This is a genomic window from Streptomyces sp. NPDC006283 (assembly GCF_040613325.1).
GTDB lineage: Bacteria > Actinomycetota > Actinomycetes > Streptomycetales > Streptomycetaceae > Streptomyces.
The window spans coordinates 1-57,671 of the sequence record NZ_JBEXRZ010000003.1 but is presented as its reverse complement, the minus strand read 5'-3'; the positions used below and the strand labels follow the sequence as shown (position 1 = coordinate 57,671).

Below are 57,671 nucleotides of genomic sequence, written 5' to 3'. Positions count from 1 at the left end.
GACGCGCCCCATACCCGGCACCTCTAGGTTCGCAGGACCGGCAACGGCTTGTGCCTCTCGCGACCGTAAGGACGGACAACTCGTATGCATCAAGTGATCGAACTGGAGGGTGCGGTTAAGCGCTACGACAGCGCCGACGCGCCGGCGCTCGGACCGCTGACGCTCAGCGTCGCCAGGGGTGAGGCCCTTGCCGTGACGGGCCCTTCCGGCAGCGGCAAGTCCACGCTGCTGAACCTCGTCGCCGGCCTGGACAAACCGACCGATGGCGCTGTGATCGTGGCCGGGCAACGGATCGACCGGTTGAGCGAGCACGCCCTCGCCAAGTTCCGTCGCGAGCACATCGGTATGGTCTTCCAGTTCTTCAATCTTCTCGACGACCTCACCGTCACCGACAACATCCAGCTCCCGGCCCAGCTGACCGGGACCAGTCGGCGCAAGGCCGCGTCCCGCGCGGGTGAGCTCATGGAGATGCTGGGCATCCTGAAGCATGCCCGCGCCTATCCGGGCCGACTGTCCGGAGGTGAACGCCAACGGGTCGCGGTCGCCCGCGCCTTGGTCAACCGGCCCGCGCTGCTGCTCGCCGACGAGCCCACCGGTGCGCTCGACACCGCCTCGGGCCACGACGTCCGCAATCTGCTGATGGATCTGCACCGCGCCGGACAGACCATCGTGCTGGTGACACACGACCTGACGCTGGCGGATGCATGCGCGAGCCGCACTGTTCACCTGGTCGACGGTCACGTCGCCCTCGACTCCTACGCGCAGGCCGTCCGATGAGCCTGTTCGGCACCGGCGCGATGGGCCGGGTCGTACGCTCCGGGGTCGGCCGGCGGCGGGTGCAGACAGCGGTGATCGCCGTGGCCACGATGATGGCCGTGGCGTCGGCCGTGGTCGCCGGGGCGCTGATGGTCGCCGCGGCCGCGCCCTTCGACCACGCTTTCAAGAAGCAGCATGGTGCGCACATCACCGCCCAGTTCGATCCCGCCAAGGCGAGTGCGGCGCAGCTGGCAGAGACCGGAAAGCTGGCCGGCCTCACCGCAAGCTCGGGGCCGCACCCGTCCACGGCGTTCCGCCCGGTGGATCAGGCGGGCTTCCAACTGCCGACGCTGACCCTGGTCGGGCGGTCCGGTCCGGACGGCGACGTGGACCGCGTGGATCTGAAGTCCGGCCGGTGGGCGCAGAAGCCGGGCGAGATCGTGCTCGCCGCTTCGTTCGAGGGGCCCGCCGTCGGGATCGGCGCCACCCTGAAGGCTTCGGACACCGTGAGCGCCCCGACCCTTTCGATCGTCGGCTTCGCTGTGTCGGCCGGTAAGACCGCCGACTCCTGGGCGACTCCCGCGCAGGTCGACGCGCTGGCGTCGGAGGGCAGCCAGGTCACGAGTCAGATGCTCTACCGCTTCGACTCCGCGAGCACGAAGGAGCAGATTCTCGCCGCCCGGAAGAAGCTCGCCGCCTCCGTGGGGTCCGGGGCGCTGCTGGGTACCCAGTCCTGGCTGGACACCAAACGCGCCGCCGATCAGGGTGCGGCGGCGACCGTCCCGTTCGTGATGGCTTTCGGCATGCTCGGCATCGTGATGTCGGTGATCATCGTCAGCAGTGTGATCAGTGGTGCGGTCGGCACCAGCCTGCGCAGAATCGGCATTCTCAAGGCCATCGGCTTCACCCCACGCGAGGTCGTACGCGCCTACGTGGCCCAGGCGATGATTCCGGCCGCTGCCGGCATCGCCCTGGGGGTCGTCCTGGGAAACCTCCTGGCAGTGCCGCTGCTCTCGGACACCGCGGCGGCATACGGCACCGTCTCGCTTTCGGTGGCCTGGTGGGTGGACGTCACGGTGCCGGCCGCCGCCCTGGTCGTCGTGGGGCTCGCGGCGCTGGTTCCCGCACTGCGGGCCGGAAGACTGCGCACGGTCGAAGCCATCGCGGTCGGCCGGTCGCCGCGCACAGGGCGCGGCCAGTGGGCACACCAGGCGATGGGGCCGCTGCCGCTGTCGCGACCGGTCACCTACGGTCTCGCCACCCCCTTCACGCATCCGGTCCGTGCCCTCGCAATGCTGCTCGCGGTGGCGTTCGGTTCGGTCGCGGCAACCTTCGCAGTAGGGCTGACCTCGTCTCTTACCGCGGTCGGCACCTCGCAGGACCCCGAGAGCCGTGCCGCGGTCACGGTCACGACCACCAAGCCGAACAACGTCGCTCCCCCTCCGCCTCCTCCTGCGGGAGGCAGCGTGGCAAGCCCGTCCCCCGTAGGCGGCAGCGTGGCAAGCACGACCGAACCCAAGGTTGCCGACCCGGCGAAGGTGCGGGCTGCCATCACGTCACAGGAGGGCACGGGGTCGTACTACGGCAAGACCCAGACCGAGGTCGCCGTGGCCGCGATCTCCGGCTCGGTTCAGGCCAGCCTCTACGAGGGCGATTCGCGCTCCGGCAGCTACGAGATGATTTCCGGGCACTGGATCACCGGCACGGGGCAGGTCGTGGTGCCCACCCGCTTCCTGGAACGGACCAGCACCAAGATCGGTGACACGGTGCGGGTGACCTACGAGAAGGAGACCGCGCACCTGCGGATCGTGGGTGAGTCCTTCGACACCTCAGGCAGCGAGCTGGAGATCCACGCGGACATGGCCGACTTCGCGTCGGCCGAGCCCAGTACCTTCCTCGTCGAGGTGGAGTCCGGCGTCCTTGCCGACAAGTACGCTCAGAAGGTCGCCGCGGTCGTACAGCCGCTGGGCGGCGACGCCACGACCAACGCCCCTTCGGAGCAGGAGGGCGTCATCCTCATCATGTCCGCGATGGCGGTGCTGCTCACCCTGATGCTGGTCTCCGTGGCCGGCCTCGGTGTACTCAACTCCGTAGTCCTGGACACCCGGGAACGCATCCACGACCTGGGCGTCTGCAAGGCGATCGGCATGACACCGCGGCAGACCATGAGCCTCGTGCTCGCCTCGGTGGCCGCGATCGGCGTGATCGGCGGGCTGATCGGCGTGCCGGCCGGGTACGCGCTGCACGGCGTCGTCATGCCGGTGATGGGGCGTGCCGTAGGTACCCGTCTGCCGTCGCCGGTCCTTGATGTGTACGGGCCTGTTCAGCTGCTCCTGCTGGGACTGGGCGGGGTCGTGATCGCGGTGCTCGGCGCGCTGATCCCGGCCGGCTGGGCGGCCAGGGCGCGTACGGCCACGGCGCTGCGCACCGAGTAGCGTCCGGCGGAGCGCGAACCGCCGGGGCCGAACCGCCAGGGTCTGCGGGTCGGACTGCCCGTACAGGCATCGGCGACGATCGTGATCACTTGCCGGTTGCGGCGCACTAGCAAAGAGCTCGCCGGCGAAAGCCGACCATGAGCTTGCGGGAGGCGGCTGCCGAGCTCCGCGGCAACGTGGGCAAGGCCTTTACAAGCCCCGCCGCCCTCAGGGCTTCGGCGTAGTCGGGTGGCATCCGATGTGTGCTCAAGCCACGCCGGCTTCGACAAGATCAAGACGGTTCGCGCGAACGCCATGCCGCTGGAGGGAAGGCGGCGCCCCGCCGCGGGCCGCGAAGCCGCCGCCCGCTCCCTGGCCCCTACCCTTGCTTCACCTATCGAAATTCGATAGATTCTCATCGTATCTCGATGGAAGGTTGGGCCGTGGGAAAGCTGACAGTGGGTGCGCTGCGCGCCGTGCTCGTGGTGGTGCTCATCGGCACCGTGTTCGTACAGACATTGATGGTGTGGGCGTTGGTCAGCGGGAGCGACCCGGAGGACGGATCGCTCCCGCTGACCCCGCTGCGCGTGATCACGATCCTGGGGATGCTGTCGGTTCAGGTCGCCCTGATCTGCGTATGGCGGCTGGTGACGATGGTGCGACGCGGAACCGTGTTCTCCCATACCGCCTTCCGGTACGTGAACGGCGTGATCGGCGCGATTGTGGCGGCTGCCCTCGTATGGTTCGCGGTCACGGCCCTCAATGCGCCGGGCCAGCGGGACGATCCGGGCGTCACCGTCATCATGGGTGGGGTTGGCGTGGCCATCCTGGGGGTCGCGCTCATCGTGCTCGTGCTGCGGATGCTGCTCGCCCAAGCCGTCGCCCGCGACGTCGAAGCGGCACAGATGCAGGCCGAGTTGGACGAGGTGATCTGATGCCGATCGCCGTCGACATCGACGTGATGCTGGCCAGGCGGAAGATGTCCGTGGGCGAGCTCGCAGACCGCGTAGGGATCACGCCCGCCAACCTGGCGGTACTCAAGAACGGCCGCGCCAAGGCGGTGCGCTTCGCGACGCTCGCCGCGCTCTGCGAGGTGCTCAATTGCCAGCCGGGCGACCTGCTGCGCTGGGAGGCCGAGGACGCCGCCGGCGGATGACGTGCCCCAGGGCGGGCGTGAAAACGTCTGTGCCGCGATCCTGAGGGGTCTTCACGGCGTCCGGAATCCACGGAAGGTCACGTGCTTACGGACCTCGAAACCGAGCCGCCCGTACAGCGCGACGGCGCCCGTATTGGCCGAACTCACGTGGAGGAACGGGCGTTCGTTCCGGGCCGTGATGCGCGCGGTCAGTGTACGAATCAGACGGGCGGCGTGGCCTTGCCCGCGTGCTTCTGGGGCGGTGCACACGGCGCTGATCTCGGTCCACCCTGATGGACGGAGCCGTTCGCCGGCCATCGAGACAAGAACTCCGTGCTCGCGGATGCCTACGTACGTACCGAGTTCGTGGGTGCGGGGCCAGAACGGTCCGGGCTGGGTCCGGGCGATGAGGTCCAGCATGTCGGGAACGTCGCCGGGGCCCAGTTCGACGACACGCGTCGCGTCGTCGGTGTGTCCGGGGCGGTACTCGTCGGGACCGACCATCTGGAGGCCTTCGAGCGTGAAGACCGGCTCCCAGTCCTTGGGCGGAGTCGCCGGGCAGCTGAACATGTCGGCGAACGCCCTGCTGCCCAGCAATCGCGCCAGATCGGTCCACTCCGCCTCGCCCGGGTCGGCGGATACCGACGAGAAGGTGGCGACGTCCGGGAGGTAGGACGCCGCCACGCCGAACCGTCGGGCCAGGTGCGCATGGTGACCCCGGAGCGTCTCCCCGACCGGATCGTCCAGTACCGCGGCATCGGGGGCGCTCATCGTACGAGCCCTCTCGTGTCGGGGGACATCCGAGTCCTCGGGTCCCGTGCAGTGATCCCTCGGAGCGTCGTACCCCAGGGCTGGTCATGCTGAATACCGGAGTGTAACCAGGGCCGGCGGAGGGACGGGACCGGTGCACAACCTGATCAGCCTTAGCCGCTGCCTGTCTTCAGATTCATCCGGACCGTCTGCCCGGTCCCGACGAGAGTGCCTGGCTTGAGCGCATCACGGACCCCGCGGATGTGACGCACACCGTCCCACCAGTCAGGCGCACGGCGGTGCGCACCGCAGCTCCGTCGCTTCCGGCAGCGATGCGGCCTGCCGCTCGCCCAACGAACCATCTTGATCTGGACGGGCGTCGCCTTGGTCGGCGCCGTCGATTGGGGCGTGGTCGCCGTGGTCCGAGGGGAGGAGATCTCGGCCATCTGGCTGGTCACGGCCGCACTCGGCTCGTACTACCGCCCATCATGCACACTCGGAGAAACCACAGGTCAGGAGCCCTTCGCGGCCGGTTCGAGGATCGCGACGCACTCCACATGATGCGTCATCGCAAACTTGTAGAGCCAAAACAGGTTGAGGAAAACCGCAGGTCAGTGCCTGGAGGGCACAAAACGGACTCAAGGTCAATGTGCATTACGTGCATCGTGGGCGCTACGTGCGACACCTGACGCACGCGCGGAGGGCACCGGGGCGCTCTGCGCCCGCATACCGACGTCCGACGTCGGCCTCTGGGCGGCGGTGTCAGCGTCGCCCTCGCCGTCGATCGCAGACGTTCCGGAAGGGACGCCACTGGCGAAGGCTGACTGCCTAGGCACCGTCCGGGCGCCCGCGCGGTTCTGCCCGCCTTTACCCGTCTCGCCCTTCCGGGCTCTTCCCTCGGCAAGGAAGCTCGAGCACCGCGGCTGCGTGGTGTGAGCTCAGCTCGGGGCAATCGTCACGATGTCAGGCGCGATGTCCAGCACCAGGAGCGCCGCCGCCACGTGGGTCGGGTTGGCCTCCACCTTGACGGCCGAGAGCTCGTTGGCGCGTGAGACGCGCCGTTCGACGGTGTTGCGGTGCGCGTAGAGGTCGGCGGCCGCCCGGGTGGTGCTGAAGCCGGACTGCACATAGGTGAGCAGTGCCTGCCGCAGGGCTGTGTCGGCTTCGGCCAATGGCCCGAGGGTGTTGATGACGAACCGACGCGCGCCGGGCCGGTCCTTCGTGAGCGCGTCGATCAGCTCGACGTCGGCGTAGGCGGTGAACCGCCGGTCGGAACCCAGCCGGATCACCAGCGCCTGCGCCGCGAGGGCGTCCTGGTGGCTGGAGCGGAATCCTTCGAGTCCGCGGCCCGGCCGTCCCACCGCCGCGCGGACCTCGTCGGTCGCCGCGAGGCCCTTCTCCACGTGATGAAGGTCCGGGACGACTTCCCCCGAGAGCCAGATCCACCGCGACGTGGCGCTGGCGCGCGCCACCAGGGCGCTTCGGCCTCCGGCGGAGGAGCGCACGGCGGCGATCGCCTCGTCCAGGGCGTCGGCCTCCTGGGGATCGTCGACCCAGAGGACGAGGCCCACATGCCACCGCGCCATCCGGTAGCGCAGGCGTCCTTCGGCGAGGTCCTCCGCCATCGGTGCCCCACTGGCGATCAGCTGGATCAGTGCGATCCCCTCGGCATCCGTGTTCCCCATCGCCGCGGCGAGGCCGGCCTGCCGCAGGGACGCGACGGAGTCGAGGGCGTACTGCACCAGCGACTGCGCCGTCACGTCCAGGATCCCCACGAGAAGATCGGGGTCCGCGCAGTCCGCCACGCATTCCTCCAGCCATCGCCGCCAGCCGATCCCCAGGGCCACACGCCAGGCAACGGCGAAATCGGGCGCGATGCCCCGGGAGACGAGATCGTTGATGTACGCCGTGGTCCTCGGACTGACGTAGGGCTCTACCCTCCGCCCCGGTTGCTGAACGTTTGCGGTCAGCCATTGGACCAGCTCGGAGCGGTTGAGCGCGCGATCCTCCTCGACCAGCGATGCGTCCGCGAGGAGAGCGGGATCGTTCTGGGCGACGAGGGAGGGCCTTGCGAAGGCATCGATCAAGGCGTCCGTCTCCGTCAGCAGGCGCTGACACAGTGACCTGATCGCATCGGCGACCTCACGCAAGGGCGGGGGCCACAGCTCTTCCATGTTCTCAGTGTCCCTCTGCTCTCGGGGAGTCGAGGCTCCCGACATGTCGTGTCCCGGACAGACGAAGGGCCCGTCGGCGGCCCGGCCGACGGTGAAGGCGCAGGCCCTGGACCGCTGTTTACTACCACTAAACGACGGCAGATTTACCACGCCCTTGCCGGCGCCACAAGGGGTTCGACGCGGTCACGCCCCTCACAGGGGCGCACCGACTGCCCCGGGCGCATGCCTTAGCCTCGTGTCACGGAGAGGACTCGTCCGGGTCGGCCTGCCACCTGACAGGCACACGACCTCGGCCTCAGGACGGGCGGTGAGCACACCATGGCCATCGGTGACGGTGGGACAGCAGGCGGAGCGGAAAGGGGTGCCGCCGCCCTCGAAGCGTCCACGGGCGGGCAGCTGCGGAGGATCAGGCTCGACCGCGGGCTGTCGTTGACGGAGGTCGCGCACCGGGCAGGGGTCACCAAGGGCTTCCTGAGTCAGTTGGAGCGTGGGCTCACCAACGTGTCCGTCCCGACGTTGCTGCGCGTCTGCGAGGTGCTGCGGATCGGGGTCGGGGAGCTCTTCGCGTACCCCGACAAGCAGGTCGTGGACGGTGGAAGCCGGATCGACATGGGCGGTGAGGGCGTGGCCGAATACCTGCTCACGCCCGCCGGCACCACGGCGTTCCAGGTCTTCCGTTCCGTGATCGAGCCAGGCGGGGGCACCGGAGGCCCCTATCGGCTCGACACCGCCACGATCTTCGCGATGGGGCTGAGCGGATCGACCCGTCTGATCGTCGGAGACGAGACCCGGATGCTGTCGGCAGGGGCGTCCACCTCGTTCTCCGGCCAGACGCTTCACCAGTTCGACAATCCGGGTACGACGGTGAGCGAGGTCCTCTGGGTCCTGTCGCCTCCCCTGCTGCGCGCCGCGCGAGGGCCCGCCTAGATCCTGGCGTCGAATGCCGAGCCCGCATCAGGAGTGATGCGAGGGCGCCGGCTGCTTCGCAGGACCCGGCGGTCTGGTCGTAGCGGGTGGCGACCTCACACCGCGCCGTCACGGAGCAGGCGTCGCCCGAACCCTCAGGAACCCCCGCGCCTGCCACGACGGAGCGCCCGCCGGGCCAGTGTCCTGCTGCCGTTGAAGAAGTCATTGAACCGGTCCAGCCCCCAGACGGCCCGGAGGACGAACGGCTGCATCAGCAGTGACATCGACGGCGAATACTTCGAGGCGTCCGACCAGATGCCGGCGAGATCCTCCGGCATCTCGCCGTCGACGATGTAGTCGGCGAGCTGATGGGTCACGTACGGCACCTGGCAGAGACCGTGGCCGTTGCAGGCCATCGCGTAGAAGACGTTGTCGCCCACCTGCCCGGCGACCGACAGCCAGTCCGGGCTGATGCCGATCCAACCGCCCCAGGCCCGCTCGATGGCCACGTCGGACAGCGATGGGAACCGGTTGGCCAGATCCTTCCCCATGTCCCGCACGACACTGGGGTCCGGGACCCGGTCCGGGAGCGGGTACGTCTGGCCTCGCTGCGCTTTGCGGACCCCGCAGACGATGGTGTTGCGCTCGGTGAGCCGGTAGTGGGTCATCAGCTGGTGCTGGGTGATGATGCCGGACCGACTGGTCCAGTCCAGCGCGGCGAGCCGCTCCGGCGCGATGGGTTCCGACTCGATCTCGATGACATAAAGCGGCGTCGCGAGGTTCTTGGGCGTGATGTCCCACTCGCCGCCGTAGACGCTGGTCGCGAGCAGCACCTTGTTGGCCCGCAACGTGCCGTGCGGTGTCGTGATCTCGACGGTGCTTCCGGTCCGCCGGACATCGCTCACCCGCGACTGCTCGAAGACCCTGGCCGAGGAGGCGAGCAGTGCGCGACGCACACCGCGAGCGAGCTTGCCCGGGTTCAGCATCCCGCCGATGGATTCCCGCATCCCGCCCACGAAGCCGGCGGGGAGGCCCAGTTCCTCCCTGCTGCCGACGGTCCCGCCCCCACCGAAGGCGCGCAGGATCGCCGCCTGGGTACGCACCCTGAGCATCATGAGGGGTGAGACCGCGCCCCACACCAGGCCGTTCGCCACGTAGTCGCAGTCGATGTCGTGCGTCTTGATGAGGTCTTCCACATAGCGGCCCGCGTGCTCCGCCAGTCTGGCCATGACCGGCATCTTCTTCGGCGACTGAAGGCTGAGCATCCGCAGGTCGCCACCCGGCGCCCCGGCGATCTGACCGCCGTTGCGCGAGGCCGAGCCGTAGCCGCAGAACTCGGCCTCCAGCAGGACGACGTCCTGGTCGCGCTCCGCGAGGCGCAGCGCAGCCGCCATGCCACCCATGCCGCCGCCGATGACGGCGATGTCGCAGGTGAGATCGCCGTCCAGTGCGGGCCGCACGTCGTCCGGCGGGTCGATCCAGCCGGTGAAGCTGCTGTACTTCGTGCTGTCGGTCCTCATGCTGTCCCGATCTCCTTCCAGGTGGGGCGTCCGCCCCACTTCGTACTCCGCGTCGAGGCATGCTCGGCAGCGCGCCCGAGCCCCCGTTCCCGTCCGGCGGATCAACCGTGACGGGCGACTCTTCGGCGAGACGCGCGAAGACGGCGAACAGGAGGTTCTCCGTCTCCACGCGTCTCCGTCTCAGTCCTGAGAAGTCGTGGCCCCGAGCGAGGCCCGGCCCGCTCGCCGCTCTCCCTTGGCCGCGACCGAACGGGCGGGCAGGTCTCCCATCGACAGGAGACCGGGACGCGCCTCGACGACCGCGGTGGAGGCGTTGACCGCCGCCGCGACGGTGCTGAGGAAGGAATCGAAGCCCACTGAGGAGCGGAGGTCGACGACCTGCTCCTCTCCGACGATCCGGTAGTCGTCGCCCACGGCCACCTCGTCGGCCGGCTCGAAGAACCCGAACGTGATCTCCAGATCGATCACCACCTCGCCCTTGAGCACGCCCCGGGCGGCGTGAGTGACCGCCGCGATCTGCCCCGGTTCGATACGCATGTGGTCCCCGACGCGGGGCGAGGTCGTCACGACAGCGGGTTCGACCTCTCCCACGTCCAGCGAGTCGAGATCCCATCCGAGCCCTGCCGCGAGCGCCCCGATGGCCTGCTCGAAGCCGTGGTGCCCGACGACCTCGCCCCGGCTGCGAGCCGTCGCGAACTCGCGCATGGTCAGACCGAGGCCGAACTTCGACAGGATCGCGCCGTAGCGCGACATGTTCGTCCGTCGGCGGATCCGCACGCTCTCCACACGCTGAGTCAGTGCGGTCAGGAGGAGAGGAAGGGTGTCCATCAGGACGCCCGGGTTCGCCCCGCTGCCCAGGACGGTCACGCCGTGCGCCTTCGCCGTGTCGTCGAGCCGCCGGGCCAGATCGGGGTGGCTCCGCCATGGATGGGCCAGCTCTTCGCAGATGCTCAGGACGTTGTACGAACGTTCCAGCAGCGGCAGCAGGACGTCGGCCGCCCTGTGCAGGTCCGAGACGGTCGCCACGATCGCGAGGTCGGCGGCGGGCAGCTCGGCCGGGTCGCTCACGACAACGACACCGTTCGCGACGCCACCGAGGAGCACTCCGAGGTCTTGACCGACCACGCGGGGGTCCCGGTCCGCCGCTCCCACGATCTCCACGTCCGCGCGTCGCAGCAAGGAAGAGGCGATGGCCCGGCCAGTGGCGCCGAGCCCCACCACGACAGTCCGATTCTTCAACGTCACTCCTCTGGGCGCCCCGGTCGGCCCGCCCACGACACGGTGCTCGGCGAAACCGGACTTCGCCGGTGGCGGTTGCCTCGTACCCCACGGTCACAGGCCACGGCCGCGGTGAGAACGACACCGTGCACCGGCCTCCCCCGGGGACGGTGCACGGTGCACAGACCGGCCGCGTCCCTGCGCTCATGAGCTGATCGGCGAGTCGCTCAGAGTCGCTCGTAGACAGCCGGTCGGCGCGCTCGCAGGACGAGGGCCTGCGCCGCGCCGGCCACGGCCGAGAGGGCGACGAGGCCGCCGATCACCCAGGCACCCGTGGTGGTGCCGACGAGGAGCGGGAAGTTGGCGACCATCAGGCAGACCACACAGGCCAGGCCGAGGAAGGCAACGGCCGGGGCAACGACCGTGCGCCACACCGATGGCCGCCCATCGGCGCGCCGGAAGAAGCCGATGATCGCGAGGCTGGTGGCCGCCATCAGCAGGACGATGCCGAGGGTGGCGGCGCCGGAGAACCACGCGTAGAGGTCCCCGATCGGGTCGAGGTCGAGCACGGCGACGACGAGCGTGGTGACGAACGCGATCGCCGAGGCGACGGCCGAGGACGCCGACGGCGCGCGGTGCCGCGGGTGGACGACGCCCAGCGGCGGCGGAAGCGCGCCGGCCCGGGACAGCGCGAACTGGTAGCGCGTCACGACGTTGTGGAAGACAAGAACGCAGGCGAACTGGCTGGTGATCAGCAGGAGTTGCATGGCGTCGGCCCAGACGGACCCCACGTAGCTCCGCGTCAGCGTGAGGACCAGGCCCTCGGGGTCGGCCTGCGCGGCTCCGACCACGGCGTCGACGCCGGAACCCACCACGATCGCCCACACGGTGAACGCGTAGAAGGCTCCGATCACCAGGATCGCGACGTACGTCGCCCGCGGGACGGTGACGTCGGGGTCCTTCGCCTCATTGCGGAACACTGCCGTCGCCTCGAAGCCGATGAACCCGAAGAGGGCGAACATGACGCCGAGGCCCAGGGAGCCGGTGCCCACGATCGAGGGCGCCACCGGCTCGGCCGTCAGGCCGTGGGCGCCGCCGTGGCCCACGATGCCGAGGTCCATGACCAGGAGCAGCAGGAATTCCAGAACCAGCACGGCACCGAGCACCTTGGCGCTCAGCTCGATGTCGCGGTAGCCGAGGAAGGCGATGACGCCGAGCGAGACGAGTGCCCAGGCCCACCACGGGGAGCCGACGTCGGCGTACCGCTCGATGACGTTGCTCGTCGCGACCCCGACATAGGCGTTCACCCCGACGAGAAGCAGCGTGTAGGAGAAGAGCGCGAGGGTCGCTGCCGAGAGGCCGGGTATGCGGCCGAGCCCCGCCTGGACGTAGGCGTAGAAGGCGCCCGCGTCGCGTACCCGTCCGGCCATCAGTGTGAAGCCGACCGCGAAGACCAGCAGCAGCACGGTGGACAGCGCGAAGTACAGCGGCATCCCCGGGCTGCCGCTCACGGCGAAGGCGAGCGGCACCCCGCCGGCCACAAGGCCGAGCGGTGCCGCCGCGGCGACGACCATGAACACGATCTGCGACACGCCGAGCCCACGGTGGAGCGGGTTGCCCGATCCCGCTTCACCGCCGGGTGCTTCGGCGTGCCCTGTCTTGGAGAGGTCGGTCATCGCGATCACCTTTCGGCTCACGGGCCGGTACCGGCTCGTCATGGGTGGGTGAAGGAGTGCGTGGAGCGGTACGCCTGCGCGAACGAACAGGTGCGGCTCCCTCGCGGTGGCTGAGCCGGAGCGGCAGGAGGCGGCTCCTGCCGCCCGAGAAGACGTGGCCCCGTGCGGGTTCCGGGTCGTCGGCCGCTTCCGCTCGGCCGCGATCGCGGGAGTGACGGCGGCGATCGTGGGAGCGACGGCGGCAATCTCCCGCGGCTCGATACACCTGTGGGTCCCGGCACGCGGCGAGGTCGTGACGACAGCGGGTTCGGTCTCCGCGCATGACCACGACCCCGCTGTTTAGTACCACTAAACAGCGGGGGCAAACCTCCACCACCCCGGTCTTGCTCCCGCAATGGCCGCGGCAGCAAGACGCCGCTGGACGGTCGTCTTCGACCGCCCTCCCGGAAGGGCCGGGCCCCGGGCTCGACCGGGGCCTCCGCCCGAACGTCGGACACCGTAGGGGCGCAGCGGCCCGGTCCGCCTGTGCATCGTGCACCGAGCCCTGGCGAAGGAGGTGCCCGCTGTCGTTCTCGCAGGCGGTCGCGGCTCGCGACAGTGAGGTAACCGCCACAGGAACAGCGAGGAAACGCCATGACAGCTGAGGTGTTGGACGCCGTCGAGGAATTCGACGTGGTGATCATCGGAGCCGGAATCTCCGGGATCGGCGCGGCCACCTATTTCAGCCGGGAGCTGCCCGACAAGTCGCTCGCCGTACTGGAAGCGCGCGACGACATCGGAGGCACGTGGGACCTGTTCCGCTATCCCGGCATCCGCTCGGACTCCGACCTCCACACGTTCGGATACGCGTTCAAGCCCTGGCGCCACGAAGCCGCGATCGCCGACGCTCCCCTCATCAAGGAGTACCTCCACGAGACCGTCGAGGAGAACGGCCTGGAGCGCGTCCTCAGGCTCGGCCACCGGGTCGTCCGCGCGGAGTGGTCCACGGCGGACTCACGGTGGACCCTCACCGTCCAGACGTCGGACTCCGCCACGGGAGCGACCCGGACCAGGACGATCCACGCGGGATGGGTCTTCGCCGCCACCGGCTACTACCGGTACGACGAGGGGTTCTCCCCGGAGTTCCCGGGGCGCGACGACTTCGAGGGCCGGATCGTCCATCCGCAGCACTGGCCCGAGGATCTCGACTACAGCGACAAGAAGGTCGTCGTCATCGGCAGCGGCGCGACCGCGATCACGCTGGTGCCGGCCATGACCACCGGGGCGGGCGCCGCCCGGCACGTGACGATGCTGCAGCGCACCCCCACCTACGTCATGGCGCTCCCCCGCGTCGACAAGGTCGCGCTGGCGCTCACGAAGCTGCTCGGGGAGGAGCGCGGGTACGCCGTGACACGGTTCAAGAACATCTGGACCGAACACGCCGTCGTGAAGGGTCTGCGAACCTTCCCCAAGGCCGGACGGGCCTTCATCCGGCGCGAGAACATCAAGCGACTGCCCGACGGATTCGACGTCGACAAGCACTTCAACCCCCCGTACGACCCGTGGGACCAGCGGGTGTGCGTGGCACCGAACGGCGACTTCTTCGACGCGATCAAGGGAGGAAGGGCCTCCGTCGTCACCGACGCCGTGGCGAGGTTCAGCAAGCACGGCGTCGTCCTGGCATCGGGTGAGGAACTGGAAGCCGACATCATCGTCACCGCGACGGGGCTGAACCTTCGGCTCTTCGACGGCATGCCCCTCGTGGTGGACGGGCGCCAGGTCGACATCGCCGACGCGCTCTGTTATCGCGGCATGCTGCTGAGCGGTTTGCCGAACTGGGCTATGGCGATCGGCTACACCACCTCGTCCTGGACGCTCAAGGTGAGCCTGATGTGTCGTTACTTCATCGATCTCGTCCGCCACATGGACGCCCGCGGATACGACACGGTGGTTCCGGTCGCGCCATCGGGGACGAAGCGCAGGCCCGTCATGGACCTCCAGGCCGGATACGCCAAGCGCGGCGAGAAGCTCATGCCCAAGCAGGGCCCCGAGAAGCCCTGGCGGATGGCGATGTCCTACCCCGAGGACGCCAGGGCGCTGCGCGGCCCGGTGGCCGACGAGAACCTCCGGTTCGGCGCCCGCCGGGCGGCCGCGCCGGCGCCCGGTGACAGGCGGGCCACCCGTGCCTGAGACGAGCGCCGCCGAGGGCGGCGACCAGTACGCGACCCTGCCGTCCGGGATGACGATCTGCTTCCGGGACCACGGCGACCAGGACGACCCCGCGATGCTGCTCATCGCGGGACTGGGCGAGGACCTCACCTTCTGGGGCGACTCGTTCGTCGACTCCCTCGTCACCCAGGGATTCCGGGTCGTCGCGATCGACAACCGTGACGTGGGCCAGTCGACGTTCGTCGCCGCGCCCCCTCCAGGAACCTGGCGCCAGATCGCCGCGCGTCCGCGCGGCGACGCGTACGCGCTGGCCGACATGGCCCGGGACGCCGTCGGCGTGCTCGACCATCTCGGGATCGCGCGGGTGCACCTGGTCGGGCGGTCGATGGGAGGGATGATCGCGCAGACGATCGCGGCCACAGCACCCGAGCGGGTCCGGTCGCTGGTCTCCCTCTACTCCACGACCGGGGCGCGCAAGGTCGGTCAGCCCGCTCTGTCGACGATCAGACTCCTCGCCGCCCCGCCCGCGAGGAACAGAACCGCGGCGGTCCGTGCCCACCTGAGGCTCACCCGGCACGTCGCGGGAACGGGGCACCCCATCGACGACGCGGCAGAGGCGGCCATCGCGGCTCGCGGATGGGACCGCAGCGCCGGCGACCCTGCAGCAGGCACGGCGCGCCAGATCCAGGCCATCCAGCGTTCCGGAGACCGGACGGCCCAGCTGAGCAGCATCACCGCTCCGACTCTGGTCATCCACGGCGACCGGGACCCGCTGGTGAGCCCGAGCGGCGGCGCCGCGACCGTCAGGGCGATCCGCTCGGCACAGCACGTGGTCATCCCCGGCATGGGCCATCACCTCCCCGAGTCCCTCGTCGGCCCCGTCACGACCTACATCGCGCAGCACGCGAACCGCGTGGGCGAAGGAGGAAGCCATGTCCGGATCTCGTGAGCCCCGCTCCGGGAGCGCCACGGTCGACGTCGTGGTCGTCGGTGCCGGTTTCGCCGGTCTGAGCGCGGCGGAGCGACTGGTGAGCACGGGGCGGTCCGTCCTGGTCGTGGAAGGCCGCGACCGGGTCGGAGGCCGCTCGCTCTCCGGCGAGGTGGCCGGCGTGAAGGTCGACCTCGGAGCGACGTGGGTGGCCCGGCGCCACACCGCCGTCCGGGACCTCGCGAGCCGGGTGGGGTGTACCACCACCGACCAGTTCGCCCAGGGCCGCAACGTGCTGTGGATGGCGGGCCGGCGCCGCACCTACAGCGGCACCATTCCCAAGGTCTCCCCCGCGGCCCTGGTGGACATGGCCCGCATGCAGGCGGCGGTGAACAAGCTGGTCGCGACCATCGACGTGAACGCCGCGTGGGAGACGCCCGGGGCCGGCCGGCTCGACGCCCTCTCGTTCGGCGAGTGGCTCGACCGGAAGAACGCGCTGCCCGGCACCCGTGCGCTGATGACCGTCATCAGCAAGGTGCAGTGGGGCTGCACCCCGGGAGACGTCTCCCTGCTGCACGCGATGCGCTACATCCGCTCGGCGGGCGGGCTCGATCACATGCTGGACGTCGAGGGCGGTCAGCAGCAGGACCGGATCGTCGAGACCACCCAGGAGATCGCCCAGCGGGTGGCGGAGCGGCTCGGTGACCGCGTGCGCCTGGAGACACCGGTGCGCCGCATCGCGCAGGACGACGACGGCGTCACCGTCCGCACCGACTCCGGCGCGCTCCGGGCCCGGTACGCGATCGTCACGGTCTCGCCGGCGCACCGCGCCGCCATCGCCTTCGAGCCCGCTCTGTCCGAACGGGGCGAAGGGCTCACGCGGACCTGGCGCATGGGCGTGCTGAGCAAGGCGTTCGTGGCCTACGAGAGGCCGTTCTGGCGGGCCGACGGCTGTTCTGGCGAGGCGGTGACCGACACCGGAACCGTGTTCATCACCTTCGACGTGTCCCCCGCCCCCGGCGGACCGGGCGTCCTGATGGCCTTCTGCGATCCGCGCGTCTTCGACGGCTTCGGCCCCGGGGCCCGACGCGACCGGGTGGTCCGGCAGCTCGCCGACCTCTACGGTCCGCAGGCGCTCACCCCGATCGACTACGTGGACCACTGCTGGGGAGGGGAGCCCTTCGCCCCGGGCGGCCCCAATCCCGCCGTCGCCCCCTACGCGACCACGAGCTTCGGCAAGGCGCTGAGCGAGCCCCACGGGCGCGTCCACTGGGCGGGCTCCGAAACCGCCGGCGAATGGGCCGGAACCATGAACGGCGCGGTTCTGACGGGCCAGCGCACCGCAGAGAGCGTCATCACCCTGCTGACTCGCGACGTCCGAGAGGGGGCGTCCCGATGAAGGAGACGCTGTTCCTGCTGGCCGACCTGTGGATGATCTTCGCCGGTTACTTCTACGGCTGGAAGTTCATTGGCCGCTACGGCAACTACCTCCTGGGTCTCGAGTGGATGGTCGTCGCGACGTCGGGCACCAACTTCCTGCTCTGGTCGCTGCTCGGGGCCGAGAGCGACAGCGTGCTGTACGACGTGGCGTACTTCTTCGACGCGTTCTCCAGGTCGGTCGGCATCACCCTCATCCTGGTCCTGGGCCTGATGAAGGTCACCCATCGCTACAAGCCGAGCCGCAGTGTCGACGTCGCCGTGTTCGGGGTCGCGATCGTGGCCGCCCTGTTCCTCCGCCCCTTCCACGGCGCGGATCTCCACGCCGACCGCGGTGCGTTCTGGGTCTCCGTGTTCTACGTCGTCGTCAACCTCCTCACGGCCGTGTTCCTCTGCTACTTCGTCAAGCGGCTCTGGGGCGCGGGCGCGAGGTGGCCGGCGGTCTGGACCGGACTGGTCACGGCCGCCGGGACCACCATCGCGATCACTTACGACTTCTTCCCCCTGCCGTTCGACGACGCGAACCGCACGATCTTCTACACCGCCGCGCTGGCGACCTGGGGCACCCAGGGATTCGTCTACTTCCGCGCCTACCGCGCACTGCACGACCGCAACGCGGCCTCGGACGCGAACCCGACCCCCGCGACTGGGGCCCTCGCATGAACCCGTCACATCAACAAGGAGTCAATATGGCGAAGAGGCACGTATACGCGGTGGTGGACCCGGCCACCGGCAAGCTGGTCAAGGAGTACCCCACCGCGACGGACGAGACCGTCGACGCGGCGCTCGACGCGGCGGCCGACGCCTACGCCCGCTGGTCGAGGCAGACCTCCGTGGCACAGCGCGCCCAGCTGTTGCACGCCGTCGCCACCCTGCACGACGAGCGCAGCCGGCAGCTCGCCGAGATCATCCACCGGGAGATGGGCAAGCCGGTGGACGAGGCCGTGGGGGAGGTCGAGTTCAGCGCCTCGATCTACCGGTACTACGCCGAGAACGCGGAGAAGTTCCTCACCGACGAACCGATCGAGCTCCTGGAGGGAGAGGGCACCGCCTTCATCCGCCGCCAACCGGTCGGCGTGCTGCTGGGGATCATGCCCTGGAACTACCCGTACTACCAGGTAGCCCGGTTCGCCGCGCCCAACCTCGCGCTGGGCAACACCATCGTGCTCAAGCACGCATCGCAGTGTCCGGAGTCGTCCGCGGCTCTCCAGCAGCTGTTCACGGACGCGGGTTTCCCCCAGGGCTGCTACGTCAACGTCCACGCCACCGGGGGGCAGATCGGCCGCGCCATCGCCGACCCCCGCGTGCAGGGCGTCTCCTTCACCGGTTCGGAGCGGGCCGGCGCGGAGGTCGCCGAGAAGGCCGGGCGCAGCCTCAAGAAGGTGGTGCTCGAACTGGGCGGCTCGGACCCGTTCATCGTGCTGTCGACCGACGACCTCGACGCCACGGTCCAGGCGGCGGTCGAGGCTCGGTTCGAGAACGCCGGGCAGGCGTGCAACGCCGGGAAGCGCTTCATCGTCGCCGAGGACGTCTACGACGCCTTCCTCGACAGGTTCACCGAGAAGGTGCTCGCACTGACCGACGACCTGGCGCCGCTCTCCTCGGTCGCCGCCGCCGAGTACGTCGAGGAACAGGTCGAGCGAATCGTCGAGGAAGGGGCGACCTTCGTCTCCGCACGACAGCGCGAAGGGGCGTACTTCCCGCCCGGCGTGCTGACGGGCGTCTCGCCGACGTCGCCGTCGGCCGCCGAGGAACTCTTCGGCCCCGTCGCGACCGTCTACCGCGTCGCCTCCGAGGACGAGGCCGTCGAGCTGGCGAACGACACCCCGTACGGGCTGGGCTCCTACGTGTTCACGACGGACGCCGAGCAGGCGCTGCGCGTCGCCGACAGGATCGACGCAGGCATGGTCTTCATCAACGGCGTCGGCCTCGAAAGCGCGGAACTGCCCTTCGGCGGGGTCAAGTTGTCCGGGTTCGGTCGCGAGCTGGGCCGGGCGGGAATCGACGAGTTCGCCAACAAGAAGCTCATCCGTACCGCTCGGACGTGATCGCCCCAAAACACGGAAGGAAGACTTTCATGACGATCGAGTTCGACGCCGCCGTCTTCAGGACGCCGAACGAACCGCTGACCATCGAGCGAGTGACGATCCCCTCGACGCCTCCGCCCGGCGAGGTGCTCGTGCGGCTCCGGGCAAGCGGGGTGTGCCACAGCGACCTCCACGTCCTCCTGGGCGAATGGGAGGTTCCTACGCCGATGATCCTCGGCCATGAGGGAGCCGGGATCGTCGAGAGCGTCGGCGAGGGCGTCACGACGCTGAAGAAGGGCGACCACGTCGTGCTGTCCTGGACGCCTTCCTGTCGCCGCTGCCGCTACTGCATCAGCGGCAGGCCCGTCCTCTGCGACATGGTCAGCCAGCACTCGGCGAACCACCTTTCGTTCGACGGTCGGCCCCGGATCACGTCCGCCGGCGGGGGCGACATACTCAGCTTCGCGGGCCTGGGAACGTTCGGCCAGTACACCCTCGTGCCCGAATCGGGCGCGATCGCCATCCGGGACGACGCCCCGTTCCCGCAGTCGGCCCTGGTCGGATGCGCCGTCACGACCGGTGTGGGCGCGGCCGTCAACACGGCCGGCGTGCGTCCGAGCGACACCGTGCTGGTCCTCGGCTGCGGCGGCGTCGGCCTGAACGCGATCCAGGGTGCCCGGCTCGCCGGCGCGCGGAAGATCATCGCCGCGGACATCTCCGACGAGAAGCTGGAGCAGGCGCGCGTCTTCGGCGCGACCGACCTGATCAACAACGCCCGCGAGGACTTCGCGGACCGGGTGCGACAGCTCACCGACGGACGCGGTGTGGAGATCGCCATCGAGGCCATCGGGCTGCCCCGCACCATCGAGTCGGCCTACGAGGTCCTGGCCCGCGGTGGCACGGCGGTGGTCGCCGGGCAGGTGGCGGACGGCCTGAAGGTCTCCATCGACCCCTTCGTCATGTCCGATCAGGAGCTCTCGCTCATCGGCTCGAACTACGGCTCCAGCAAGCCGGCTTCCGACTTCCCGCTGCTGATCGACCACTACGTGAACGACCGCATCGATCTCGACTCCCTGGTGACGAGCGTGATCGGTCTGGAGGACGTCAACGAGGCGTTCGACCAGATGAAGCGCGGCATCGGCATCCGCTCGGTGATCACGTACTGAAAGGCAGGGGCGATCTCATGGCCCTGGAATCATCACGCTCGGCCTTCGAGCGAGCCCGCCGCAGCGTCGGCGGGGGTGTGGGGTCGGGCCTGCGCGCCGCGATGCCACCCCATCCGCTCTTCGTGCGCGAGGCGCGGGGCGCACACGTCTGGGACCTGGACGGCGACCGGTACGTCGACTACGTGATGGCCTGGGGGCCGCTCGTCCTCGGTCACGGTGACCCGCGCGTGCTGTCAGCGGTGTCCGAGGTCGCGAAGAAGATGCAGGTCGTCGGCACCGGCCATCCGCTGGAGTACCTCGCGGCGGAAGCGGTCCTCGAAGCGGTGCCGCACGGCGAGCGACTGCTGTGGAGCAACACGGGGACCGAGGCGGTGCAGGTGGCGCTGCGCCTCGCGCGCGCCGCCACCGGGCGGCGCCGCGTCCTCAAGTTCGCGAAGAGCTACCACGGTTGGCACGACACCGTGTACGCCGGGATGTCCGAGGACGGCTGCGATCGCCCCGCCACCCCCGGTGGGGCGGGACAGTCGGCCAGCGTCCTCGACGACCTGGTCGTGGCGCGCTTCAACGACGTGCGGCTGGCCGAGCGCTTGCTGAGCGAGGCCGTCGAGCGCGACATCGCGGCCGTGCTCGTCGACCCGGTGATGAGCAACGCGGGCGTCGAAGCACCCACACCGCGGTTCCTGTCGACGCTGCGAAGTCTCTGCGACCGGCACGGCGTCGTCCTCGTCTTCGACGAGGTGATCGCCGGGTTCCGGATCGCCCGTGGCGGGGCGGCCGAGAAGTACGGCGTCCTTCCCGACCTGTCCGTCTTCGGCAAGGCGATGGCCGGCGGCTTCACCCAGAGCGCCGTCGTCGGCCGGGCAGAGCTGGTCGACCAGGTGACGTCCGGCGTCGTTCACGCCGGGACCTTCAACGCCAACCCGATCGCACTGGCGGCCGTCGCGGCGACGATGCGCGTCCTGGCCGATCCCGCGGTCTACGAGCAACTCGAGCGGACCTCGTCCGAGTTCGAAGCCCTCGTCGGCGCCGTTCTCGGTTCATCGCCCGGCTTCGGCAGCTTCAACCGGGTCGGCTCGCTCCTCCAGTACGTCCCCGACGGCGGCACCACGGGCCTCCACGGAACAAGCGGGCTCTGGGCGGTGATCCTCGAAGGGATGCTGCGTCAGGGCTTCCTGTTCATGCCGTCCGGAAAGGTCTTCCTCAGCACGGCCCACACCACCGCCGACATCGAGGCGACGGCCGAGGCCCTCGACCGGCTCCTGCGGCAGTTGTGACGTCCGCGTCGAGCCACGCGTAACCCCCACCCGCTCCGGGCCATGCCGCGTGTTCCGTTACCCCGCGGCCTGGCCCGGTCCACCCTCCCGGAAGACACCATGCTGAACCTCTCGGTCCTGCTTGAGGACTCCGCCCGCACGTACCCGGACCGGGACGCGGTCGTCCTCGGCCCGTCGCGTCTCACCTACGCCCAGATCGACGCCGCCGCCAATCAGGTCGCCAACCTCTTGGTCGACCGCGGCGTCTGGCCCGGCGACAAGGTCGCGCTCAGTTGTCCGAACGTGCCCTGGTTCCCGATCGTCTACTACGGGATCCTAAAGGCCGGTGCCGTCGTCGTCCCCCTCAACGTCCTGCTCAAGGGCCGGGAGGTCGCCTACCACCTCGCCGACTCGGAGGCGGAGGCGTACTTCTGCTTCGAGGGCGGCGAGGGCCTGCCGATGGGTGCGGAGGGACACGCCGGGTTCACCGAAACCCCGGGCTGCGAGCACTTCTTCCTCATCACCGCCGATCCCGCGGCGGAGAGCCCGATCGAGGGCGTCGAGACCATGGGCGCCGCACTGCGGGGCACCGCGACGACGTTCGACAGCATCGGGACGTCGGGGGACGACCCGGCCGTGCTGCTCTACACGAGCGGTACGACAGGGCAGGCGAAGGGCGCCGAACTCAGCCACGCCAACCTGGTGCTCAACGCCCTGGCGGTCAACCAGCTGTTGGAGAACCGGCCGGCGCTGGACACCCATCTGGTCGTGCTGCCACTGTTCCACTCCTTCGGCGCGACCGTGCAGTTGAACGCCGGCTTCTCGACGGCGAGCACGCTGGTGCTGCTGCCGCGGTTCGACGCCCGGCAGGCGGTGTCCCTGATGCAGCGGGAGGACATCACCGTCTTCGCGGGCGTCCCCACCATGTGGTGGGGCCTGTTGCAGGCGCTCACCGACGACGTCGACGTCGAGAGGATCGCGAGGAACCTGCGCGTCGGCGTCTCCGGCGGCGCCGCGCTCCCCGCGGAACTCATCAAGCAGGTCAGGGAGCGACTGGGCGTCCAGGTCCTGGAGGGCTACGGCCTCTCCGAGACCTCGCCGGTGGTGACCTTCAGCGATCCGGCGCGGGAGCCCCGGCCCGGGGCGATCGGCGTGCCGATCTGGGGCGTCGAGGTCAAGCTCGTCAACGCGGACTGGTCGGAGGTCGAGGACGACGGCTCAGGCAGCGCCATCGGCGAGATCGCGGTCAAGGGCCACAACGTGATGAAGGGCTACCACGGCCGTCCCGAGGCCACCGCCGAAGCCGTCAGGGACGGCTGGTTCCGCACCGGCGACCTGGCCCGCAGGGACAAGGACGGCTTCTACTACATCGTCGACCGGGCGAAGGACCTGATCATCCGCGGTGGCTTCAACGTGTACCCGCGCGAGATCGAGGAGGTCCTGATGACGCACCCGGCGATCAGCCTGGCCGCGGTCGTCGGCGTGCCGCACGAGAGTCACGGCGAAGAGATCAAGGCGTTCGTCATCCTCGAGCGTGGCACCGAGGCCCGCCCCGACGAGCTGGTCGCCTGGGGCAAGGAGCAGATGGCCGCCTACAAGTACCCGCGCATCGTCGAGGTCGTGCAGACGCTGCCGATGACCTCCACCGGAAAGATCCTCAAGCGCGAACTCACGTGACCGGCGCGCCGAGCGCGTGGACACGGATGGGAAGGACGGCAGATGACAGTGGATGACGGCGGGCGGCGGGACACGTCCCCCGACGGGTCCGGTACGGGGCCGGACACGACACCCGGCTCGCTCGTGGCCGCCTGGAAGGCACGCGTCGCGAATAACCCGGAGGGCACCGCGCTCCGCTTCTTCGACGGTGCCCTGTCGGCGCGGGAGGTGGACGCGGCGTCGGACGCCCTGGCCGCCGCGTTCGAGGCCCGCGGGACCGGCCGGGGCGACCGCGTCGGGGTGTACCTGCAGAACGTCCCGCAGTACGCGCTGGTGCTGTTGGCCCTGTGGAAGCTGGGGGCCACGGCCCTGGGACTCAACCCGATGTACCGGGGCCGGGAACTCCGCCGGATCATCGAGGACTCCGGGGCGGTCGGCGTCGTCTGCGCGGACGAGGACGTCCACGAGACGCTCGGCACGCTGGCGGGAAGCACGATGCGATGGCTGATCAGCACATCGGCACGGGACTACCAGTCGAGGAACGATCCAAGGGTCTTCGCGACGACACAACGCCACGCCCCGGCCCCGGACGGCGACCTGGTGGCCCTGATCCGCGGGTTCGAGGGCCGCGGCCCCTCGCCCGTGGAGCCGACCCGCGACGACGTCGCGTTCCTGACGTACACCTCGGGGACGACGGGGCCGCCGAAGGGTGCCATGAACACCCACGGCAACGTCCTGAGCGTGGTGGCGACCTGCGCGTCGTGGATGGGTGTGAGCGACGGGGACGTCGTGTTCGCCATGGCCCCGCTGTTCCACATCACCGGGGCGGTGGTCAACGCGACGATCTCCCTGCTCACCGACACCACGCTGGTCCTGGCGGGCCGGTTCCACCCCGAGGTCGCCCTGGAGGCCTTCGCCGAGCACGGCGTGACCTACACGATCGGCTCCATCACCGCGTACAACGCGATCTACGAGCTGCCGCAGGCCGGACCGGAGCACTTCGCTTCGGCGAAGGCCCTGTACTCGGGCGGCGCACCGATCCCGCCGGCCACCGTCGAGCGGTTCCAGGAACGGTTCGGTGTCTACCTCCACAACGGCTACGGAATGACCGAGACGACGTCCGCCGTCATCGCCGTGCCGCCGGGAGAACGGGCGCCGGTGCACATGCCGAGCGGAACGCTGTCCATCGGCAAGCCCCTGCCGCACCTCACCGCGCGCGTCGTCGACCCGCACGGTGAGCCGGTGCCGAGCGGGGAGCAGGGCGAACTCGAACTGAGTGGGCCGCAGGTCGTGCCCGGCTACTGGGACAAGCCAGAGGCGACCCACAAGACCATGCCGGAGGGCCGGCTCCGTACCGGCGACGTCGCCGTCATGGACGAAGAGGGCTGGGTCTACCTGGTGGACCGGCTCAAGGACCAGATCAACGTGTCCGGGTACAAGGTCTGGCCGCGCGAGGTCGAGGACGCTCTGTATGAACACCCCTCGGTCCTCGAGGCCGCCGTCGTCGGACAGCCGGATGCCTACCGCGGCGAGACCGTCGTCGCCTACGTCTCGCTCAAGGCGGGTCTGCACGCAACGGCGGAAGAACTGATCGCCTTCTCCCGCGACCGGCTGGCCGCCTACAAGTGCCCCCGCTCGATCCGTTTCCTCGCCGACCTGCCCAAGACCCAGAGCGGCAAGATCCGGCGCGCCGAGCTCCGCGGCCCCGACGGCCCGGGGCCGAATTCCCCTTGAAGGACTGATCCATGAGAGAGAACCACACCGACCGGGGCCGTTTCGCGGGCCGCACCGCCGTCGTGACCGGAGCGAGCCGGGGCATCGGTCTCGCCGTCGCGGAACGGCTCGTCGCGGAGGGTGCGCGCGTGTGCCTCACGGCACGCAAGGCCGGACCGCTCGAAGAGGCCGCCGCCGCGCTTCCCCCGGGCAGCGTCATCACCGTCGCCGGCCGGGCGGACGACCCCGAGCACCGCCGCGAGGTCTTCGACACCGTCGCGCGCGAGTTCGGCGCACTGGACGTCCTCGTGAACAACGCGGGCATCAACCCGGCCTACGGTCCCGTCGTCGGCCTGGACCTCGACGTCGCCCGCAAGGTGCTTGAGGTCAACGTCCTCGCCACCCTCGCCTGGGTCCAGGACGCCGTGGCCCATCCGAAGCTCGGCTTCACCGAGCGCCGCGGCACCGTCGTGAACCTCTCCTCCGTCACCGGCGACACCCCGTCACCCGGCATCGGCCTCTACGGAGTGAGCAAGGCGGCGGTGTCCCACCTGACCAGGACCCTGGCCGTGGAGCTCGGCCCGGAGATCCGCGTCAACGCCGTGGCCCCCGCCGTGGTGAAGACGCGGTTCGCCGAAGCGCTGTACGAGGGCAAGGAGACCGAGGTCGCCGGGGGTTATCCCCTTCGGCGCCTGGGCGAGCCGTCGGACGTCGCCTCCGCTGTGGCCTTTCTGGCCTCGGAGGACTCCTCCTGGGTCACCGGCCACGTCCTCACCGTCGACGGCGGCCTCACGGTCGCCGGCGGCACCGCGTAACGACCTCGCCCCTCCCACAAAGGACAGCCATGACTACCCCTGACCTTCCGCCGGAGCTCGCGGAGCTGCGTGAGCGCACGCGCCGGTTCATCCGTGAGGTCGTCGTCGACGCGGAGCCCGTACCGGGCGGACGTCTCGACCAGACCACGCGCGACCGGCTGCAGACCGCGGCGAAGGAGGCCGGCGTCTTCGCGCCGCTCGTGCCGAAGGAGTACGGCGGGCAGGGCCTGCCCCTCGAACACTGGTCACCGATCCTCCAGGAGGCCGGGTACTCGCCGATCGGCCCCAGCGTGCTCAACTGCATGGCCCCCGACGAGGGCAACATGCACATGCTCAACCTCATCGCCACCGAGGAGCAGAAGAAGCACTACCTCGCGCCTCTGGCGGCCGGCGACGTCCGGTCGTGCTTCGGCATGACCGAGCCCCATCCCGGAGCGGGATCCGACCCGGCGGCGCTGCGGACCACCGCCGTACGCGCCGACGGCGGCTGGATCATCGACGGCCACAAGCGGTTCACCAGCGGAGCCGTCGGTGCCGCGTTCTGCATCGTCATGGCGCGCACCCCGGCCGTCGACGGCTCCCCCGAGGGGGCCACCATGTTCCTCGTCGACCTGATGAACCCCGGGATCCGCATCGGCGAGGCGATCCACACCGTCGACCGCGCCATCGACGGCGGCCACCCGCACCTGTACCTGGAGAACTGCTTCGTCCCCGACGACGCGGTCCTCGGCGAGGTCGGACTCGGCTTCCGGTACGCACAGGTACGGCTCGGCCCCGCGCGGCTCACCCACTGCATGCGGTGGCTGGGACTGGCACGCCGGGCGCACGACATCGCGCTGGACCGGGCCGGGAAGAGGGAGCTGTTCGGCGGTCCGATCGACTCGCTCGGCCTGGCCCAGCACCTGATCGCCGAGTCCGTGATCGACATCGAGACCTCCGACGCGATCATCACCAAGACCGCGGCCCTGCTGCACAGCGCCCCGAAGGCGGGCTCCGCGATGTCCTCGGTCGCGAAGGTCCACTGCTCGGAGGCGATCTACCGGGTGATCGACCGTGCCGTCCAGATCTGCGGCGGCGACGGCGTCTCCGACGGACTCCCGCTGGCCCAGTACCTGAACGAGGTCCGCCCGTTCCGCATCTACGACGGCTCGAACGAGACCCACCGGTGGGCCATCGCACGCCGTGCCTCGGCCGGTCGGCGCGCCACCGTCCAGGCCGGTGAGCGATACCTGGGCGACGCCGTCGTCGGCCGGGACGGGGGCGCGTGATGCACACCGTCCCCGACGGCGTGGAAGTCGTCGCGAGCCGCGAGCGGGCCCGTCATCTCGACAGCCCTCCCCTCCTGGTCCTCGACGCGGTCACCGGCTTCCTCGACGCACACGGCATCGGCAGCGGGCCGATCGCGTGGCAACGCATCGGCGACGGCCACTCCAACGTCACCTACCTGATCGAACGCGGCGGCGAGTCCGTCGTCCTGCGCCGCGGCCCGCGCCCGCCGCTGCCGAAGTCGACGCACGACATGGTGCGCGAGGCACGCATCCAGAAGATCCTCCACGGGCACGGGGTGCCGGTGCCGGAGATCCTCGCCGTCTGCGAGGACGAGGACGTTCTGGGCGTGCCGTTCTACCTCATGTCCCGGCTCGACGGCACGATCGTCACCAACACGATCCCGCCCCACCTCTCCCCCGCCGAACAGCGCCGGCTGACCAGCGAGGCGGTCGTCGACACCCTCGTCGCCCTGCACGGCATTGACGTGTCCGGAGGGGAACTCGCCTCCCTGGGCCTGCCCGAGGGGTACCTCCGGCGGCAGGTCGAGCGGTTCCGCGGCCTCTGGGAGGTCAACACCACCCGCAGCCTGCCCGCGGTGGAGCGCATCGCGGACTGGCTCGCCCAGAACCTGCCGACGAGCCAGGCGGCCTCGGTGGTGCACGGCGACTACCGCATGGGCAACCTCATGTTCGCCCCGCAGGCCCCGGCCGAGGTCCTCGCGATCCTCGACTGGGAGATGGCCACGCTCGGCGACCCGCTCGCGGACCTGGGGTACCTCACCGCCACCTGGTCCGAGGCCGGCAGCCCTGCCACCCCGCTCGAACTCACCAAGGTGACCCGTTCCCCCGGCTACCTCACCCAGCGCCAACTGGCAGAGCGCTACCAGCGCCACACAGACCTCGATCTCACCCCGCTCCCCTGGTACCAGGCCCTCGCCCTCTGGAAGGCGGCAATCTTCTGCGAGGCCATCCATACCCGCTGGCAGCGGGGCGAGCGTCCTCATGACACGGTCTTCGGACCGTCGCTCGAAATGGGTGTCCCCCGGCTCCTGGAGCGGGCCGGGCACTACGCCGGCCTGAAGGCGACCAGCCACCACTGACGTCCGACGCCCGCGGTGCGAGGCTCTTCACCAGCCCCACCACGGCCGGGTCGTCTTGCTCTGACGTCACGCCGAGGCCGTCGTTCGCCGTAGAACTGGTGCGCCTTCCTCCGCGGACGCCGCGCCACCGTCGAACCCCGGCGGTCACCGGCATGGCTTCCGACCGGTACGGAGCACGGCTGCCCGGCTCCCTCACCCGTCCTCAACGGCTGCGACCGTTCCGCGCCCCCTCGCGCCGAGTCCGTCTTCCTTGTTCTTCCCGAGAGAGGTCCCGTGCCCTCCGATTCCTCCCAGCATTCCCCCCGTGACACCCGGGTGCTGGTCACTGTCAACGCGCTGGCGCTCGCCGTCGGTGTCCTGCTCTCATGCTCCACACCCCTCGGAGAGATCTCCGTATACGGCCGTCTCACCCTCGCCATCACGTGGGCATTCACCCAGCTGGTCGTCCTCGTCGGCGGGACCTGGTGGTACGAGAACCGGGCCGCGTCCTCCTTCGAACCGGCCTCGGCGACGACTGCCGCCTCCCGTTCGGCCGGGGGCGCGTGGTGACGACGCACCTCCTGAGCGTCGGCTCGCCCGATCTCATCGGCACCGCCGCGAGGGGCGCGGTCATCAGCGTCTTCCTCGTCTTCATCGGCCTCTGCCTGCTGTGGGTTTTCACGCTCGCCACGCAGGACGACGAGCCGGAACTCCTCTACGTCGCCGACCGGTCCCTCCCGCCCGTCTTCAACGGCGTCGCGATGGCGGGAGAACAGATCACGGTCATCATCCTGGTCTCGCTGCCGGGAGCGATCGCTCTCTTCGGCTACGACGGAGTCTCGACCGCCGTCGACAGCGCCCTCGCACTCGGCGTCTTCCTGCTCCTCGCCTCCAGGATTCGCGCGACCCGCCGCTACACCCTGGGCGAGCTGTTCTCCCTGCGCGCCGAGGGGCCGGGAGTACGGATCGCCGGCGCCGTGGTGACACTGTGCATCGCCGTGCCCCTGCTCATGGTGCAACTACGGGCCGGCGGCATCACCACCGCCCTTCTGATCGGCATGCCGAGCGAGCGGGCCCAGGTGGTGTGCACAGTGCTGATGGGATTCCTGGTCACGTGTTTCGCAGGGGTGGCCGATCTGCGCGGCACCAGTTTCGTGCAGGTCGCCAAAGTGCCCGTGGCCCTGGTGACGCTCGCCGCGGTGACCCTGCTGGCGCTCCGCCTCTTCGACTGGAGTCCCGGATCCCTGCTGTCGGCGGCCATGGACAAGAGCGTGTCACCGGGCGGATACCTCAGCCCCGGACTGTGGGAGCACTCCGCCGGAGGCGGACCGCTCGGCACGCTCAGTGACCACATCGTCGTCATCCTCGGAACCGCGATGATGCCCCACCTGCTCCTGCGCGTCAGCGCCAGCCGGGACGTGCCCGCCGCCCGGCGCTCACTGAGCGTCGCCGTCGGGTTGACCGGCCTCTTCTACCTGCTCCTGATCACGACCGGCTTCGCCGCAGCCGCGGTGGTGGGCGGCGGACGGATCGGAGCGGTCGACGCGAAGGGCCAGGGCGCCCCGATCCTCCTGGCGTCGGAGGTGCTCCCCCACCACTCCACCGGCCGGGTCGTGCTCATCACCCTCGTGGCCTGTGTCGCCTTCCTCGCCGTGCTCACGGCCGTGGCGAGCGTGACCTTCGCCGCCGCCGTCTCCGTGACCCGCGACCTGCTCGGGCGGAAGGGCCGTAGCCGGATCGGGATCGGAGAGCCGGCAGTCCTGCGGCTGTCCATTGTCGCGCTCTGTGCCGTGAGCCTTCTCCTCACCACCGCCGTACATCGCTATCCCATCGAGTTCCTCCTCGCCTTCTCGCTGAGCCTCGCGGCCACCTGTGTGTTCCCCGCGGTCGTCTACTCCTTCCTCTGGAGCGGCTTCACTCACCGCGGGCTGCTGTGGCTCGTCTACGGAGGGCTGTCCCTGTGCACCCTCCTGACCCTCGCCTCCCCCGCCGTGTCCGGGACGAAATACGCGCTGCTGCCGGAGCAGGACTTCAACCTGTTCCCGCTCCACACCCCCGGCCTGGTCTCCGTACCGGCGGCCTTCCTCCTCGGATGGCTCGGCAGCGCGCGTCCCTGGGAGCGGACCACACACCACCGGCACACGGCGCCGGGACCCGCTTCTGCCCGTAGCGCCCCCGGAGCTCGCATCGGCTCCGGCAAGGACCCCGTGAGCGGATAGCTCCGCCGTGCCCGCGGCCGGACTGTGCATCGTGCACCGGGCCCGGGCGAAGCAGGTGCCCGCTGTCGTTCTCGCCTGCGGTACCGGCTGGCGACAGTGAGACGACCGCCACAGGAACAACGCGGAAACGCCGTGCCCTCGCGCGGACGACGCGCGGGAGGCCCCGGAAGACGGAACGCCCGCGGCTGATCACACGGTCGAACAACCGCGCTTCGGATCGAGGAAGAGGACACACATGACGACACAGAAGAAGGCCCAGGCACTGACGTCCGTGGCGAACGACACGCCGACGGAGGAGATCCTCGAGATCGTGACCCGTGACGGCGGCGTCGTCATCAAGGGTTTCCTGACGCAGGAGCAGATCGTCCGCTTCAACGCCGAGATCGAGCAGCCGCTGCGGGCGCTCGCCCCGGGGTCCACCCACGAGGACGACATCGTGGCCGCGTTCCACGGCAGCAACACCAAGCGCCTCACGAACCTGGTGACGCACAGCGCCACGTTCCGCAGCGAGGTCATCGACCACCCCCTGGTCCACGAGATCAGCGACCTGGTCTTCCTCCAGGAGTCGGGCACGTACTGGATGACCACCGCCCAGGTGATCGAGATCGGCCCCGGCAACAAGGCGCAGATGCTCCACCGCGACCTGGAGAACTGGTTCCCGTTCATCGGCATGGGGCCCGGCGGCCCGGAGGTCACCATCAATTTCCTGGTCGCCCTGACCGACTTCACGGAGGAGAACGGCGCCACCCGCGTCATCCCCGGAAGCAACCACTGGAGCGACTTCGAGGACCGCGGGACCCCCGAGCAGACGATCCCCGCCGTCATGAACGCCGGAGACGTCCTTCTCATCAGCGGCAAGACCGCGCACGGCGGCGGGGCGAACCGGACCGGCGACGAGTACCGGCGTGGCCTCGCCTTCACGTTCAACGCGGGCTTCCTCACCGGCGAGGAGGCGTACCCCTTCCTGGTCGACAGGGACCTCGCCAAGACGCTCTCGCCGCGCGTCCAGCGCGTGCTCGGCTTCCGCTCCCAGTACCCCACGGGCTCCCCCGGCCTGTGGCAGGTCGACTACGCCGACCTGGGCGATCACCTCGGTCTCTGAGGTCCGGGTCGATCAGAGGCCGCCACAGCCGTCCGAGGAGCGCACACCATGGCTTTCCCATACATTCGCACTATGGGAACCGAGGTCGATGCGTTCCTCGGTCGGCTGGCCCGGCACCTCAGACCACAGGTGCAGAAGCTGGCCGGCCTGCTGCTCCAGCGTCTGAACGGCGAGTTCCCCGAGCTGTGGGAGAACGAGGACATCGAGGCCCTGACCCTGGAGGAGACAGCCCAGCACGTCACCGCCCTGCTGGACCTCCTGGAGACCCGCCCTGGCGCGAGCGTGCCGCCAGCTCCTCCGGCCGCCTTGGACATCGCCCGCCTCTACGCCCGGCGGGGGCTCCCCGTGAGCCGGCTCCTCCGTGCCTACCGGCTCGGCCATCTCAGCCTGCTCGAACATTTGCAGGCCGAAGCGCCCCGCCTCACCACCGACTGGCACATGATCAACCAGGCCACGATGAGGCTGGTCGCGATCGGTTTCGACTACGTAGACCGTTCCTCGGAAGAGGTCGTCGCCGCCTACCAAGAGGAACGCGACCGTCTGCTACAGCGTCGGCTCGCCCTCACCGACAGGGCGAGCAAGCGGATCGGGAGCACGCTCGACATCTCCCGTACCGCGGAGGAGCTGACGGAGGTCTGCACCGAGGGCTTCGCCGACTTCGTCACCGTCGACCTCTTCGACTCCGCACTCGAGGAGACCGGCACCGGTCCGCCGGAGGCCCTGGTGCAGCGCCGCGTCGCCCAGCGCTCCGTCCTCGACGACTGTCCGGAGTCCCCGCTCCACGTCGGTGGGACCCACAACTACCCCGACGACTCTGAACCGGTTCGCGCACTGACCACCGGACGATCCGTCCTGCACCACATCGCGGGGACCGAGATGCCCAGGTGGGTGGCGCCGTCGGAGTCCCACGGCCGGGTACTGCGCGACCTCGGTCTTCACTCCGTACTCCTTGTGCCTTTGCACGCCCGCGGGGAGATCCTCGGCCTGGTGCAGTTCGTACGCCATCGCACCTCGGCCCCCTTCGACGACGACGATCTCCTGCTGGCTCAGGAGATCGTCTCCAGGGCGGCGGTGTCCATCGACAACGCACGCCGGTACACCCATGAGCGTTCAACCGCGCTCACCCTCCAGCGAACCCTGTTGCCGCGGAACACGGTGAAACACTCGGCCGTCGAAACGGCCTCGCGTTACCTGCCCGCCGGGTCCCGCGCCGGCGTGGGCGGCGACTGGTACGACGTCATTCCCTTGTCCGGGGCCCGCGTCGCGCTGGTCGTCGGCGACGTGGTCGGTCACGGCCTGCACGCCGCCGCCACCATGGGCCGGCTCCGCACGGCCGTCCGCGCCTTCGCCGACATCGATCTCATGCCCGATGAACTCCTCACGCATCTGGACGACGTGGTCATCCGTATGCAGCGCGAGGAGTCGCTGAACGCGGGCGAGACCAGCGCCACCTGCCTGTACGCGATCTACGACCCCGTCTCCCGCCGGTGCTCCCTGGCCAGTGCCGGACATGTCCCGCCGACCGTGGTGACCTCCCCGGCGCGGGGCGGGACCGCCCGGGCCGCCAGGGTGGTCGAGTCGCCCGAGGTACCGATCGGACCGCCCCTCGGCCTGGGTGGACTCCCCTTCGAGACGGCGGAGTTCGAGCTGCCGGAGGACAGCCTGCTGGTCCTGCACACCGACGGGCTGATCGCCGGCCGCACGCGTGACGTGGACCAAGGACTCGCCACGCTGCACGACGTCCTCACCTCGGCGCCGGACTCACTGGAGGAGATCTGCGACCGGCTCTTGGCCGCACTGCTGCCCGGCCGCCCCGCCGACGACGTCGCCCTGCTCGTCGCCCGGACCCGTGCCCTCGACCCGGACCACGTGGCCACGATGGACCTCCCGCCCGATCCGGCGGCCGTGTCCGGGGCCCGACGCTTCGCCTCCGACGCCCTGACGACCTGGGGGGTGGAGGAACTTTCCTTCACCACGGAGCTGGTCGTCAGCGAACTGGTCACGAACGCGATCCGCTACGGCAAGAGCCCCATCCAGCTGCGACTGATCCTCCAGTCGACTCTCACCTGCGAGGTCTCCGATGCCAGCAGCACCGCCCCGCATCTGCGCCGTGCCCGGATCTACGACGAAGGCGGCCGCGGCCTGCTCCTCGTCGCCCAGTGCGCGGAGCGCTGGGGGACGCGGCACGGTCGCGAGGGAAAGGTCATCTGGGCCGAGCAGGCCCTTCCCGCGGACAGCGCGTCGACCGCCGAGGTGACGTAACGCCTGCTGGGGGCCGACTTGATCGATCGACTAAGTCGATATAGTGAACGCATGGCTCATGTTTCCGCGGCGGAGCGCCGCCCCCAGTTGATCAAAGCGGCCATCGACCTCATGACCCGAGAGGGCGTCGCCGCGGGGAGCACCCGCGCCATCGCCGCGGAGCTCGGCGTCGCGCAGGCCACCGTCCATTACACCTTCGGCACGAAGGAGGACCTGTACCGAGCTGTCATGGACCAGATCACCGACGAGCTGGTCGCGCAGGTGCAGCGGGCGGCGCCGGAGAACGCGGGCTTCGAGGAGACCTTCAGCGCCCTGGCGGGTGCCCTGTGGGGCACCGTGCGCGAGCCGACGTCGCACCACCAGCTGCTCAGCGAGCTGACCCTGTTCGCCCTGCGCGTGCCCGGTCTCAACGAGGCCCGGCAGAGCCACTACCGGCGGGTCGTAGAGGTGACCGCCCAGGTGATCACGGAGACGGCCGAGAGGGCAGGGCAGGAACTGGCCGAGTCCCCCGAGACGGTGGCCCGGTTCTTCCTCTCCGGCTTCGACGGACTCACCATGCAGGTCCTCCAGACCCTGCCGGACGACGCCACCGAGCGGACGGGGCTCAGGGCGCTCGTGGCCGCAACCGTGGCGCTGGCCAGGGGGGACCTCGAATTTCCGGACGTACCGACGGCCTGACACGACGCGAGAACGGTTGTGGGCGCACCTTTCCAGGTGCGCCCACAACCGTTTCTTCCTCCTTGCGAGAATCAGCCGGCCCAGACGTCCTCGACGTAGCGTCCGGACGCGACGAGCTCCGCCAGCCACGCCACGGCCCGCTCGTCGCTCGCGCCGGTCCGCTCGCGGTAGATCGCCATGAACGCTTCCCGCACGGCGGGGGCCATGCGACGGCCGTCGCCGCAGATGTAGACGCGCCCACCGGCCTCCAGGACCGACCACACCTCCTCGCTCTCGCGGGCGATGCGCTCCTGGACGAAACGGGCGCCGTTCTCGGGCGCGTGCATGAAGGTGGGACGCATGCTGACGGCGCCGGCGGCCTCGGCCGCCTCGAACTCCTCCCGGTGCAGGAAGTCCACGTCGGGGTGGTCGCAGCCGAAGTAGCAGAGCAAGGTGCCGGTCGAGCCCGCGTGGTGGCGGTCCAGGACGGCGCCGCGGAACGGCGCGAGGCCGGTGCCCGCGCTGACCAGGATCACCGGCACGGAGGTGTCCTCGGGGAGACGGAAGGACTCGCTGCACGGCAGGACCCGGGCCTGGATCACGTCGCCCGCGTCCACGGTCTGCAGGAAGTGCGAGGCGATGCCCCGGAAGGTGCCCTCGCCCGACCGGTGGGGCGCGGCGAGCAGCGACACCATCAGATCGGCCTCGCCGGGCCGGGCCGCGGCGGACGACGAGATCGAGTAGTGCCGGGGACGCAGCACAGGCAGGAGCTCCAGGAAGCTCTCGAAGGGCAGCTCGCACGCGCGGTAGCGCTCCAGGAGGTCCAGGACGCCGAGCCCGGCGACGGTCACCTGCTCCCGGAAGGTCTCGGGATCGGCGGTGGCGAGGGCGGTGAGCGGCTGCTTCTCGGGCGGGCAGGCGGTGTACTCGGCGAGCACGGCGACCTGCTCCTGGGTGGCCGCGTTCTGGAGCTCGACGAAGTCGGTGAGCAGGCGGCGCAGGGTCAGCGGCCGGTCGACGGGCAGGGCGCCCCGGCTGCGGCGGCGGGCGCGCAGTCGGACGGTGCGGTCCAGGTCGAGGGCGAAGCGGTCGGCGACGCGCTGGACGAGGGCCTCGGGGTTGCTGGGCAGGACGGCCAGGTGGTCGGCGGTGCGATAGGTGACGCCCTCGGGCAGCCGGAGCCGCAGGAACCGCTTGGAGCGGCCCAGTTCGTGGTCGGTGTCGACGAGTTCGTACGCTTCGAGGACCTCCATCGGCTGGACGCCGTGCCGTTCGGCGAGACCGCCGAGGACCGACTCCGAGGTGTCCTCCAGCTCGTACAGTCCTTCCCCTTCCGCCTCAGGCGCGGGGCCGACCGCTTCACCGGCGGTCGCCTCGCCGTACTCCTCCAGGAGCGCCTTCCACAGGTCTTCCGTCCACTGGTCGACCACTCCGCCGAAGTCGCCGGAGGCGTCGGCGCTGCCGCGCTCCAGGAGCGGGACGGCGCCGGCGGCGGTCAGACGCTCGTCGATCAGGGTGGGGATCCGCTGGTAGGTGGCTGCCCAGTTGCGGTCGCCGACACCGAGGACGGCGTACCGCAGCCCGGTGAGCGAGCCGGGGGCGAGGTTCTCCAGGGAGGCGACGAACCCGGCGGCGTCGTCGGTCGGGCGACCGTTGTAGGAGGCGGCGACGATGACGACGGGGCCGTTGGAGTCGGCCAGCCTCTCTGTGTACTGGTCGAGGGAGGCGACGGTCGGGGCGAAGCCGTGCTCCTCGCCGTCCGTGCCGAGGTCGCGGGCGATGCCGGCGCAGGTGCCGAGGTTGGAACCGTGGAGCAGCGTCAGCGCGGTGCCGCTCGCCCGGCGCGTCACGGCCGCGGTCCGGCCCGCGGCGGGGTCCGCCGCCGCGGCGGCGGGCAGGCGCCGTTCGTCGCTGGTGCGGCGGGCGAGCCTCAGGCTGAAGCCATCGGGCTTGATCGTCAGCGTCGACTTGATCTTCATCTGGTAGTCGGTGTGGTCGATCAGGCGGTAGCGGTGCACCAGCAGGCCGAGCAGCAGGGTGGCCTCGTGCAGCGCGAACTGGCGCCCGATGCAGGCCCGTTCGCCGCTGCCGAACGGCTTGAAGGCGTGCACCGAACGGGCCGCCTCCCGCTCGGGCGTGAAGCGCTCGGGATCGAACAGCTCGACGTTCTCCCCCCAGGTCGCGTCGCGGTGCAGAGCTGAGGCGATCACCATGAGCGATTCACCCTTGCGTACGGGGTACTTGCCGCCGATGACGGTGTCCTCGATCGGCTCGACGGCGTACGCGGGCGCCGTCGGCCACAGCCGCAGGCTCTCGTTGAGCACCTGGCGGATGTAGGTGAGCTTGCCGATGTCGCCGTACTGGGGGTCCGGGGATTCGGTGTCGCCCCACAGGGCGTCCACCTCGGCCTGGGCCCGGGCGAGCACCTCCGGATGCTTGGTCAGGTAGTACAGGGCGAAGGAGAGCGCACTGCTGGTGGTCTCGTGGCCGGCGATCAGGAAGGTGATCACCTGGTGCCGGATGTTGACGTCGTCCAGGAGCTCACCGGTGGCGGGGTCCTTCGTGTGCAGCATCAGCCCCATCAGATCGTCCGTGCTGGTGTCGCCGGAGGCACGGCGCTCCCTGATCACGTCGTCGACGAGGTCCGTCATCAGGTCGATGTCCGCGCGGAACTGCTCGACCTTCTTCCTCTTGAACAGTTCGGAGCCCGGGATGGACTCGCCCTTCTCCTGAGCGAAGACCAGGGCCCGGGACATGGCCTCGACGAACGGGTGCAGGTCGTCGCGGCGGAAGGACTCGAAGTCGTAGCCGAAGCCGCACAGGCCGATCGTGTCGAAGGTCAGCCGGGTCATCTCGTCGGGCACGTCCACCGACTGCACTCCGGCCAGCCGGTCCCACTTGCCGATCAGCGACCGGGCGACCTGGAGCATGGGGGCGTGGTAGCTGCGCATCGAGCCGAGCGAGAACGCGGGCATCAGGATGTCGTGGGCCTTGCGCCAGTTCGGCTCGTGGTTGTAGGCGGTGAACAGACCGTCCCCGGCCAGAGCCCGGACCTCGACCAGGTCGGTGTGAACGTGCTTGCGGAACCGGCTCTCGTCCGACAGTTCGGTCACGAGGTCCAGACCGCCGACCATGACGGTGTCCCTCCCGAAGAGCCGCAGCCGGTACACGGGCCCGAACTCCCTGAACTCCTTCAGCAGGTAGGCCAGGAAGTCCGCGCCCGCCGGAACGTTGAACGCGTGGCCTACGAGGGGCAGCGGGGGGCGCTCGGGGATCGCCCGCGCCGCGCCTACGGACACCTGAGTCATGAGCGTGCCTTTCGTTGCACTCCAGCAGTCACCAACCAACATACATACGACTTTGTCGAGCGAACATGTCGTGCGACTGTATTGAATGACACAGTCATGCTGCGGAACCCGGAAGACCCTGCGAACGTCCGGCAGGAACGGCTTGACAGACGACCTCGTCAATAGACACGGTTAAATGACATGGTCAGTCGACCATGTCGAGCGCCTGCGCTATGCACGCGCTTCCTCCACCGAACACATCGAGGTTTCCGCATGAACACCATGCTGGCCGGGCGGCTGCGCCTGGACACCCGCACCTTCGCCGTCGAAGAGGTTCCGATCCCGGTTCCAGGCCCGGGTGAGGTCCTCGTGGAGGTGCGGGCGGCCGGCGTCTGCCTGTCCGACATCCATCTGATCGACGGCAGTCTGAGCCCCTTCTTCCCCACCGACGCTGTCACGAAGGCGGGCGCCGTCACCCTCGGTCACGAGGTCGCCGGAGTCGTCCACACCTTCGGCCCGGACGTGAAGGGCGACTGGACGCCCGGACAGCGCGTGGTCCTCCAGGCCGGCGAGGCATGCGGTGACTGCCCCGGCTGCCTGCGACGGATGATGTGCCACCGGCCGATCACCCGCGGCCTCGACTACGACGGCGGCTGGGCGCAGTACGCGATCGCCCGCGAGCACACGTTGCTGCCCATCCCGGACGGTCTGCCCTTCGACGAGGCCGCGATCATCCCCGACGCGGTCTCCACCCCGTACGCCGCGATCGTGGGCACCGGCGCGGTCCGCCCCGCCCAGTCGGTCGGCATCTGGGGCGCGGGCGGCCTCGGCGCCCACGCCGTACGGCTTGCCCGGATGGTCGGCGCGGCCCCGATCCTCGCGATCGACCCGCTGCCCTCGGCCCGCGAGCGGGCCCTTCTCTTCGGCGCGGACGTCGCCCTCGACCCGCTCGCCCCGGACTTCGCGGAAGCGGTGCGGGAGGCGACGGCCGGGCGCGGCCTCGACGTCGCGTTCGACTTCGCCGGCGTGGGCGCCGCCCGTGCCCAGGCCGCGTCGGTCCTCGGTTCCTTCGGTTCGCTCGTCCTCGCCGGACTCACCCCGGAGCCGGTCGCGATCGCCGACAGCATCGGCTTCTGCTTCAACGTCAACCAGGTCCGCGGACACTACGGCTCCGAGCCGGAGCACGTGGAACAGCTCGTCGGACTGGCCGCCGCCGGACGGATCGACCTCGGCCCCTCCGTCAGCGCCCACGTCCCGCTGGCCGAAGCCGCGGACGCCGTCGCCCGGCTGGAGAAGAAGATCGGAGACCCGATCCGCCTCGTGCTCACCCCCTGAGCGGCGGGGGCGGTGGCGGGTTCGCTCCGCACCCGCGGACGAACCGGTCACCGCCCCACCGTCACCCGAGGACCGCCGGCACCCGTCAGGCGCCCCGCCCGCTGTCCAGTGCCGCGACCATGCCGGCCACGATCACCGTGTTGAAGACGAACGCGATCGTCGCGTTGGCCGCCACCGTCCGGCGCATCTCCCTCGACAGCACCGTGACGTCCGTCGTCCCGAACGTCGTCATGACCGACAGGGCGAAGTACACGAAGTCAGCCCAAGCCGCCGTCTCCCCACCCGGGAAGTCGAGCGCCGCCTCGTCCTCCACGAGGTTGTCGGCATGGAACGCGACCGCGAAGGCGACCAAGACGCAGATTCAGGCGACGACGACGAGACCGAGCGCCATCAGCACCCGCGCGGCCGCCGGAAGGGCGGAACCCAGATGCCCGGTACGCCAGACGGCCGACACCACGAGCGCCGCCGACGCGATGAGGACCGACACCCCGGGTCCCGGTGCAGTCCCCAGAAGGTAGCGCTGCAGCACGGTGCCCCGCGCCTCCCGCCGGGCCCAGCCGCGGATCCGTTCTGGCGGCGCGTTCGAGAAGGCTCTTAGCGTGACCACCAGATAGCACAGCAGGTAGGCGAACAGTGCCACCACGCCCAGGTCTGAACTCGAGGCGGACACCGACCCGGCGCGAGAACCCCAGCAGGCCAAGACGCACGGCGACACAGACCCCGACGACCGTGCTCACCGCGGACCGGCGGCGCTCGGAGAGCCACGAATGCACCGGCAGTGCCTCCTCTCGAACGCCCTACGCATACGGCGACAACTGCACGGCTCGGCGAAGGAACGTGGAACACAGCGCGATCGCACGAAAGAACGCAATGACACCAACATGACACGCCGTTGGGCTTGCTGCCGTCACGCACCCCGGCAGCATCGCACCAACCCGGCGTCGACACACCTTCGGACGTCATAGGCATGCGGACCCAGGCGGGCGGCAGGTCGTTCAACGCTCCCTAAAGGGTCACGGAACGTCACTATCGAGAAGCGGATGAGTCGGGGACAGCCAGCGACTCGGCAGCCAGCGCCCCAGCCACTTCAAGATGCCCACCGCCACACAGCCGAGGGTTCCGGCCGTCACGCATGACGACCCATCAGAAATTGTGCGCCCGTGCGTCACGTGCGTCAGATATGCGTCAAGATACCGCACCTAACGCACGTAACGCCGATAACGCACACTCGGATAAGCAGCAGGTCAGCGGCCCTTTTCGGCGGGCTCAAGGATCGCGACGCACTCGACATGGTGGGTCATCGGAAACAGGTCGAACGCCCGCAGCGTCCGCACCTTGTAGCCACCCTCGGCGAAGTACGCGATGTCCCGGGCCAGCGCCGCCGGGTCGCACGCGACGTAGGCGATCCTCCGTGCGCCCAGGCCGGCGAGGTGACGGACCGTCTGCTTGCCCGCGCCCGCGCGGGGCGGGTCGAGGACGATCAGGTCGACCTCGGAGATCCGGGTGCGCGGCAGGACGGACTCGACCTTGCCCTGCTCGATGCGCACACGGTCGAAGTGCTGGAGGTTGTGCCGGGCGTCCTCCACCGCGCGCTTGCCGGACTCGATGCCGAGCACCGCGCCCTGCTCGCCGACCCGGTCGGCGATCGCGCCCGCGAAGAGGCCGACGCCGCAGTAGAGGTCGAGCGCCATGTCGCCCTTGCGCGGCAGGAGGCCCTGCATCACGGCCTTGACCAGCATGTCGGCGGCCTGCGGGTGGACCTGCCAGAAGCCGCCCATGCCCACGCGGTACGTACGCTCGTCGGCGCGCTCGCGGACGAAGGCGCGGCCGTGGACGCGGTGCACCGAGCCGTCGCGCTCCTCGACCCGGAGGACCGAGACGGGCTTGTCCAGTTCGACGAGGGGAAGGCGGCCGCCGGGGCGGGGGGTGAGCACGACCTGACGGTCGCTCGATCCGGTCGCCGCGATCGCCTCGACCGTCTCCATCTGCGGCCAGTCCTGCTTCTCGATGCCCAACTCGCTGACGCCCGGAGCGGCGATCATGCAGTGGTCGATCGGCTGGACGTCGTGCGAACGGTGCTTGCGCAGACCCACCCGGCCCTCGGCGTCGATCGCGTACTGGACGCGCGTGCGCCAGCCGGGCACCTCGCCCGCCGGGAGCTTGTCCCCCGGCGCCGGCATGACGGTGCCGTCCCAGCCGGCCTCCTCCGGGGTCAGGCCGGCGAGCCGCTGCAGCTGCTCGGCGATGACCTCGCCCTTGAAGCGGCGCTGCGCCCCCGGCTTGGCGTGCTGCCAGTCGCAGCCGCCGCACTTGCCGGGGCCGGCGTACGGGCAGGGCGCCTCGACGCGGTCCTTGGACGCCTCGATGACGCGCACGGCGTCGGCACGCAGGAAGCGGGAGTCCTCCTCGCCCTCGGTGACCCTGGCCACGATCTTCTCGCCGGGCAGCGTGTGCCGGACGAACAGCACGCGGCCGTCTTCCGTGCGGGCGACGCAGTGGCCGCCGTGCGCGACCGGGCCGACCTCGACCTCGTACTCCTGCCCGACCAGCGAGGACTCAGGTGCGTTCTGCATGGTGGGGTGACTCCAGAGATCAAGAAGGGGGGCCCGAAGGACAAGACCCACCAGTCTACGTCGGCGGGGAGGTGCTTCAGGCCTTGCCGCTGGGCTCCTTCGGCCGCTGGTCCACGGGGCCGCGGCGCACCGAGCCGGGGGCGTTCCAGTCCTGGCGCTTCCTGGCCCGCTTCTTCGCGGCCTCGGAGGACACCAGCTGGTAGGGCACCGACGTGACCATCACACCCGGGGTGAACAGCAGCCGGCCCTTCAGCCGCAGCGCGCTCTGGTTGTGCAGCAGGTGCTCGTACCAGTGGCCCACCACGTACTCGGGGATGACGACGCTGACCACGTCCCGCGGGCTCTCGGTCCGCAGTCCCTTCACGTATTCGATGACGGGCCGGGTGATCTCCCGGTAGGGCGAATCGAGGATCTTCAGCGGCACGTTGATGCCGTGGCGCTCCCATTCCTTCTGCAGCGCCTTCGTCTCCGGGGGGTCGACGCTGATGCTGATCGCCTCGAGTGTGTCGAAGCGCATCGCCTTGGCGTAGGCGACGGCGCGCAGCGTCGGCCGGTGGACCTTGGAGACGAGAACGATCGCGTGGACGCGGGAGGGGCGGACGCTGTCGTCGCCGGGCTCGTCCGGTGCGGCGATCTCCTCGGCGACCCGGTCGTAGTGCTTACGGATCGCGGTCATCGTCCCGTAGAAGATCACCATGCCGAGCAGGGCGACCCACGCACCGTGCGTGAACTTCGTGGCGAGGACCACGACGAGCACCAGGCCGGTGAAGAAGGCGCCGAAGGTGTTGATCGCGCGGGAGCGGATCATGTGACGGCGCTTGGCCTTGTCGCGCTCCGTCTTCAGGTGGCGGTTCCAGTGCCGGACCATGCCCGTCTGGCTGAGGGTGAAGGAGACGAAGACGCCCACGATGTAGAGCTGGATCAGCTTGGTCGAGTCGGCTTCGTAGAGCCAGACCAGCAGGATCGCGGCGCCCGCGAGCAGCACAATGCCGTTGGAGAAGGCGAGCCGGTCACCGCGGGTGTGCAGCTGGCGCGGCAGATAGCGGTCCTGCGCGAGGATCGAGCCGAGCAGCGGGAAGCCGTTGTACGCGGTGTTCGCGGCGAGGAAGAGCACCAGGGCGGTGGCCGCGGCCAGCAGGACGAAGAAGAACGTGCCCTGCCCGAAGACGGCCGCCGCGACCTGCGAGATCACCGGGTTCTGCACGTAGTCGGGGCCTACGGGGACGCCGCCTGCGATGAGATCCTTCGCGGGGAACTCCGCCATCTTCACGCCGGTGGCCATGGCGAGGCCGATGATGCCGCAGAACATGGTGACGGCAAGGGCACCCATGAGCAGCAGCGTCGTCGCCGCGTTCCGGCTCTTGGGCTTGCGGAAAGCGGGAACGCCGTTGCTGATGGCCTCGACGCCGGTCAGTGCGGCACAGCCGGAGGAGAACGCGCGCAGCAGCAGGAAGAGGAGCGCGAAACCGGCGAGTCCCTCGTGCTCCGGCTTGATCTCGTAGTCGGCGGTCGGAGCGCGCATGGACTCGTCGAGGACGATGCCCTTGAACGCACCCCAGAGGATCATGATGAAGACGCCGGCGACGAAGATGTACGTGGGGATGGCGAAGAGCTTCCCCGACTCCTTCACACCCCGCAGGTTCATCAGAGTCAGCAGCACGATTATCCCGATCGCACAGAACACCTTGTGCTCGACGACGAACGGGATCGCGGAGCCGAGGTTCTCCACTCCGGAGGAGATCGACACGGCGACGGTGAGCACGTAGTCGACGAGGAGGGCGCTGGCGACGGTGAGGCCGGCCTTCGGGCCGAGATTCGTGTTCGCGACCTCGTAGTCACCGCCGCCGCTCGGGTACGCGTGCACGTTCTGCCGGTACGAGGCGACGACCGTGAACATCAGCACCACGACAGCGGCGGCGATCCAGGGGCTGAAGTGGTACGCCGACACACCCGCGATGGACAGGACCAGCAGGACTTCGCCCGGCGCGTATGCCACGGAGGACAGGGGGTCGGAAGCGAAGACGGGAAGAGCGATGCGTTTGGGAAGGAGCGTCTCCCCCAGCTTTTCACTGCGCAGCGCCCGGCCGATCAGGATCCGTTTGGGGACGTCGGTCAGTTTGGACACGCTGAGGATCGTAAGCGTTCAATATGAGCCAAGCCCAACCAGCGGCCCACAACCTGCGAGATCTTAACGCTTCTGCTCCACCGTGCCCTCTTGACGGACCGCACGGATCCGCTGGACGCCCCGCACGTATCCGCACAGGGCGGAGTCTGAGACCCTGTATTGCCTTATTGACTTGTACCGCCATTGACAGAGCCGGAAGGACGGTCGTGCACATCGTCATCATGGGTTGCGGGCGAGTGGGAGCCGCTCTCGCGCAGACCCTGGAGCAGCAGGGGCACACGGTCGCCGTCGTCGACCGGGACCCCACCGCCTTCCGCCGGCTGGGATCCGGGTTCGGCGGCCGTCGCGTCACCGGCGTCGGCTTCGACCAGGACACCCTGCGCGAGGCGGGCATCGAGGATGCCGGCGCGTTCGCCGCCGTCAGCAGCGGCGACAACTCCAACATCATCGCGGCGCGGGTGGCGCGCGAGATGTTCGGCATCGAGAACGTCGCGGCGCGTATCTACGACCCCCGGCGTGCCGAGGTCTACCAGCGCCTGGGCATCCCGACGGTCGCCACCGTGCGCTGGACCGCCGACCAGATGCTGCGGCGGCTGCTGCCGTCCGGCGCGGAGCCGCTGTGGAGCGATCCGAGCGGCGCGGTCCAGCTGGCTGAGGTGTACACGTCGCCCGCGTGGATCGGCCACAAGGTCAGCAAGCTGCAGGACGAGACGGGCGTGCGGGTCGCCTTCCTCACCCGGCTGGGCGAGGCGATCCTGCCGACTTCCCAGACGGTGCTGCAAGAGGGTGATCTCGTGCACGTGATGATGCGTACGGACGAGATCGCGAAGGTCGAGGAGGCCTTCACCGAAGGCCCCGAGGAGGGCGGTCACTGATGCGGGTCGCTATTGCGGGCGCCGGTGCGGTGGGCCGTTCCATCGCGGGCGAGCTGCTGGAGAACGGGCACGAGGTACTTCTCGTCGACAAGGCACCGACCGCCATCTCGGTCGAACGCGTGCCGCAGGCCGAATGGCTGCTGGCCGACGCCTGCGAGATCACGTCCCTGGACGAGGCGGCGCTGCAGCGCTGCAACGTGGTGATCGCCGCGACCGGTGACGACAAGGTCAACCTGGTGGTCTCGCTGCTCGCCAAGACGGAGTACGGGGTCCCGAGGGTCGTCGCGCGGGTCAACAACCCGAAGAACGAGTGGCTCTTCAACGAGTCGTGGGGTGTGGACGTCGCCGTCTCCACACCGCGCCTGATGTCGGCGCTGGTTGAGGAGGCGGTGAGCGTCGGCGACCTGGTGCGGCTGCTGCGCTTCAGCCACGGTGACGCGAACCTCGTCGAACTGACGCTGCCGCCGGAGTCGGCGCTGGCGGGTACGCAGGTGGGCGCGGTGGCGTGGCCGCAGGACACCTCGCTGGTCACGATCATCCGTGGCTCGCGGGTCCTCACACCGAGCCCTGAGGAGACTCTCGAGGCGGGCGACGAGCTGCTGTTCGTGGCGGCGCAGGCGCGGGAGGAACAGCTGGAGGACCTCCTCTCGGTCCGCCGCGAGCTCCCTCCGTCGGAGGCGTAACCCGCCCCCGGGGGTGGGCGGCCCCCTGCCCCGGGGTGGGTGCGGGGGCCGGGGGCTCGACCCCGCCCCCTCCAGCCGGCCCCAGAACCACACGGCCGGTACGGGCTTCCCCAGCAGTCCCGGATACGCACCCGGACGCCAGGTGGGCAATGGGCCGCGTTCGAAGACGAGCCGGACGGCACGCCGAACCACCCGGCCACGCCCGTCACCCAGCGTTACCCCTCGCGCTGCTGCGCAGCCGCCGCTTTGCGGGCCTCTTCGGCCCGTTCCTCCGCCTCCATCTCGGCGAAGACGTCGATCGGCGGCGGAGCCTTCGCGAGGAAGACCCACGTCAGATAGACCGCCAGCAGGAACGGCGGGATCTTCAGGGTCACCAGGACCCAGCCGAGCTGCGTCGTGTCCGCCCACCAGTACAGGGGGAACAGGATCGCGCATTTGGCGAGCAGGATCAGGCCCCAGGCCCAGCTGGCCTTGGCGTAGGCCTTCTTGCGGCCCGGGTTGCGGGTGCGCCAGGAGAGATTCTCCTTGAAGACCGGGCCGAGCATCAGGCCGATCAGGGGGACGCCCGCGAGCGTCGTGACGATGTACGCCAGCGCCAGGCCGAGCGTGTACAGCATGCCCGGCAGATAGAAGTCCTTCGCGTTGCCGGTCATCATCGCGAACACGACACCGAAGGCCACGCCGAAGACGCCGCTGAACGCGTGCTTGACCGTGTCCCTGCGGACGAGTCGGACGGCCACTAGCACCAGCGCGGTGGCGAGCGCCGCGATGGCGGAGACGTGCAGGTCCTTGTTGATCGTGTAGATCGTGACGAAGAGCAGTCCCGGCAGGACCGTTTCCACCATGCCGCGCACGCCGCCGAAGGCTTCGAACAGCGCGGCCTCCGTCACGGTTTTCGTGTCCGTGTCGGTGTCCTGCTGATCGTTCGTCGTGGGGGTCGGCTTGTCGACAGACGCCACCGGCTACTCCTGTCCGAGTGGTCGGAGTTCGTATTTGGGATTGAACAGCACCCGTCGACCGTGGCTCATCGAGATCCGGCCCGATGCGATCAGTCTGCGGCCCGGCTCTATGCCCACGATGGAGCGGCGGCCGAGCCAGACGACGTCCAGCGGGGCCGTGCCGTCGAAGAGCTCCGCCTCCAGTGCGGGCACACCGGCCCGCGGACGCAGGGTGACCGTGCGCAAGGTACCAGTCACTCTGACGACCTGGCGGTCGTTGCATTCGGCGATGCGGATACACCCCGATGCCTGTGCGTCCTCCTGGAGCTCCTCGGACTCGAGGTCCTGCTGCGAGCTGGAGAGCCGGTCGAGCATGCGACGGAAGCGGCCGGCCGGTTTGGCCGCCGTCCGGTCCTTCGCCGCTTTCTCCGACGCCGCCTTCGCGGAACGGGGTACAGCACTCATGGAGAAAGCCTACCGGCCGCCACCAGGCCCACATCAACGTTCGAAGCGGTATCCCATGCCTGGTTCGGTGACGAAGTGTCTCGGGTGCGACGGATCGGCCTCCAGTTTGCGGCGCAACTGGGCCATGTAGACGCGCAGATAGTTCGTCTCTGTGCCGTACGAGGGGCCCCAGACCTCCTGGAGCAGTTGCTTCTGGCTGACGAGGCGCCCGGTGTTGCGCACCAGCACTTCCAGGAGGTGCCACTCGGTCGGGGTGAGGCGTACGTCACGGCCGTCCCGGTTCACCTTCTTCGCCGCCAGGTCGACGGTGAAGCCCTCGGCCTCGACCGTCGTCACGTCGTCCTCCCCGCCGACGGGCTCGGCCCGGCGGACGGCGGCGCGCAGCCGGGCGAGGAGTTCGTCCATGCCGAAGGGCTTGGTGACGTAGTCGTCGGCTCCGGCGTCGAGGGCCTGGACCTTCTCGTCGGAGGAGTGGCGGGCGGACAGGACGAGGATCGGCACGCGGGTCCAGCCGCGCAGGCCCTTGATGACCTCGACGCCGTCCATGTCGGGCAGTCCGAGGTCGAGGACGACGACGTCGGGATGGCGGGCCGCGGCCAGTTCGAGGGCGGAGGCGCCGTCGGGGGCCGCGTCCACCTCGTACTTGCGCGCCTTCAGGTTGATCACGAGGGCGCGTACTATCTGCGGCTCGTCGTCGACCACGAGCACCCGGGTCATGTGCTGCCCGCCTTTCTGCCCGTGCGGGCTGCTTCCACTGCTGGTGCGTTCCCGGCCGGCCGTCATGAGGTGACCTCCGCGGGGAGGCCGGCTCCGGTGCGCCCGTGGCCGGGGACGGCCGCGAGGGTGAGGACCATGGTCATACCGCCGCCGGGGGTGTCCTCCGCCGTCAGCGTGCCGCCCATCGACTCCATGAACCCGCGGGCGACGGCGAGTCCGAGACCGACACCCGCGCCGCGCGGGGCGTCGCCGTAACGCTGGAACGGTTCGAAGATCCGCTCCTTGGCCTCGTCGGGTACGCCCGTGCCGCGGTCCGTGACGCGCAGTTCGACCCGCTCCCCGAGGGCGCTGGCAGCGACCTTTACGGGGGTGTCGGCGGGGCTGTACTTGACGGCGTTCTCGACGATGTTGGCGACGGCCCGCTCGAGCAGCCCCCGGTCCACGGCCACCATCGGAAGTGTCTCGGGGATGTCCAGCTCGACGCTCTCGACCGGTACGCCGACGAGCGCCAGCGGAATCACCTCGTCCAGGCCGGTTTCGCGGATGAGGGGGGTGACGGTCCCGGTCTGCAGCCGCGACATGTCGAGCAGGTTCCCGACCAGGTGGTCGAGACGGTCGGCCCCCTCCTCGATGCCGGCCAGCAGTTCGGCCTCGTCCTCGGCGGACCAGGCGACGTCGTCGGACCTGAGGGAGGTGACGGCGGCCTTGATGCCGGCCAGCGGGGTGCGCAGATCGTGGCTGACGGCGGCGAGCAGGGCGGTGCGTATCCGGTTGCCCTCGGCGAGTTCACGGGCCTGCTCCGCCTCGCCGACGAGGCGCTGCCGGTCCACGACGACGGCGGCCTGGGTGGCGAAGGCGGCCAGCACACGGCGGTCCTCGGCGGGCAGCACGCGGCCGGAGAGGGCCATCGCCATATGGTCGCCGACGGGCATGTCCACGTCCGCGTCGTCGGGGCGGACGGCCGGCGCGGGTCCGACGCCGGCCGTGCGGGTCCATGGGTCGACGTCGCTCTCCCGCTCCAGCAGCGCTACGGACTCCATGGCGAAGGTCTCGCGTACCCGCTCCAGCAGGGCGTCCAGCGCCGTCTCGCCGCGCAGGACGCTGCCGGCGAGGAACGAGAGGATCTCGGACTCGGCCCGCAGCCGCGCAGCCTGGTGCGTGCGCCGGGCGGCCAGGTCCACCACGGAGGCCACCGCGACGGCGACCGCGAAGAAGATCACGATGGCGACGAGGTTCCTGGGCTCGGCGATGTCGAGCGTGTGGGTCGGCGGGGTGAAGTAGTAGTTCAGCAGCAGCGAGCCCACAGCGGCGGAGGCGAGGGCGGGCAGCAGCCCGCCGAGCAGGGCGGAGATCACCGTGAGGAAAAGGAAGAGCAGGACGTCGTTGGCCAGTCCCGGCCCGTTCTCGAGGCTGGTGAGCAGCAGCGAGAGCAGCACGGGAGCGACGACGCCCACGAGCCATCCGGCGATGATCCGGGAACGGCCGAGACGGGCACCCCGGGCGCCGGGCAAACCGCGCCCTTTGCCCGCCTCGTCGTGGGTGACGATGTGGACGTCGAGGTCGGGCCCGGAGTCCCTGGCCACGCTCGCGCCGACGCCCGGCCCGAAGAGGTACTGCCAGGCCTTGCGGCGGCTGGAGCCGAGCACGATCTGCGTCGCGTTGACGCCGCGCGCGAACTCGAGCAGCGCGGAGGGCACGTCGTCGCCGATGACGTGGTGGAAGGTGCCGCCGAGGTCCTCGACGAGGGTCCGCTGTACGGCGAGTTCCTTGGGCGAGGCGGAGGTCAGTCCGTCGCTTCGGGCGATGTAGACGGCGAGGATCTCGCTGCCGGAGCCCTTGGCCGCTATGCGCGCCGCGCGGCGGATGAGGGTACGGCCCTCGGGGCCGCCGGTGAGGCCCACGACGATGCGTTCACGTGCCTGCCAGGTGGAACGGATGTTGTGCTCGCCGCGGTACTGCTGGAGGTACTCGTCGACCCGGTCGGCGAGCCAGAGGAGGGCGAGTTCGCGCAGGGCGGTGAGGTTGCCGGGGCGGAAGTAGTTGGAGAGCGCCGCGTCGACCTTGTCGGGCTGGTAGATGTTGCCGTGGGCCATACGACGGCGCAGTGCCTGCGGCGCCATGTCGACGAGCTCGATCTGGTCCGCCCTGCGGACCACTTCGTCGGGGATGGTCTCCCGCTGCCGTACGCCGGTGATCGTCTGGACGACGTCGCCGAGTGACTCCAGGTGCTGGATGTTGACGGTCGATATGACGTCGATGCCCGCCCCGAGGAGTTCCTCGACGTCCTGCCAGCGTTTGCCGTTGCGGGAGCCCGGAACGTTGGTGTGGGCGAGCTCGTCGACGAGGGCGACCGCGGGGCGGCGTTCCAGCACGGCGTCGACGTCCATCTCGGTGAACAGGGCGTCGCGGTAGGTGATGTCTCGTCGCCGGATCTGCTCGAGCCCGTGCAGAAGCACTTCGGTGCGGGGCCGGTCATGGGTCTCGACGAAGGCCACCACGCAGTCGGTGCCGCGCTCCACGCGGCGGTGCGCCTCACCAAGCATGGCGTACGTCTTGCCGACGCCCGGCGCCGCGCCGAGGTAGATCCGTAGCTTGCCGCGTCCCATGGCCTCATTGTCTTTCGAACACTGCGTTGCGCAGCGTCGACCTTACGTCGAACAGAACGGGCGAAGCGGTCGGTCCGGGACTGCGGGGTGCGTATTGACGCGATTCTGATGCGGTCGGCGGGGGTGGGCGTGAGGGCCTGACCGGCGGATCGGTTCGGGACAGGCACCGGGGCGCTCGACCCGTGTGGGGTCGGCACGGCGAAGACCGGTCACGGGCTCAGTGTTCGACGAGCTCGCCGTCGCCGAGTTCCAGCACCCGGTCGGCGAGCCCCAGGAGCTGGGCGTCGTGGGTGGCGACGAGGGCAGTGACGCCCTCGCTGCGGACGACCGCCCGCAGCAGCTCCATCACGGCCAGGCCGGTCTCGGCGTCGAGCTGACCGGTCGGCTCGTCCGCGATCAGCAGCGCGGGCCGGTTGGCCAGCGCGCGGGCGATGGCGACGCGCTGCTGCTGGCCGCCGGAGAGCTCTCCGGGCCGCTGTGCGGCGTGGTCGGCGAGGCCGACCAACGCGAGCATCAGCTGGACGCGCTCCTCCCGCTCACGCGGGTCCGCCCTGCGCAGCCGCATCGGCACTCCGACGTTCTCGGCGGCGGTCAGGATCGGGATCAGCCCGAAGGACTGGAAGATGAAGCCGATCCGGTCCCGGCGCAGCTCCAGCAGCCCGTTCTCGCCGAGTTCGGACAGGTCGGTGCCGTCGACCGTGATGCGGCCCTGGTCCGGGGAGTCGAGGCCCCCGACGAGGTTGAGGAGTGTGGTCTTGCCGGAGCCGGAGCGGCCCTTGAGCGCGACCAGCTCTCCGCGCGGGATCTCGAAGGACACCCCTCGCAGTGCGTGGACGGCCGCGGCGCCGGTGCCGTAGGAACGGTGCAGATTCTCGACCCGCACCATGGGTCCGCGGGCCGGACCCTCGGCGACGGCCGTGCCGGACTGCGCACTGCTGCTCTCGGTCATCAGAAGTCCCCCCGCTGTGGATCGTGTCCGGCTCAGTATGTGCAGGGGGCATGTGGCCGGGCAACGGTCTGGCGGGCCAACGGTCATGCGGGGCAACGGCCATGCGGGCAGAGCCGCTTGCGGGCACCCCACGGCGCCGGGCGGGGTGGAGGGCCCGTGCGCCGGTCCGCCGAACGCCCGACTGGGCCGTACCCCCGAGGAGGTACGGCCCAGTCGGTCTCGGCGCTGTCATGACGCGGAGCGGTCAGCGGACCTCGGTGATCTCGGGCCCACGCTGGAGCTGGCCCATGCCGCCCGAGAAACGGGAGCCTTCCTGCGCCTCCTGCTGGACACCTTCCGGGACCATCTGCGCGTCGTCCGGCAGCTTGAGGACGATCGGGTCGCGCGGCGCCATGGGGCCGTCGCCGCGCACGACGACGGTGTCCCGGAAGATCTGCTCGAGCAGACCGGCCGCCTGCGGCTGCACCGCGCCCTGCCCGGAGATCACTCCGCGCAGGAACCAGCGGGGGCCGTCGACGCCGACGAAGCGCACCAGCTGCACACCGCCGGTGCCGTCGGGCAGCTGCACGGGCACCTGGGCCCGCAGCTCCCAGCCGAGGGGGCCCTCGACCTCGTCGATGATGCCGCCCTGCTGGGTGATGCCGGAGGCGATCTCCTCGCGGACCTCGCCCCAGATGCCTTCCTTCTTGGGCGCTGCGAAGGCCTGGAGCTGAATGGCACTGTCGCGCAGCACCACGGTGGCCGCGACGATCGCGTCGCCGGCGACCTCGACGCGGAGCTCCATGCCCTCGACCCCGGGCACGAACAGGCCGCCCAGGTCGACCCGGCCCTCGCCGGGCCTGGAAACCTCGGAGAGGTCCCAGGGGCCGTCGGGCCTGGGCGCCGGCGGGAGGTTCACCCGGCGGGCTCCGCTCTCCTCGGCGTCCTGGTCGAGCTCGGCAGACTCGTCGGCGACTCGCTCGGCCTCGCCCGCTGCGTCCGCCGCGTCCCCGGCGGAACCACTCTTCTTGCGACGTCCGAACACGTCACTGTCCTTCCCGGTCGGATACGACCGAAGCGTATCGATTCCCACCCGTAGAGCCGTCCACGGCGGCATGACCGCCGGTGGACCCGAAGCCCCCCTCGGCCCGCGCAGAACCGGGAAGCTCCGCCACCTCGTGGAAGCGCACCTTCTCGACCTGCTGGACGACCAGTTGGGCAATCCGGTCGAACCGTTCGAACCGCACGCTCTCGCGTGGATCCAGATTGACCACGATCACCTTGATTTCCCCACGGTACCCGGCATCAATCGTCCCTGGGGCATTCACGAGGGCGACTCCGCAGCGGGCCGCGAGCCCGGAGCGGGGGTGCACGAAGGCGGCGTAGCCGTCGGGGAGGGCGATCGAGACCCCGGTGGGCAGCACCGCGCGCTCCCCGGGGGCGAGTTCGGCGGCCTCGCACGTCACCAGATCGGCGCCGGCGTCGCCGGGGTGCCCGTACGCGGGCAGCGGCACCTCCGGGTCCACTCGCCGGATCAGAACATCGACGGGGGAGCTCATCAGGGGTTCACCTCGAAGGCGCGGGCGCGCCTGATCTGGTCGGGGTCGGCCATGGCTGCCTGGATCTCCTCCGGGCGGCCGTTATCGATGAAGTGGTCGATCTTGACCTCGACGAACAGGGCGGCCGCCCGGACGGCGACGGGCCCGTCGGGGCCGCCGATCCGCCCGGTGGCGGTGGAGTAGATCTTGCGCCCCGCCACGGCGGTGACCTCGGCGTCGAGGTACAGCACGGTGTCGACCGGCACGGGACGGACGAAGTCGGTCTCGAGCTTGCCGGTGACCGCGATGACCCGGAGCAGCCAGTTCAGGGAGCCGAGCGTCTCGTCGAGGGCGGTGGCGAGCACGCCGCCGTGCGCGAGGCCGGGGGCGCCCTGGTGCGCCGGCCTGACGGTGAACTCGGCGGTGACGCGTACACCGTCCTGCGCCCGGGCCTCGAGATGCAGGCCGTGGGGCTGCTCTCCGCCACAGCCGAAACAGTGCCCGTAGTGCGAGCCGAGGAGCTCACCCGGGGCGGGTGCGTCGGGGTGCCTCACCGGCGCCTTGGCGTCGGCCGGCGGAGTCAGGGCCTTGGAAGCGGCGGGGGGCGCCGGGTCGGCCCCCGGGTCGTTCGCGTTACTCACAGGCGCAGACCTTACCCGCGCGGCTACCCGCCGGTCGCACCGTGCCAAGCTTGGATTCATGCAGCCTTCCGCCCCGCAGTACGCAGAACGTCTGACCGCACCCCGTTCGTGGTGGGTCGTCACCGCCCTCGTCGCCGTTTCGGGCGGTCTGATCCTGCTGCCGCTGGGGACCCTGCCGATGCTGGGCGGCCTGCTCGGCGCCGGCGCCCTGGCGGCCGCACTGGTCAGTTCCTACGGCTCCGCCCGCATCAGGGTGGTGGCGGGGTCGCTGGTCGCGGGAGACGCCAGGATCCCCGTCGCGGCGCTCGGCGACGCGGAGGTGCTGGACGCCGAAGAGGCGCAGGCCTGGCGCCTCCACAAGGCCGATCCGCGAGCCTTCATGCTGCTGCGCAGCTACATCCCGCGGGCCGTCCGGATCGAGGTCACCGATCCGCAGGACCCGACCCCGTACGTCTATCTGTCGACGCGGGACCCCGAAGCGCTGGCTGCCGCTCTGACGGCTGTACGCGCCGCCTGACGGGCCCTGGGGCGCGTCGCTGACCCTGGGGCCGTCGCTGACCCTGAGGCGCGTCGCCGGCCCGCCGGGTCAGGCGCCAGCCCCAGGAGGGAGTGCGTGCGGGTCCAGCGGGTTCTTGTGCTGCTCCAGCGGCGGGAGTGCGGGAAGGGCGTCCCACGGAACCTGCTTGCTGCGCAGGTCTTTGCGGACCCTGTCCGCGAGCTTCCTGGTGTCACGGCGGTTCATCGCGGCGCCGACGGCGGCACCGATCAGGAACGGCATCAGGTTGGGCAGATTGCGCACCATGCGCTTCATGATCTGCTGCCGCAGCTGTCGCTTGAGCTGAATGCCCATCGAGGCGTTGAACGTCGAGGGTTTGGCGACCTCGATCCCGCGCTCCTGGGACCAGGCGTTGAGATACGCGAGGCCGCGTTCCGTGAGATTGCCGGGCGCCCGCAGACCGTAGACCTCGTGGAGCTCGGCGATGAGCTTCAGCTCGATGGCCGCCACACCCACGATCTCCGCCGCGAGCTCGGCCGGCATGGCCGGCGGCACGGGCATCATCGCGGCGGCGCCGATGCCGGCGCCGACCGTGGAACTCGCGTTCGCCGCTCCCGCGACGAGCTTGTCGGCAAGCTGCTCGGGTGTGAGGCCCGGGAACTGCTTGCGCAGTTTCTCCAGGTCGCGCACCGGGATGCGCGGCGCGTTGTCGATCAGGACGTCGGCGATGTGGGCCAGCGCGGCCTTGGCGCTCTCCTTGCTCTTCGCCAGCCGCCCCCTGGCCCCTTGCCCGCCCTTGATGACGCCGTGCCTGGCGGCGGCCAGGCGCCGGGCCCTGGTCGGGGGCCCTGCCTGGCCTGCTGCCTCGAGCGAGGCCGGCAGGCCCCGCTCCGCGTCCTCGATCGCCCAAGGCGGCAGTGACGCGGCAGCGCCCTGCGTGGGCGCCTCCGCGCCCGGCAGTGGGCCTGTACCGCCCTGGTGCGCCTCCGGCTTCTCCTGACGCCGGAAGCGCCGCTTCCTGGGCGGTTTCTCGCCTGCCACTGGCGGCCTGCCTCTAGTCGCAGTCGCGGCAGATCGGCTGGCCGTTCTTCTCGCGTGCCAGCTGGCTGCGGTGGTGCACGAGGAAGCAGCTCATGCAGGTGAACTCGTCGGCCTGCTTGGGCAGGACCCGGACGGCGAGTTCCTCGTTGGACAGGTCGGCTCCGGGGAGCTCCATGCCCTCGGCGGCCTCGAACTCGTCCACGTCGACGGTCGAGGTCGACTTGTCGTTCCGCCGGGCCTTCAGTTCTTCAAGGCTGTCCGAATCGACGTCGTCGTCGGTCTTGCGTGGGGTGTCGTAGTCCGTTGCCATGTCGCTCTCCCCCTCTGGGTGGTTGCGGTGTCTCCAGCGCACGTAACGCGTGAGAGGCCGGACTTGTGCCCGACCTGAGGCGGAGATTTTGCCTCACATCAAGGTCTGTTACTCAATCGACACCCAACCGGACCTCTGAAGAGGGATCGGGTTGGATGGCGATGGGGACCGTACACGGTCCGTGGACGCGCTTCGCGAGCGCCACCCCGTGTACTTCCCGTGATGTCACCCCCCGGAAACCCAGGCTTTTCCCGGCTTTTCGCAGGATCCTTGATCACGGAGAGTGGATGGGCCGGATTCGACCCATGTGATCGATCGCACATCTATTCGCTGGGGGCCGTTTCCGAAAATTCCGCTTAAAGCGAACAGCGGCCCGGCTCGTCAGACGGGAAGCGTGACGCGCATCACCAGGCCGCCTCCCTCGCGGGGCACCGCGGAGATGCGGCCGCCGTGGGCGCGGGCGACCGACCGCGCGATGGAAAGCCCCAGGCCGACGCCCTTGTCGCTGCCCGTGCGCTCCTGGCGGAGCCGCCGGAACGGCTCGAAGAGGTTGTCGATCTCGTACGCCGGGACCACGGGGCCCGTGTTGGTGACCAGCAGGACCGCATGACCCTGCTCGACCTCCGTGGCCACCTCCACCCAGCCCTCCTCCGGGACGTTGTAGCGGACGGCGTTCTGCACCAGGTTCAGGGCGATCCGCTCCAGCAGGACACCGTTGCCCTGGACGACGGCCGGCGCGCGCTCACCGCGTACCTCCACACCCTTGGCGGCGGCCTCGGCGTGGACCTGGTCGATGGCGCGCGAGGCGACCTCCGCCAGGTCCACGGGCTTGCGCTCGACGATCTGGTTGTCGCTGCGGGCGAGCAGCAGCAGGCCCTCGACGAGCTGCTCGCTGCGCTCGTTGGTGGCCAGCAGCGTCCTGCCCAGCTGCTGGAGCTCCACCGGTGCCCCTGGGTCGGAGAGGTGGACCTCCAGCAGGGTGCGGTTGATCGCCAGCGGCGTACGCAGCTCGTGGGACGCGTTCGCCACGAATCGCTGTTGGGCGCTGAAGGCGCGCTCCAGCCGGTCCAGCATCTCGTCGAAGGTGTCGGCGAGCTCCTTGAGCTCGTCGTCGGGGCCGTCCAGCTCGATCCGCCGGGACAGGTCGGAGCCGGCCACCTGACGCGCGGTGCGGGTGATCCGGCCGAGCGGCGACAGGACCCGGCCCGCCATTGCGTACCCGAATGCGAACGCGATGATACTGAGGCCCAGCAGCGCGAACAGGGAGCGTCGCAGCAGGTCGTCCAGGGCCAGCTCGCGCTGGTGTGCGAGGCACGTGGAGACGGCCTGGTTGAACTGCTCGCCGGAGCCCTCCTCGGGGAGCGTGCACCAGTCCGTGGTGGGCTGGACCTTCCCCTCGACGATCTTGAAGGGCAGTTCGGCCACACCGACGTTCAGCGCCTGCGCGGTGAACAGATAGATGATCGACAGCAGCAGGATGCCCGCGATCAGGAACATTCCGCCGTAGAGCAGCGTGAGCCGTATCCGGATGGTCGGCCGCAGCCACGGGCGGACCGGCTCCCTGGGGTCCCAGGTCGGTTTCGGAGGCGCCCCCGGAGGCGCGGGAAGGGTGGCCACCCCGATCAGATCCGGTAGCCCGAACCGGGCACCGTGACGATCACGGGAGGCTCGCCGAGCTTGCGGCGCAAGGTCATCACGGTCACGCGCACGACGTTCGTGAACGGGTCCGTGTTCTCGTCCCATGCCTTCTCCAGCAGCTGCTCGGCCGAGACGACCGCCCCCTCACTGCGCATGAGCACCTCCAGGACCGCGAACTCCTTCGGAGCGAGCTGGATCTCCCTGCCGTCCCTGAAGGCCTCGCGGCGGTTCGGATCGAGCTTGATGCCCGCGCGCTCGAGCACCGGCGGCAGCGGCACCGTCGTACGGCGTCCGAGCGCGCGCACACGGGCGGTGAGCTCGGTGAACGCGAACGGCTTGGGCAGATAGTCGTCGGCGCCCAGTTCGAGGCCCTCCACGCGGTCGCTGACGTCACCCGAGGCCGTCAGCATCAGCACCCGGGTGGGCATGCCGAGCTCGACGATCCTGCGGCAGACGTCGTCACCGTGGACCAGCGGGAGGTCGCGGTCGAGCACCACCACGTCGTAGTCGTTGACCCCGATGCGCTCCAGGGCGGCGGCGCCGTCGTACACGACGTCGACCGCCATGGCCTCCCGGCGCAGTCCGGTGGCCACCGCATCGGCGAGCAGCTGCTCGTCCTCGACGACGAGTACGCGCACGTCGCTCTTCCTCTCTCCGGAGCCCGTCAGGGTGACAGGGCAGGTCTGCGCACTGACTGTGCGGATCCATCCTGCCCGTTACGCGCGTAAACCGGATGTAAGGCGAATGGGCCCGACCTGCGGCCCGAGGAATATCAAGGATTTGCGGGACAGTTGAGGTTTCCACCCGGGAAGGCCTGGGGAGGACGACTGCACACCCCGATCACGCCCTGTATGTGGCACACCACGACCTGTTCCAGGGTTGATCAACCCACCGTCGGCACACCCCCGTGCCACCGACCTACGACGAGGGGGCGCATCATGGACGCTTTCACCGCCGGACTGCTGCAGCGCATAAAGGCCGCCGAGACGGACCTCACGATCGCTCGGGAGACGGGCGACGACTTCCTCGCGGACGTCGAGCAGGCGGAGCTGGACGACCTGCACCGCCTGGCCGCCGAGCACGGGGTCAACCTCACGGCAGCCTGACGCTCACGGGCGCACCACTGCCGGGTCCTCGACAGCCATATGGGCTTCGAGGAGGACCGCATCGGCTGCTCCTGGCTGCCCCCGTACCAC

The 57,671-nt window shown here is 69.9% G+C and carries 49 protein-coding genes and 1 pseudogene; 29 read left to right on the top strand and 21 right to left on the bottom strand.

Going from position 1 to position 57,671, the window contains the following annotated elements:
• Positions 1-84: 84 nt before the first annotated feature.
• The 4 genes from ABZ070_RS01445 to ABZ070_RS01430 all read left to right on the top strand — a co-directional run bounded on the left by ABZ070_RS01445 (position 85) and on the right by ABZ070_RS01430 (position 4,326).
• The gene (locus tag ABZ070_RS01445) at positions 85-777 is read left to right on the top strand and encodes an ABC transporter ATP-binding protein (protein ID WP_356628657.1); all 693 of its coding nucleotides are present in this window, start codon (positions 85-87) and stop codon (positions 775-777) included.
• Positions 774-3,191, top strand: a complete 2,418-nt coding sequence (locus ABZ070_RS01440) for an FtsX-like permease family protein (RefSeq protein WP_356628655.1) — start codon at positions 774-776, stop codon at positions 3,189-3,191. Before ABZ070_RS01445 ends, ABZ070_RS01440 begins: the two co-directional genes overlap by 4 nt.
• 422 nt (positions 3,192-3,613) lie before the next feature.
• Positions 3,614-4,105 (top strand): DUF2975 domain-containing protein, encoded by a 492-nt coding sequence (locus tag ABZ070_RS01435; RefSeq protein ID WP_356628653.1) that lies wholly within the window; start codon positions 3,614-3,616, stop codon positions 4,103-4,105.
• Positions 4,105-4,326, top strand: coding sequence for a helix-turn-helix transcriptional regulator (locus ABZ070_RS01430; RefSeq protein WP_356628651.1), 222 nt, complete (start codon positions 4,105-4,107; stop codon positions 4,324-4,326). The genes ABZ070_RS01435 and ABZ070_RS01430 overlap by 1 nt, the downstream gene beginning before the upstream one ends.
• A gap of 51 nt (positions 4,327-4,377) precedes the next feature.
• On the opposite strand, the gene ABZ070_RS01425 is transcribed toward ABZ070_RS01430, so the two are convergent.
• On the bottom strand, positions 4,378-5,076 hold the full coding sequence (locus ABZ070_RS01425; RefSeq protein ID WP_356628649.1) for a GNAT family N-acetyltransferase: 699 nt from the start codon (positions 5,074-5,076) through the stop codon (positions 4,378-4,380).
• 342 nt (positions 5,077-5,418) lie between these two features.
• Here ABZ070_RS01425 and ABZ070_RS01420 point away from each other — a divergent pair, with 342 nt between their 5' ends.
• Positions 5,419-5,616: a hypothetical protein gene (locus tag ABZ070_RS01420; protein WP_356628753.1), complete on the top strand. Its 198-nt coding sequence runs from the start codon at positions 5,419-5,421 to the stop codon at positions 5,614-5,616.
• A gap of 377 nt (positions 5,617-5,993) precedes the next feature.
• Here the strand turns inward: ABZ070_RS01420 and ABZ070_RS01415 are convergent, their stop codons facing one another.
• Complete coding sequence (locus ABZ070_RS01415; RefSeq protein ID WP_356628647.1) at positions 5,994-7,229, bottom strand: helix-turn-helix domain-containing protein; 1,236 nt, start codon at positions 7,227-7,229, stop codon at positions 5,994-5,996.
• Between the two features lie 318 nt (positions 7,230-7,547).
• Here ABZ070_RS01415 and ABZ070_RS01410 point away from each other — a divergent pair, with 318 nt between their 5' ends.
• Complete coding sequence (locus ABZ070_RS01410; protein ID WP_356628645.1) at positions 7,548-8,156, top strand: XRE family transcriptional regulator; 609 nt, start codon at positions 7,548-7,550, stop codon at positions 8,154-8,156.
• Between the two features lie 134 nt (positions 8,157-8,290).
• On the opposite strand, the gene ABZ070_RS01405 is transcribed toward ABZ070_RS01410, so the two are convergent.
• The 3 genes from ABZ070_RS01405 to ABZ070_RS01395 all read right to left on the bottom strand — a co-directional run bounded on the left by ABZ070_RS01405 (position 8,291) and on the right by ABZ070_RS01395 (position 12,549).
• On the bottom strand, positions 8,291-9,655 hold the full coding sequence (locus ABZ070_RS01405; RefSeq protein WP_356628643.1) for an FAD-binding oxidoreductase: 1,365 nt from the start codon (positions 9,653-9,655) through the stop codon (positions 8,291-8,293).
• Between the two features lie 180 nt (positions 9,656-9,835).
• The gene (locus ABZ070_RS01400) at positions 9,836-10,900 is read right to left on the bottom strand and encodes a dihydrodipicolinate reductase (protein WP_356628641.1); all 1,065 of its coding nucleotides are present in this window, start codon (positions 10,898-10,900) and stop codon (positions 9,836-9,838) included.
• Between the two features lie 200 nt (positions 10,901-11,100).
• On the bottom strand, positions 11,101-12,549 hold the full coding sequence (locus ABZ070_RS01395; RefSeq protein WP_356628639.1) for an APC family permease: 1,449 nt from the start codon (positions 12,547-12,549) through the stop codon (positions 11,101-11,103).
• Between the two features lie 106 nt (positions 12,550-12,655).
• Between ABZ070_RS01395 and ABZ070_RS01390 the strand changes: the two genes are divergently transcribed.
• From ABZ070_RS01390 to ABZ070_RS01305, 18 genes are all read left to right on the top strand, one after another.
• Positions 12,656-12,892 (top strand): hypothetical protein, encoded by a 237-nt coding sequence (locus tag ABZ070_RS01390; protein ID WP_356628637.1) that lies wholly within the window; start codon positions 12,656-12,658, stop codon positions 12,890-12,892.
• 290 nt (positions 12,893-13,182) lie between these two features.
• Complete coding sequence (locus ABZ070_RS01385; RefSeq protein WP_356628635.1) at positions 13,183-14,718, top strand: NAD(P)/FAD-dependent oxidoreductase; 1,536 nt, start codon at positions 13,183-13,185, stop codon at positions 14,716-14,718.
• The gene (locus ABZ070_RS01380) at positions 14,711-15,646 is read left to right on the top strand and encodes an alpha/beta fold hydrolase (RefSeq protein WP_356628633.1); all 936 of its coding nucleotides are present in this window, start codon (positions 14,711-14,713) and stop codon (positions 15,644-15,646) included. The genes ABZ070_RS01385 and ABZ070_RS01380 overlap by 8 nt, the downstream gene beginning before the upstream one ends.
• Positions 15,630-17,024: a flavin monoamine oxidase family protein gene (locus tag ABZ070_RS01375; protein ID WP_356628631.1), complete on the top strand. Its 1,395-nt coding sequence runs from the start codon at positions 15,630-15,632 to the stop codon at positions 17,022-17,024. Before ABZ070_RS01380 ends, ABZ070_RS01375 begins: the two co-directional genes overlap by 17 nt.
• Positions 17,021-17,725 carry a transporter gene (locus ABZ070_RS01370; RefSeq protein WP_356628629.1) on the top strand — a complete coding sequence of 235 codons (705 nt, stop codon included), beginning with the start codon at positions 17,021-17,023 and terminating at the stop codon, positions 17,723-17,725. Before ABZ070_RS01375 ends, ABZ070_RS01370 begins: the two co-directional genes overlap by 4 nt.
• 26 nt (positions 17,726-17,751) lie before the next feature.
• Positions 17,752-19,110, top strand: coding sequence for an NAD-dependent succinate-semialdehyde dehydrogenase (locus ABZ070_RS01365; RefSeq protein WP_356628627.1), 1,359 nt, complete (start codon positions 17,752-17,754; stop codon positions 19,108-19,110).
• A 29-nt stretch (positions 19,111-19,139) separates the two neighbouring features.
• A complete protein-coding gene (locus ABZ070_RS01360) occupies positions 19,140-20,255 on the top strand; it encodes a Zn-dependent alcohol dehydrogenase (protein ID WP_356628625.1) in 1,116 nt (371 codons plus the stop codon).
• 17 nt (positions 20,256-20,272) lie between these two features.
• Entirely contained in the window at positions 20,273-21,529 is a 1,257-nt protein-coding gene (locus ABZ070_RS01355; RefSeq protein WP_356628623.1) for an aminotransferase class III-fold pyridoxal phosphate-dependent enzyme, read from the top strand.
• A gap of 99 nt (positions 21,530-21,628) precedes the next feature.
• The gene (locus tag ABZ070_RS01350) at positions 21,629-23,185 is read left to right on the top strand and encodes a long-chain fatty acid--CoA ligase (protein ID WP_356628621.1); all 1,557 of its coding nucleotides are present in this window, start codon (positions 21,629-21,631) and stop codon (positions 23,183-23,185) included.
• A 42-nt stretch (positions 23,186-23,227) separates the two neighbouring features.
• Positions 23,228-24,898: an AMP-binding protein gene (locus ABZ070_RS01345; RefSeq protein ID WP_356628619.1), complete on the top strand. Its 1,671-nt coding sequence runs from the start codon at positions 23,228-23,230 to the stop codon at positions 24,896-24,898.
• 11 nt (positions 24,899-24,909) lie between these two features.
• Positions 24,910-25,692, top strand: coding sequence for an SDR family oxidoreductase (locus ABZ070_RS01340; protein ID WP_356628617.1), 783 nt, complete (start codon positions 24,910-24,912; stop codon positions 25,690-25,692).
• Between the two features lie 29 nt (positions 25,693-25,721).
• Entirely contained in the window at positions 25,722-26,960 is a 1,239-nt protein-coding gene (locus ABZ070_RS01335; protein WP_356628615.1) for an acyl-CoA dehydrogenase family protein, read from the top strand.
• Positions 26,960-28,060 (top strand): phosphotransferase family protein, encoded by a 1,101-nt coding sequence (locus ABZ070_RS01330; protein ID WP_356628751.1) that lies wholly within the window; start codon positions 26,960-26,962, stop codon positions 28,058-28,060. Before ABZ070_RS01335 ends, ABZ070_RS01330 begins: the two co-directional genes overlap by 1 nt.
• Positions 28,061-28,333: 273 nt before the next feature.
• Positions 28,334-28,609 carry a hypothetical protein gene (locus tag ABZ070_RS01325; protein ID WP_356628612.1) on the top strand — a complete coding sequence of 92 codons (276 nt, stop codon included), beginning with the start codon at positions 28,334-28,336 and terminating at the stop codon, positions 28,607-28,609.
• Positions 28,606-30,258, top strand: coding sequence for a transporter (locus ABZ070_RS01320; protein ID WP_356628610.1), 1,653 nt, complete (start codon positions 28,606-28,608; stop codon positions 30,256-30,258). The genes ABZ070_RS01325 and ABZ070_RS01320 overlap by 4 nt, the downstream gene beginning before the upstream one ends.
• Before the next feature lie 235 nt (positions 30,259-30,493).
• Positions 30,494-31,360 carry a phytanoyl-CoA dioxygenase family protein gene (locus ABZ070_RS01315; protein WP_356628608.1) on the top strand — a complete coding sequence of 289 codons (867 nt, stop codon included), beginning with the start codon at positions 30,494-30,496 and terminating at the stop codon, positions 31,358-31,360.
• A 48-nt stretch (positions 31,361-31,408) separates the two neighbouring features.
• Positions 31,409-33,622, top strand: a complete 2,214-nt coding sequence (locus tag ABZ070_RS01310; protein WP_356628606.1) for a SpoIIE family protein phosphatase — start codon at positions 31,409-31,411, stop codon at positions 33,620-33,622.
• A gap of 51 nt (positions 33,623-33,673) precedes the next feature.
• Entirely contained in the window at positions 33,674-34,300 is a 627-nt protein-coding gene (locus tag ABZ070_RS01305) for a TetR/AcrR family transcriptional regulator (RefSeq protein ID WP_356628604.1), read from the top strand.
• Positions 34,301-34,371: 71 nt separating this feature from the next.
• Here ABZ070_RS01305 and ABZ070_RS01300 read toward each other — a convergent pair whose 3' ends face one another.
• Entirely contained in the window at positions 34,372-37,587 is a 3,216-nt protein-coding gene (locus tag ABZ070_RS01300) for a cytochrome P450 (protein ID WP_356628602.1), read from the bottom strand.
• A gap of 252 nt (positions 37,588-37,839) precedes the next feature.
• Here ABZ070_RS01300 and ABZ070_RS01295 point away from each other — a divergent pair, with 252 nt between their 5' ends.
• Positions 37,840-38,901, top strand: coding sequence for a zinc-binding dehydrogenase (locus ABZ070_RS01295; RefSeq protein ID WP_356628600.1), 1,062 nt, complete (start codon positions 37,840-37,842; stop codon positions 38,899-38,901).
• Positions 38,902-38,986: 85 nt separating this feature from the next.
• On the opposite strand, the pseudogene ABZ070_RS01290 reads toward ABZ070_RS01295, so the two are convergent.
• The 3 genes and pseudogenes from ABZ070_RS01290 to ABZ070_RS01280 form a co-directional block, all read right to left on the bottom strand.
• A pseudogene (locus ABZ070_RS01290) lies at positions 38,987-39,674 on the bottom strand (DUF1345 domain-containing protein).
• 471 nt (positions 39,675-40,145) lie between these two features.
• Complete coding sequence (locus tag ABZ070_RS01285; protein WP_356628598.1) at positions 40,146-41,474, bottom strand: class I SAM-dependent RNA methyltransferase; 1,329 nt, start codon at positions 41,472-41,474, stop codon at positions 40,146-40,148.
• A 76-nt stretch (positions 41,475-41,550) separates the two neighbouring features.
• On the bottom strand, positions 41,551-43,599 hold the full coding sequence (locus ABZ070_RS01280) for an APC family permease (protein ID WP_356628596.1): 2,049 nt from the start codon (positions 43,597-43,599) through the stop codon (positions 41,551-41,553).
• A 206-nt stretch (positions 43,600-43,805) separates the two neighbouring features.
• Here ABZ070_RS01280 and ABZ070_RS01275 point away from each other — a divergent pair, with 206 nt between their 5' ends.
• Both ABZ070_RS01275 and ABZ070_RS01270 read left to right on the top strand, forming a co-directional pair.
• Positions 43,806-44,474: a TrkA family potassium uptake protein gene (locus tag ABZ070_RS01275; protein ID WP_356628594.1), complete on the top strand. Its 669-nt coding sequence runs from the start codon at positions 43,806-43,808 to the stop codon at positions 44,472-44,474.
• Positions 44,474-45,157, top strand: a complete 684-nt coding sequence (locus ABZ070_RS01270) for a TrkA family potassium uptake protein (protein ID WP_356628592.1) — start codon at positions 44,474-44,476, stop codon at positions 45,155-45,157. Before ABZ070_RS01275 ends, ABZ070_RS01270 begins: the two co-directional genes overlap by 1 nt.
• A gap of 215 nt (positions 45,158-45,372) precedes the next feature.
• On the opposite strand, the gene ABZ070_RS01265 is transcribed toward ABZ070_RS01270, so the two are convergent.
• The 8 genes from ABZ070_RS01265 to ABZ070_RS01230 form a co-directional block, all read right to left on the bottom strand.
• Entirely contained in the window at positions 45,373-46,116 is a 744-nt protein-coding gene (locus ABZ070_RS01265) for a DUF3159 domain-containing protein (RefSeq protein WP_356628590.1), read from the bottom strand.
• Between the two features lie 3 nt (positions 46,117-46,119).
• Positions 46,120-46,470: an OB-fold nucleic acid binding domain-containing protein gene (locus ABZ070_RS01260; protein ID WP_356628749.1), complete on the bottom strand. Its 351-nt coding sequence runs from the start codon at positions 46,468-46,470 to the stop codon at positions 46,120-46,122.
• Positions 46,471-46,593: 123 nt separating this feature from the next.
• Entirely contained in the window at positions 46,594-47,277 is a 684-nt protein-coding gene (locus tag ABZ070_RS01255; RefSeq protein WP_356628588.1) for a response regulator, read from the bottom strand.
• Between the two features lie 62 nt (positions 47,278-47,339).
• Positions 47,340-49,883 carry an ATP-binding protein gene (locus ABZ070_RS01250; RefSeq protein ID WP_356628586.1) on the bottom strand — a complete coding sequence of 848 codons (2,544 nt, stop codon included), beginning with the start codon at positions 49,881-49,883 and terminating at the stop codon, positions 47,340-47,342.
• 217 nt (positions 49,884-50,100) lie between these two features.
• Complete coding sequence (locus tag ABZ070_RS01245; RefSeq protein WP_356628584.1) at positions 50,101-50,832, bottom strand: ABC transporter ATP-binding protein; 732 nt, start codon at positions 50,830-50,832, stop codon at positions 50,101-50,103.
• A gap of 244 nt (positions 50,833-51,076) precedes the next feature.
• Positions 51,077-51,856: a DUF3710 domain-containing protein gene (locus ABZ070_RS01240; RefSeq protein ID WP_356628582.1), complete on the bottom strand. Its 780-nt coding sequence runs from the start codon at positions 51,854-51,856 to the stop codon at positions 51,077-51,079.
• Position 51,857: 1 nt separating this feature from the next.
• Positions 51,858-52,370: a dUTP diphosphatase gene (gene dut / locus ABZ070_RS01235; RefSeq protein WP_356628580.1), complete on the bottom strand. Its 513-nt coding sequence runs from the start codon at positions 52,368-52,370 to the stop codon at positions 51,858-51,860.
• Positions 52,370-52,990, bottom strand: coding sequence for a PaaI family thioesterase (locus ABZ070_RS01230; RefSeq protein ID WP_356628578.1), 621 nt, complete (start codon positions 52,988-52,990; stop codon positions 52,370-52,372). The genes dut and ABZ070_RS01230 overlap by 1 nt, the downstream gene beginning before the upstream one ends.
• A 58-nt stretch (positions 52,991-53,048) precedes the next feature.
• Between ABZ070_RS01230 and ABZ070_RS01225 the strand changes: the two genes are divergently transcribed.
• Positions 53,049-53,507 (top strand): DUF3093 domain-containing protein, encoded by a 459-nt coding sequence (locus ABZ070_RS01225; RefSeq protein ID WP_356628576.1) that lies wholly within the window; start codon positions 53,049-53,051, stop codon positions 53,505-53,507.
• Between the two features lie 69 nt (positions 53,508-53,576).
• Here ABZ070_RS01225 and ABZ070_RS01220 read toward each other — a convergent pair whose 3' ends face one another.
• From ABZ070_RS01220 to ABZ070_RS01205, 4 genes are all read right to left on the bottom strand, one after another.
• Positions 53,577-54,527, bottom strand: coding sequence for a hypothetical protein (locus ABZ070_RS01220; protein ID WP_356628574.1), 951 nt, complete (start codon positions 54,525-54,527; stop codon positions 53,577-53,579).
• Between the two features lie 13 nt (positions 54,528-54,540).
• Entirely contained in the window at positions 54,541-54,837 is a 297-nt protein-coding gene (locus ABZ070_RS01215) for a DUF4193 domain-containing protein (RefSeq protein WP_005310959.1), read from the bottom strand.
• Positions 54,838-55,218: 381 nt separating this feature from the next.
• The gene (locus tag ABZ070_RS01210) at positions 55,219-56,454 is read right to left on the bottom strand and encodes an ATP-binding protein (RefSeq protein ID WP_356628572.1); all 1,236 of its coding nucleotides are present in this window, start codon (positions 56,452-56,454) and stop codon (positions 55,219-55,221) included.
• 5 nt (positions 56,455-56,459) lie between these two features.
• Positions 56,460-57,113: a response regulator transcription factor gene (locus ABZ070_RS01205; protein ID WP_356628570.1), complete on the bottom strand. Its 654-nt coding sequence runs from the start codon at positions 57,111-57,113 to the stop codon at positions 56,460-56,462.
• 300 nt (positions 57,114-57,413) lie between these two features.
• On the opposite strand from ABZ070_RS01205, the gene ABZ070_RS01200 reads away from it, so the two are divergent.
• Positions 57,414-57,581, top strand: coding sequence for a hypothetical protein (locus ABZ070_RS01200; protein ID WP_189888452.1), 168 nt, complete (start codon positions 57,414-57,416; stop codon positions 57,579-57,581).
• The last annotated feature ends 90 nt before the right edge of the window (positions 57,582-57,671 follow it).

Excerpts from the sequence above, each read along its gene's own strand:
- ABZ070_RS01445 (WP_356628657.1), top strand. The coding sequence starts at position 85 with ATGCATCAAGTGATCGAACTGGAGGGTGCGGTTAAGCGCTACGACAGC.
- ABZ070_RS01440 (WP_356628655.1), top strand. The coding sequence starts at position 774 with ATGAGCCTGTTCGGCACCGGCGCGATGGGCCGGGTCGTACGCTCCGGG.
- ABZ070_RS01430 (WP_356628651.1), top strand. The coding sequence starts at position 4,105 with ATGCCGATCGCCGTCGACATCGACGTGATGCTGGCCAGGCGGAAGATG.
- ABZ070_RS01425 (WP_356628649.1), bottom strand. The coding sequence starts at position 5,076 with ATGAGCGCCCCCGATGCCGCGGTACTGGACGATCCGGTCGGGGAGACG.
- ABZ070_RS01415 (WP_356628647.1), bottom strand. The coding sequence starts at position 7,229 with ATGGAAGAGCTGTGGCCCCCGCCCTTGCGTGAGGTCGCCGATGCGATC.
- ABZ070_RS01410 (WP_356628645.1), top strand. The coding sequence starts at position 7,548 with ATGGCCATCGGTGACGGTGGGACAGCAGGCGGAGCGGAAAGGGGTGCC.
- ABZ070_RS01405 (WP_356628643.1), bottom strand. The coding sequence starts at position 9,655 with ATGAGGACCGACAGCACGAAGTACAGCAGCTTCACCGGCTGGATCGAC.
- ABZ070_RS01395 (WP_356628639.1), bottom strand. The coding sequence starts at position 12,549 with ATGACCGACCTCTCCAAGACAGGGCACGCCGAAGCACCCGGCGGTGAA.
- ABZ070_RS01385 (WP_356628635.1), top strand. The coding sequence starts at position 13,183 with ATGACAGCTGAGGTGTTGGACGCCGTCGAGGAATTCGACGTGGTGATC.
- ABZ070_RS01375 (WP_356628631.1), top strand. The coding sequence starts at position 15,630 with ATGTCCGGATCTCGTGAGCCCCGCTCCGGGAGCGCCACGGTCGACGTC.
- ABZ070_RS01370 (WP_356628629.1), top strand. The coding sequence starts at position 17,021 with ATGAAGGAGACGCTGTTCCTGCTGGCCGACCTGTGGATGATCTTCGCC.
- ABZ070_RS01365 (WP_356628627.1), top strand. The coding sequence starts at position 17,752 with ATGGCGAAGAGGCACGTATACGCGGTGGTGGACCCGGCCACCGGCAAG.
- ABZ070_RS01360 (WP_356628625.1), top strand. The coding sequence starts at position 19,140 with ATGACGATCGAGTTCGACGCCGCCGTCTTCAGGACGCCGAACGAACCG.
- ABZ070_RS01355 (WP_356628623.1), top strand. The coding sequence starts at position 20,273 with ATGGCCCTGGAATCATCACGCTCGGCCTTCGAGCGAGCCCGCCGCAGC.
- ABZ070_RS01350 (WP_356628621.1), top strand. The coding sequence starts at position 21,629 with ATGCTGAACCTCTCGGTCCTGCTTGAGGACTCCGCCCGCACGTACCCG.
- ABZ070_RS01345 (WP_356628619.1), top strand. The coding sequence starts at position 23,228 with ATGACAGTGGATGACGGCGGGCGGCGGGACACGTCCCCCGACGGGTCC.
- ABZ070_RS01340 (WP_356628617.1), top strand. The coding sequence starts at position 24,910 with ATGAGAGAGAACCACACCGACCGGGGCCGTTTCGCGGGCCGCACCGCC.
- ABZ070_RS01335 (WP_356628615.1), top strand. The coding sequence starts at position 25,722 with ATGACTACCCCTGACCTTCCGCCGGAGCTCGCGGAGCTGCGTGAGCGC.
- ABZ070_RS01330 (WP_356628751.1), top strand. The coding sequence starts at position 26,960 with ATGCACACCGTCCCCGACGGCGTGGAAGTCGTCGCGAGCCGCGAGCGG.
- ABZ070_RS01315 (WP_356628608.1), top strand. The coding sequence starts at position 30,494 with ATGACGACACAGAAGAAGGCCCAGGCACTGACGTCCGTGGCGAACGAC.
- ABZ070_RS01310 (WP_356628606.1), top strand. The coding sequence starts at position 31,409 with ATGGCTTTCCCATACATTCGCACTATGGGAACCGAGGTCGATGCGTTC.
- ABZ070_RS01305 (WP_356628604.1), top strand. The coding sequence starts at position 33,674 with ATGGCTCATGTTTCCGCGGCGGAGCGCCGCCCCCAGTTGATCAAAGCG.
- ABZ070_RS01300 (WP_356628602.1), bottom strand. The coding sequence starts at position 37,587 with ATGACTCAGGTGTCCGTAGGCGCGGCGCGGGCGATCCCCGAGCGCCCC.
- ABZ070_RS01295 (WP_356628600.1), top strand. The coding sequence starts at position 37,840 with ATGAACACCATGCTGGCCGGGCGGCTGCGCCTGGACACCCGCACCTTC.
- ABZ070_RS01285 (WP_356628598.1), bottom strand. The coding sequence starts at position 41,474 with ATGCAGAACGCACCTGAGTCCTCGCTGGTCGGGCAGGAGTACGAGGTC.
- ABZ070_RS01270 (WP_356628592.1), top strand. The coding sequence starts at position 44,474 with ATGCGGGTCGCTATTGCGGGCGCCGGTGCGGTGGGCCGTTCCATCGCG.
- ABZ070_RS01260 (WP_356628749.1), bottom strand. The coding sequence starts at position 46,470 with ATGCTCGACCGGCTCTCCAGCTCGCAGCAGGACCTCGAGTCCGAGGAG.
- ABZ070_RS01255 (WP_356628588.1), bottom strand. The coding sequence starts at position 47,277 with ATGACCCGGGTGCTCGTGGTCGACGACGAGCCGCAGATAGTACGCGCC.
- ABZ070_RS01250 (WP_356628586.1), bottom strand. The coding sequence starts at position 49,883 with ATGGGACGCGGCAAGCTACGGATCTACCTCGGCGCGGCGCCGGGCGTC.
- ABZ070_RS01245 (WP_356628584.1), bottom strand. The coding sequence starts at position 50,832 with ATGACCGAGAGCAGCAGTGCGCAGTCCGGCACGGCCGTCGCCGAGGGT.
- dut (WP_356628580.1), bottom strand. The coding sequence starts at position 52,370 with ATGAGCTCCCCCGTCGATGTTCTGATCCGGCGAGTGGACCCGGAGGTG.
- ABZ070_RS01225 (WP_356628576.1), top strand. The coding sequence starts at position 53,049 with ATGCAGCCTTCCGCCCCGCAGTACGCAGAACGTCTGACCGCACCCCGT.
- ABZ070_RS01215 (WP_005310959.1), bottom strand. The coding sequence starts at position 54,837 with ATGGCAACGGACTACGACACCCCACGCAAGACCGACGACGACGTCGAT.
- ABZ070_RS01200 (WP_189888452.1), top strand. The coding sequence starts at position 57,414 with ATGGACGCTTTCACCGCCGGACTGCTGCAGCGCATAAAGGCCGCCGAG.